Annotated in this window: 52 protein-coding genes (2 of these 52 cut by a window edge); 22 read left to right on the forward strand and 30 right to left on the reverse strand. The window is 44.1% G+C overall.

Going from position 1 to position 57,671, the window contains the following annotated elements; all coding sequences use genetic code 11:
* Positions 1–1,163 carry the final stretch of a cyanophycin synthetase gene (cphA, locus tag WG943_RS07915; protein WP_340408001.1) on the forward strand. Its footprint begins 1,468 nt before the window's first position, so the window shows 1,163 of its 2,631 coding nt (coding positions 1,469–2,631); its start codon lies beyond the left edge, outside the window; the stop codon is at positions 1,161–1,163.
* A 28-nt stretch (positions 1,164–1,191) separates the two neighbouring features.
* Here cphA and WG943_RS07920 read toward each other — a convergent pair whose 3' ends face one another.
* From WG943_RS07920 to WG943_RS07940, 5 genes are all read right to left on the reverse strand, one after another.
* A complete protein-coding gene (locus WG943_RS07920) occupies positions 1,192–2,136 on the reverse strand; it encodes a hypothetical protein (RefSeq protein WP_340408003.1) in 945 nt (314 codons plus the stop codon).
* Between the two features lie 202 nt (positions 2,137–2,338).
* The gene (locus WG943_RS07925) at positions 2,339–2,539 is read right to left on the reverse strand and encodes a hypothetical protein (protein WP_340408005.1); all 201 of its coding nucleotides are present in this window, start codon (positions 2,537–2,539) and stop codon (positions 2,339–2,341) included.
* Positions 2,540–2,542: 3 nt separating this feature from the next.
* Positions 2,543–3,631, reverse strand: a complete 1,089-nt coding sequence (locus WG943_RS07930) for a toxic anion resistance protein (protein WP_340408006.1) — start codon at positions 3,629–3,631, stop codon at positions 2,543–2,545.
* A 5-nt stretch (positions 3,632–3,636) separates the two neighbouring features.
* A complete protein-coding gene (locus tag WG943_RS07935; protein ID WP_340408007.1) occupies positions 3,637–4,077 on the reverse strand; it encodes a hypothetical protein in 441 nt (146 codons plus the stop codon).
* Between the two features lie 272 nt (positions 4,078–4,349).
* Positions 4,350–5,309 carry a CvpA family protein gene (locus WG943_RS07940; protein ID WP_340408009.1) on the reverse strand — a complete coding sequence of 320 codons (960 nt, stop codon included), beginning with the start codon at positions 5,307–5,309 and terminating at the stop codon, positions 4,350–4,352.
* 173 nt (positions 5,310–5,482) lie between these two features.
* Between WG943_RS07940 and WG943_RS07945 the strand changes: the two genes are divergently transcribed.
* Positions 5,483–6,616: an MBL fold metallo-hydrolase gene (locus WG943_RS07945; protein WP_340408011.1), complete on the forward strand. Its 1,134-nt coding sequence runs from the start codon at positions 5,483–5,485 to the stop codon at positions 6,614–6,616.
* Between the two features lie 232 nt (positions 6,617–6,848).
* On the opposite strand, the gene WG943_RS07950 is transcribed toward WG943_RS07945, so the two are convergent.
* The 4 genes from WG943_RS07950 to WG943_RS07965 all read right to left on the reverse strand — a co-directional run bounded on the left by WG943_RS07950 (position 6,849) and on the right by WG943_RS07965 (position 10,862).
* Positions 6,849–7,670, reverse strand: coding sequence for a hypothetical protein (locus WG943_RS07950; protein WP_340408013.1), 822 nt, complete (start codon positions 7,668–7,670; stop codon positions 6,849–6,851).
* A gap of 418 nt (positions 7,671–8,088) precedes the next feature.
* On the reverse strand, positions 8,089–9,534 hold the full coding sequence (locus WG943_RS07955) for a hypothetical protein (protein ID WP_340408014.1): 1,446 nt from the start codon (positions 9,532–9,534) through the stop codon (positions 8,089–8,091).
* Positions 9,528–10,070: an RNA polymerase sigma factor gene (locus WG943_RS07960; RefSeq protein ID WP_340408015.1), complete on the reverse strand. Its 543-nt coding sequence runs from the start codon at positions 10,068–10,070 to the stop codon at positions 9,528–9,530. Before WG943_RS07960 ends, WG943_RS07955 begins: the two co-directional genes overlap by 7 nt.
* A 78-nt stretch (positions 10,071–10,148) precedes the next feature.
* On the reverse strand, positions 10,149–10,862 hold the full coding sequence (locus WG943_RS07965) for an Ig-like domain-containing protein (protein ID WP_340408016.1): 714 nt from the start codon (positions 10,860–10,862) through the stop codon (positions 10,149–10,151).
* A 201-nt stretch (positions 10,863–11,063) separates the two neighbouring features.
* Here WG943_RS07965 and WG943_RS07970 point away from each other — a divergent pair, with 201 nt between their 5' ends.
* The gene (locus WG943_RS07970; protein WP_340408018.1) at positions 11,064–11,618 is read left to right on the forward strand and encodes a 3'-5' exonuclease; all 555 of its coding nucleotides are present in this window, start codon (positions 11,064–11,066) and stop codon (positions 11,616–11,618) included.
* Between the two features lie 31 nt (positions 11,619–11,649).
* Here WG943_RS07970 and WG943_RS07975 read toward each other — a convergent pair whose 3' ends face one another.
* Positions 11,650–12,021, reverse strand: a complete 372-nt coding sequence (locus tag WG943_RS07975; protein WP_340408020.1) for a SpoIIAA family protein — start codon at positions 12,019–12,021, stop codon at positions 11,650–11,652.
* 32 nt (positions 12,022–12,053) lie between these two features.
* Positions 12,054–13,238 carry a serine hydrolase domain-containing protein gene (locus tag WG943_RS07980; protein WP_340408022.1) on the reverse strand — a complete coding sequence of 395 codons (1,185 nt, stop codon included), beginning with the start codon at positions 13,236–13,238 and terminating at the stop codon, positions 12,054–12,056.
* Between the two features lie 484 nt (positions 13,239–13,722).
* Here WG943_RS07980 and WG943_RS07985 point away from each other — a divergent pair, with 484 nt between their 5' ends.
* Genes WG943_RS07985 through WG943_RS07995 form a run of 3 tightly spaced genes read left to right on the forward strand, consistent with a single transcriptional unit; the run spans position 13,723 to position 16,179 of the window.
* On the forward strand, positions 13,723–14,463 hold the full coding sequence (locus WG943_RS07985) for a phospholipase D family protein (protein ID WP_340408023.1): 741 nt from the start codon (positions 13,723–13,725) through the stop codon (positions 14,461–14,463).
* Positions 14,464–14,512: 49 nt separating this feature from the next.
* A complete protein-coding gene (locus WG943_RS07990; protein ID WP_340408024.1) occupies positions 14,513–15,289 on the forward strand; it encodes an HNH endonuclease in 777 nt (258 codons plus the stop codon).
* On the forward strand, positions 15,289–16,179 hold the full coding sequence (locus WG943_RS07995; RefSeq protein ID WP_340408026.1) for a phosphorothioated DNA-binding restriction endonuclease: 891 nt from the start codon (positions 15,289–15,291) through the stop codon (positions 16,177–16,179). The genes WG943_RS07990 and WG943_RS07995 overlap by 1 nt, the downstream gene beginning before the upstream one ends.
* 335 nt (positions 16,180–16,514) lie before the next feature.
* On the opposite strand, the gene ypfJ is transcribed toward WG943_RS07995, so the two are convergent.
* Positions 16,515–17,417 (reverse strand): KPN_02809 family neutral zinc metallopeptidase, encoded by a 903-nt coding sequence (gene ypfJ, locus WG943_RS08000; protein ID WP_340408028.1) that lies wholly within the window; start codon positions 17,415–17,417, stop codon positions 16,515–16,517.
* Between the two features lie 157 nt (positions 17,418–17,574).
* Here ypfJ and WG943_RS08005 point away from each other — a divergent pair, with 157 nt between their 5' ends.
* Positions 17,575–19,860 (forward strand): FUSC family protein, encoded by a 2,286-nt coding sequence (locus WG943_RS08005; RefSeq protein WP_340408029.1) that lies wholly within the window; start codon positions 17,575–17,577, stop codon positions 19,858–19,860.
* Between the two features lie 102 nt (positions 19,861–19,962).
* Positions 19,963–20,361, forward strand: coding sequence for an NUDIX hydrolase (locus WG943_RS08010; RefSeq protein ID WP_340408031.1), 399 nt, complete (start codon positions 19,963–19,965; stop codon positions 20,359–20,361).
* A gap of 85 nt (positions 20,362–20,446) precedes the next feature.
* Here WG943_RS08010 and WG943_RS08015 read toward each other — a convergent pair whose 3' ends face one another.
* A complete protein-coding gene (locus WG943_RS08015) occupies positions 20,447–20,944 on the reverse strand; it encodes a cupin domain-containing protein (RefSeq protein ID WP_340408033.1) in 498 nt (165 codons plus the stop codon).
* Positions 20,945–21,356: 412 nt separating this feature from the next.
* Between WG943_RS08015 and WG943_RS08020 the strand changes: the two genes are divergently transcribed.
* Positions 21,357–21,662 carry a hypothetical protein gene (locus WG943_RS08020; protein ID WP_340408034.1) on the forward strand — a complete coding sequence of 102 codons (306 nt, stop codon included), beginning with the start codon at positions 21,357–21,359 and terminating at the stop codon, positions 21,660–21,662.
* Between the two features lie 156 nt (positions 21,663–21,818).
* Here the strand turns inward: WG943_RS08020 and WG943_RS08025 are convergent, their stop codons facing one another.
* Positions 21,819–22,379 (reverse strand): fasciclin domain-containing protein, encoded by a 561-nt coding sequence (locus WG943_RS08025; protein ID WP_340408035.1) that lies wholly within the window; start codon positions 22,377–22,379, stop codon positions 21,819–21,821.
* 554 nt (positions 22,380–22,933) lie between these two features.
* The gene (locus WG943_RS08030; RefSeq protein WP_340408037.1) at positions 22,934–23,830 is read right to left on the reverse strand and encodes an aldo/keto reductase; all 897 of its coding nucleotides are present in this window, start codon (positions 23,828–23,830) and stop codon (positions 22,934–22,936) included.
* Positions 23,831–23,978: 148 nt separating this feature from the next.
* On the opposite strand from WG943_RS08030, the gene WG943_RS08035 reads away from it, so the two are divergent.
* Both WG943_RS08035 and WG943_RS08040 read left to right on the forward strand, forming a co-directional pair.
* Positions 23,979–24,404, forward strand: a complete 426-nt coding sequence (locus WG943_RS08035; RefSeq protein ID WP_340408038.1) for a hypothetical protein — start codon at positions 23,979–23,981, stop codon at positions 24,402–24,404.
* Between the two features lie 165 nt (positions 24,405–24,569).
* The gene (locus WG943_RS08040; RefSeq protein ID WP_340408039.1) at positions 24,570–24,881 is read left to right on the forward strand and encodes a hypothetical protein; all 312 of its coding nucleotides are present in this window, start codon (positions 24,570–24,572) and stop codon (positions 24,879–24,881) included.
* A 67-nt stretch (positions 24,882–24,948) separates the two neighbouring features.
* Here WG943_RS08040 and WG943_RS08045 read toward each other — a convergent pair whose 3' ends face one another.
* A complete protein-coding gene (locus WG943_RS08045) occupies positions 24,949–27,390 on the reverse strand; it encodes a TonB-dependent receptor domain-containing protein (protein WP_340408041.1) in 2,442 nt (813 codons plus the stop codon).
* Between the two features lie 354 nt (positions 27,391–27,744).
* Positions 27,745–31,452 (reverse strand): T9SS type A sorting domain-containing protein, encoded by a 3,708-nt coding sequence (locus WG943_RS08050; protein WP_340408042.1) that lies wholly within the window; start codon positions 31,450–31,452, stop codon positions 27,745–27,747.
* Positions 31,453–31,922: 470 nt separating this feature from the next.
* Here WG943_RS08050 and WG943_RS08055 point away from each other — a divergent pair, with 470 nt between their 5' ends.
* The gene (locus WG943_RS08055) at positions 31,923–33,209 is read left to right on the forward strand and encodes a citrate synthase (protein WP_340408044.1); all 1,287 of its coding nucleotides are present in this window, start codon (positions 31,923–31,925) and stop codon (positions 33,207–33,209) included.
* A 176-nt stretch (positions 33,210–33,385) separates the two neighbouring features.
* Here the strand turns inward: WG943_RS08055 and WG943_RS08060 are convergent, their stop codons facing one another.
* The 5 genes from WG943_RS08060 to lepA form a co-directional block, all read right to left on the reverse strand.
* Positions 33,386–35,311 (reverse strand): OmpA family protein, encoded by a 1,926-nt coding sequence (locus WG943_RS08060; RefSeq protein WP_340408046.1) that lies wholly within the window; start codon positions 35,309–35,311, stop codon positions 33,386–33,388.
* A gap of 267 nt (positions 35,312–35,578) precedes the next feature.
* Positions 35,579–36,316, reverse strand: coding sequence for a methyltransferase domain-containing protein (locus WG943_RS08065; RefSeq protein WP_340408048.1), 738 nt, complete (start codon positions 36,314–36,316; stop codon positions 35,579–35,581).
* Between the two features lie 13 nt (positions 36,317–36,329).
* The gene (locus tag WG943_RS08070) at positions 36,330–37,211 is read right to left on the reverse strand and encodes a bifunctional 5,10-methylenetetrahydrofolate dehydrogenase/5,10-methenyltetrahydrofolate cyclohydrolase (protein ID WP_340408050.1); all 882 of its coding nucleotides are present in this window, start codon (positions 37,209–37,211) and stop codon (positions 36,330–36,332) included.
* A 12-nt stretch (positions 37,212–37,223) separates the two neighbouring features.
* Positions 37,224–37,736 (reverse strand): class IV adenylate cyclase, encoded by a 513-nt coding sequence (locus WG943_RS08075; protein WP_340408052.1) that lies wholly within the window; start codon positions 37,734–37,736, stop codon positions 37,224–37,226.
* A gap of 87 nt (positions 37,737–37,823) precedes the next feature.
* Positions 37,824–39,608, reverse strand: coding sequence for a translation elongation factor 4 (lepA, locus tag WG943_RS08080; protein WP_340408054.1), 1,785 nt, complete (start codon positions 39,606–39,608; stop codon positions 37,824–37,826).
* A 194-nt stretch (positions 39,609–39,802) separates the two neighbouring features.
* On the opposite strand from lepA, the gene WG943_RS08085 reads away from it, so the two are divergent.
* Complete coding sequence (locus WG943_RS08085) at positions 39,803–39,970, forward strand: hypothetical protein (RefSeq protein ID WP_340408056.1); 168 nt, start codon at positions 39,803–39,805, stop codon at positions 39,968–39,970.
* 86 nt (positions 39,971–40,056) lie between these two features.
* Here the strand turns inward: WG943_RS08085 and WG943_RS08090 are convergent, their stop codons facing one another.
* Positions 40,057–40,239 carry a GldL-related protein gene (locus WG943_RS08090; protein ID WP_340408058.1) on the reverse strand — a complete coding sequence of 61 codons (183 nt, stop codon included), beginning with the start codon at positions 40,237–40,239 and terminating at the stop codon, positions 40,057–40,059.
* Positions 40,240–40,553: 314 nt separating this feature from the next.
* Between WG943_RS08090 and WG943_RS08095 the strand changes: the two genes are divergently transcribed.
* Together WG943_RS08095 and WG943_RS08100 are read left to right on the forward strand one after the other, a co-directional pair.
* Positions 40,554–43,940, forward strand: a complete 3,387-nt coding sequence (locus WG943_RS08095) for a methylmalonyl-CoA mutase family protein (protein WP_340408060.1) — start codon at positions 40,554–40,556, stop codon at positions 43,938–43,940.
* A gap of 139 nt (positions 43,941–44,079) precedes the next feature.
* A complete protein-coding gene (locus tag WG943_RS08100) occupies positions 44,080–44,235 on the forward strand; it encodes a hypothetical protein (RefSeq protein ID WP_340408062.1) in 156 nt (51 codons plus the stop codon).
* A gap of 84 nt (positions 44,236–44,319) precedes the next feature.
* Here the strand turns inward: WG943_RS08100 and rnk are convergent, their stop codons facing one another.
* Both rnk and WG943_RS08110 read right to left on the reverse strand, forming a co-directional pair.
* On the reverse strand, positions 44,320–44,730 hold the full coding sequence (rnk, locus tag WG943_RS08105; protein WP_340408064.1) for a nucleoside diphosphate kinase regulator: 411 nt from the start codon (positions 44,728–44,730) through the stop codon (positions 44,320–44,322).
* Between the two features lie 6 nt (positions 44,731–44,736).
* Positions 44,737–46,293: an FMN-binding glutamate synthase family protein gene (locus WG943_RS08110; protein ID WP_340408065.1), complete on the reverse strand. Its 1,557-nt coding sequence runs from the start codon at positions 46,291–46,293 to the stop codon at positions 44,737–44,739.
* Positions 46,294–47,158: 865 nt separating this feature from the next.
* Here WG943_RS08110 and WG943_RS08115 point away from each other — a divergent pair.
* Entirely contained in the window at positions 47,159–47,758 is a 600-nt protein-coding gene (locus tag WG943_RS08115) for an FKBP-type peptidyl-prolyl cis-trans isomerase (RefSeq protein WP_340408066.1), read from the forward strand.
* A gap of 80 nt (positions 47,759–47,838) precedes the next feature.
* Here WG943_RS08115 and WG943_RS08120 read toward each other — a convergent pair whose 3' ends face one another.
* The gene (locus tag WG943_RS08120) at positions 47,839–48,318 is read right to left on the reverse strand and encodes a hypothetical protein (RefSeq protein ID WP_340408067.1); all 480 of its coding nucleotides are present in this window, start codon (positions 48,316–48,318) and stop codon (positions 47,839–47,841) included.
* Positions 48,319–48,642: 324 nt separating this feature from the next.
* Between WG943_RS08120 and WG943_RS08125 the strand changes: the two genes are divergently transcribed.
* On the forward strand, positions 48,643–50,067 hold the full coding sequence (locus tag WG943_RS08125) for a Glu/Leu/Phe/Val family dehydrogenase (protein WP_340408068.1): 1,425 nt from the start codon (positions 48,643–48,645) through the stop codon (positions 50,065–50,067).
* 28 nt (positions 50,068–50,095) lie between these two features.
* Here WG943_RS08125 and WG943_RS08130 read toward each other — a convergent pair whose 3' ends face one another.
* From WG943_RS08130 to WG943_RS08140, 3 genes are all read right to left on the reverse strand, one after another.
* The gene (locus WG943_RS08130; RefSeq protein ID WP_340408069.1) at positions 50,096–50,539 is read right to left on the reverse strand and encodes a hypothetical protein; all 444 of its coding nucleotides are present in this window, start codon (positions 50,537–50,539) and stop codon (positions 50,096–50,098) included.
* Positions 50,540–50,864: 325 nt separating this feature from the next.
* Positions 50,865–52,673 (reverse strand): M61 family metallopeptidase, encoded by a 1,809-nt coding sequence (locus WG943_RS08135; protein WP_340408070.1) that lies wholly within the window; start codon positions 52,671–52,673, stop codon positions 50,865–50,867.
* Between the two features lie 92 nt (positions 52,674–52,765).
* On the reverse strand, positions 52,766–53,194 hold the full coding sequence (locus WG943_RS08140; protein ID WP_340408071.1) for a hypothetical protein: 429 nt from the start codon (positions 53,192–53,194) through the stop codon (positions 52,766–52,768).
* Between the two features lie 237 nt (positions 53,195–53,431).
* On the opposite strand from WG943_RS08140, the gene WG943_RS08145 reads away from it, so the two are divergent.
* The 3 genes from WG943_RS08145 (at position 53,432) to WG943_RS08155 (ending at position 55,535) form a co-directional block, all read left to right on the forward strand.
* Positions 53,432–54,016, forward strand: a complete 585-nt coding sequence (locus WG943_RS08145) for a C40 family peptidase (protein ID WP_340408073.1) — start codon at positions 53,432–53,434, stop codon at positions 54,014–54,016.
* A gap of 79 nt (positions 54,017–54,095) precedes the next feature.
* Positions 54,096–54,470: a hypothetical protein gene (locus WG943_RS08150; protein WP_340408075.1), complete on the forward strand. Its 375-nt coding sequence runs from the start codon at positions 54,096–54,098 to the stop codon at positions 54,468–54,470.
* 612 nt (positions 54,471–55,082) lie between these two features.
* Entirely contained in the window at positions 55,083–55,535 is a 453-nt protein-coding gene (locus WG943_RS08155) for a DUF2147 domain-containing protein (protein WP_340408077.1), read from the forward strand.
* Positions 55,536–55,658: 123 nt separating this feature from the next.
* Here WG943_RS08155 and WG943_RS08160 read toward each other — a convergent pair whose 3' ends face one another.
* Positions 55,659–56,126, reverse strand: coding sequence for a hypothetical protein (locus tag WG943_RS08160; protein ID WP_340408079.1), 468 nt, complete (start codon positions 56,124–56,126; stop codon positions 55,659–55,661).
* Between the two features lie 157 nt (positions 56,127–56,283).
* On the opposite strand from WG943_RS08160, the gene WG943_RS08165 reads away from it, so the two are divergent.
* Positions 56,284–56,886 (forward strand): hypothetical protein, encoded by a 603-nt coding sequence (locus WG943_RS08165; RefSeq protein ID WP_340408080.1) that lies wholly within the window; start codon positions 56,284–56,286, stop codon positions 56,884–56,886.
* Between the two features lie 119 nt (positions 56,887–57,005).
* Positions 57,006–57,671, forward strand: partial view of a gliding motility-associated C-terminal domain-containing protein gene (locus WG943_RS08170; protein ID WP_340408081.1) — the beginning only. It continues 1,854 nt past the right edge of the window; only the first 666 of its 2,520 coding nucleotides appear in the window; its start codon is at positions 57,006–57,008; its stop codon lies off the right edge, out of view.

Below are 57,671 nucleotides of genomic sequence, written 5' to 3' on the forward strand. Positions count from 1 at the left end.
CCAATGGTAAAACGACTACTACGCGGCTAATAGCACATATACTAAATTTTAAAGGGCATAAAGTCGGCTACACCACCACCGACGGTATCTATATACAAGGCAATAAGATAATAAAAGGCGATACTACAGGCGCTTACAGCAGCGAGTTTGTACTGAAAGACCCAACCGTAAACTATGCGGTTTTGGAGTGTGCAAGGGGTGGCATGCTTCGATCCGGCCTTGCCTTTACCCAATGCGACATCGGCATTGTAATGAACGTATCAGAAGACCACTTGGGGCTAGGCGATATACATACCGTTGAAGATATGGCTAAAGTAAAAGCCGTTATACCAAAAACAGTCTGCTCGAATGGCTATGCGGTTCTGAACGCTGACGACGACTTAGTTTATAATATGGCTGCCGGCCTACACTGCAAGGTTGCTCTGTTTAGTTTAGATGAAGACAATCCACGCATTACAGAGCACATTACAAAAGGAGGACTGGCAGCTGTTTATGAAAGCGGCTTTATCTCCATCTTCAAAAACACCTATAAAATTAGGGTAGACCGTGTGGCAGATATACCGCTTACCTTTGGCGGCAAAGCCAAATTTAATATTTATAACGTGCTGGCGGCCACCCTTGCCGGGTATATCTCGCACATGGAGATAAATGAGATCAAAACTGCAATGCGCACGTTTATACCATCCCCCGAAACTACTCCAGGCCGCATGAACATGTTTAAACTGCCTAAAGCTGATGTTTTGATTGACTATGCACACAATATTGCCAGTATGCAGGCCATCAGCGACTTTATCAATAACACAGAGGCTCATACTAAAATTGGAATTATTGCAGGTATCGGCGACCGCCGCGACGAGGATATGATTGAAATAGGCCGACTGGCCGCTCAGGTATTTGACGAGATTATTATACGCCGTGACAAAGACCTCCGCGATCGCAACGGAGAGGACATAAACAACCTGCTAAAAGAAGGTATTTTTAGCGTAAAGCCAGAGCTGGAGCCTAAGGAGATACATCAGGAAACCCGTGCACTGGCCTATGCCCTGGAATATGCGCCGGAAGGAGCTTTTATAGCTTTATTCTCTGAAGATATACCAGAAGCAATTAAGCTGGTTGAAGATTTCAGGGTAATACAGCACCGGAAGAGCAACCAGGAACAGTAATGGAAATCAAGAACTCAAAATTAGAAATTTATGCTCTTCCCTGGCGGTATGTTTTTACGGGGTAAAGGCGGTAGTCTTGTAGATTTAAGGCATAGGCACAACCGTTCCAATTTAGTACGGGGGCATACATAGACTGACCACGCCCATAACCGCCGGGCACGGACATAACAGTATTACCCATATAAGTAAGCGTATCTGCCTTTATGCCTAGCCGTGATGCCACATGTGCCACAAAAGCCTCTTTATCTGCCTCTCCAGAAGTAAAGCCTATTTCGCCTGGTTTTTTGCTGCCATGTTCCAGCTCTCTTACATAGTATATTTTTGAAAAAGTATCTATAGAAATAGTAGGCAGTGATAAAGCCAGTGGATCAGCCGGTAGGGTTTGCGTTTGTACCGGAGTCATAGAACCCTGACTGGCAACCCGCTTCACCATTTCAGAAACCTTCTGCGCTGTGTAAATGCCTTTTACCGTCTCAGACTCTATTCTGCGTATCACATCCTCCACTTTATCTTCGAAAGGGCGTGTAGCAGTTTGCTGAGGCACCCGTTGCCTGTGCGGCCGTTGTGGCTGTGGCTGTGGTTTAACTTGTGGAGCAGCTTTAATAACTGGCTCCGGAACAGGTGTAGCTACTGCTGCCGGTGCCGCATGCCGCAGGTGTACTTCAATAATTACTGAGAAGGTATTTATAAAATGATCTGTGTGCTGCACATGAAATAACTCCAGCTCATGTACCCTTTTTTTTGAAAGCAGGTAACCATGTATCTTCTTCGTTTTCTCCAGAACAGTCTTAAGTTTCTCCGCGTGGGGCGTGTTTTTATACTTTTGATAGAGATCGTTCAGCACATGAAGCCTTTTGTTCGAGTGCTGTACATACATTGCCTCCTTTGCGCCTGGTGCTGCCGGGGCTCCTGCCACCGTTCTGTAACCAGCTGGTCTGCCCATACCAAAAAGAGAACGTAAGAAGTTGATCATGTAATGCTTAGCTGTAGTTATGTGCTGCTATATTAACGTAGAGCAGCCTGAAACATTAATTTTTTTTTAAGTGACGATAACCTTGATATAGACCCTTATTGTAGCATAATTACCTGCTGCCTCTATTTATACTTTGGTAATGTTATTTATACTTTATGCCAAAAGTATAAGCTCAAGATGCACGCAAGCTTGTCTCAAGAATTCAGGTTCGCTTTTTTGTAAGCATACGTTTCAGGTGAGTGGTTTCTATGGCGATGGCGGTTTTTTCGGCCTGCCTTAGCTCCTCGTAAAAGCTGTCAAGTTCCTGAATGTACAGGTCCAGCAACTCATCCTGCTCCTGTGTAAGCACAATACCCTCTGCAGCAGGTGTACTGGGTCTTTGTCCGCTTCTGTAAATGGCCATACTTTACTCTACTTCTATTTGCTTTGATTTGCCAAAGGTGCCGATAATCTTGTTGTTCAGCTCTTCTTGTACAGTTGCCAGCTCTTTTACGGCTTCTTCGCGCTTCTTGCTTCCTTCTTCTGATATCTTGATTACTGCATCCAGCGTTTCTACCATATCGCGGTTTACTTTCTTTAGGGTATCCACATCTACAATGCCACGCTCGTTTTCCTGTGCTGTAATTACAACATTCTTCTTTAGCAGCTCAGAGTTTTTCCGGAGCATTTCGTTTGTAGTATCCGTTATTTTTTTCTGGATCTCAAGGGCTTTACGCTGCTTCTCCAGCCCCAGGGCAATGGCTACCTGTTGGCGCCACACCGGGATAACGGTGGTAATGGAGTTTTGTATCTTCTGGGCCAGCACATCGTTTGCCGTCTGTATCATGCGTATCTGCGGCATCGATTGGGTAGCTATAGTATGCGACAGCATAAAATCATGCACTTTCTTCTCCAGCCTGTCCTTAAAGGCGATCATGTCGCTCAGTCGCTGTATAGCAAGTTCGTCCTGGTTGCTGCGCTCAACTTCATCCTGCAAAGCTGGAATGGTATCATTCTCCAGCTCCTCAATCTTCATTTTACCGGCTGCTATTACGGCTCTTATTTCATGAATGTATTCCACTGCCTGGTTGAACATTACTTCCAGGCTGGTTGTGTCTTTCATAACGCTCTGGCGGGTTTTCTCCAGCTTCACCACCACATCATCCACATTCTCCGACACTGAATTATACTGGCTGGCTAAGCGCTTGGCTCTGTCTTTTACCTTACCGGCAAATGGCAGGCGCGAAAAAAAGCCCCGCTTCTCCTCCACCTCGTCAATTTTGATCATGTTGATCTGGGCCAGCAGTTCATTAATGGCCGCACCGGCATCGCCGGAGTCTTTGGCTTTTACCTTTGTAAGGAGTTCGTTGGAGTAATGGCCGAGCTTTCGCTGGGTTTCAACACCAAAATTGCTCAGGGAATCAGGATTTTTAGGGTCGATGGTTTTAGAGATGGCCAGGGCTCTTTGCTGAATCAGCTCCTGGTTTTCGGCTACGGTGATTTCTTTTTCTGCCATGTTACTTAGGTTCCGAATTGGTTTTTAGAATAGGTATTCAGGGTATGCAGGTATTTTTTAATGTTTTCGTGACGCTCGGTGGTCTCGTACCATTCAATTTCCTCCAGTGGCAAATACTCTCCCAGCAGGTCCTGTACTTCGCGTAGCAGGGCATCTCCTTTTTTGGTACGGAACTCCGGATTTTTATACTGTGCACTCAGGTACTGCACCTTTACCAGGCCTGTTTGCGTTACTGCCAGTTCCTTTACCTCCACTACCAGCTCCGAGGACTGGCTGTGCTCTGTTACTACGGTTTTATAAAGGCCTTTATTACCTTCTTCGAGGGCGGCTATACCTTTGGCTTTTAGCTCTTCTACTGTTTTTTGTAAACGGTGGTTCGGCCTGATATAGTATCCAAAAACATACCCCAGCACTGCCCCAATCACAAACGTCCAGAAAATGATCATGATGGTACTATTTATGAGAATTGTTGATTATACTTTCTATACGGGAAAACTTGAATTATTGTCTGAATCAGTACTTTCAGGGCAAATAGATAAACAGGATTTTCTCCCGTGCCGGATTGCGCATCCTGGTAGTGAAGAGGGTAATGCCGTCAGTTAACTGAATCTCGAATCAGTGTGTCAATACGACCTGCAGGAGAAATGACAGCCTTTGATTATATTTATTACATAAGAGTCTAGAGTTAGGTAAACAAATAACTACCTCCCATTGCCTCTCAATTCCTAAAGTTCTGAGTGATCATAAGTTTACCGGGGCCTCCTCTCATAACACCAATACCTACCCTGCCATAGCGATTGTTCAGGATGTTGGCTCTGTGGCCGGGGGAGTTCATTAGGCCTTCGTGAGCAATAGAAAGACTTGGTGCCAAGGCAAGATTCTCGCCTGTAACCCTAAATCTGATACCGGCAGCTCTCACTCTGTCGCCTGCATCTACGCCTTCTGGGGAGTAGTGGGAGAAATACCCTCTCCTGAACATGTCGGCGCTGTGCCGGCGGGCTACTGCACGCAGGGCTGTATCTGGCTGAAGAGGCCTTAAGCCGTTTGAAACACGCTCCTGATTTACCAGCTCCAGCATGCGCTCTTCCAGGTCTGCCTGCGGTACAGATTCTGCTATAGTATAAGGTAATGGTACCGATTCGCCGGACTCCGGGTTGACAGTAAGGTTATTCAAGCTGCGTTGAACGGCCTCCTCAAAAACAGGTGTAAGAGAAGCCTCTGCCCGATAAGCATAAGCAGCAAAACGATTGGCGACAGAACTTCGCTGTACCCTTACTTCCAGCTCTTTTGGCAGCGGGAAGGCCAGCAGCAACACCGCCACAATCGCCACTGTTATCACACCGCTTAGAGATCCAGGCACCAGGCCAAGCAGCTGGTTAAGTTTACTGCTGTGCACATCGGGGTGCAGCCGGTCAAGCAGCAGCGACTCCAGGTACGATAACAGGATTCCGGCTAGCAACACTGCTATAAAGAACGCAAGCGGCATCAGCCATACTTCTTCCCAGTCCAGGAAGAGGCCCAGCAAATCAGCAATATCAGGGTAAAAACGCAGTCCGATAACCAGGCAGCCAATCCAGCGCACCAAATCTAGCACACCATAAATAAAGCCGCGCCGCGCTCCGTTTATCGCGCCACCCACTATCATCAACAGCAGTATTATGTCTACAAAATTGAGCATACTTGAAGCATAGGTTCCAGGCACTTTATCACGTTTACGAAATTTTGCTCTCGAGTTTAGTGATGTTAAGTAGCGCTTAAAATAAAACAATTGTAGTAAACATTTTATAACCTCTGCCTGTCTTCTTAAGTTGGCACCTCATTAAGCGAGCAAATGCTGTACATTAGATCATCATGAAGAAATTTATCAAGCTTACCCTGTATGTGCTCGGCGTTATAATAATAGCTATCATAGCAGGATGCTCTTTAACAAAATTTGCCCCACAGTTTGGCGATGAGGCCACAGGTCAACGCCTGGAAACTATACTTCAGTCTCCTAATTTCAGGAACCGTGAATTTCAGAACCCTGTAGAAACTAACATGGATCTGGGTTTTAAAGAAGGTATAAAAGCAATCACATCAAGGCTTTTTGGGGTAGAGGATGATCTTACACCGGCATATACGATCGCTGCCCTAAAGCTGGACTCAAGCAAACTAGCTGCAGCTCAGGACACGGCTACCGTTATCACCTGGCTGGGACATTCTGCCTTTTTAGTTGAGATAGACGGCAAACGTTTACTCCTGGACCCCATGCTGGGAGAAAGGGCCTCTCCTTTTGGCTTTATGGGTCCGAAGCGATTCTCCGAATTGCCAATTACCCTCGAAGCGCTTCCTAAAATAGATGCTGTACTTATCTCGCATGACCATTACGACCACCTGGACCATACTTCTATTAAACAACTGGAGGAAAAAACAACTCATTTTTTCGTACCACTTGGGGTTGGTGCTCACCTGGAGCGTTGGGGGGTGCCAGCAAGTAAAATCACGGAGCTGGATTGGTGGCAGGAGGCTACCTTTAACGGGCTCACCTTTGCCTCTACTCCATCACGTCACTTTTCCGGGCGCAGCCTCTCCGACAGAATGCAAACCCTCTGGACTTCATGGGTTATACGGGGGAGCAGGGACAGAATTTTCTTCAGCGGCGACAGTGGTTACTTTGATGGTTTTAAGGAGATCGGTGAAAAGTATGGCCCTTTTGATATTACACTCATGGAAAACGGCCAGTACAACGAGCTTTGGTCTAACATACACATGATGCCCGAGCAGGCCGTGCAAGCGCACATCGATCTGAAAGGCAAACTGCTGATGCCCATACATTGGGGTACCTTTGCCCTTGCACTACACAGCTGGAACGAGCCAATCGAGCGCATTACGGCAAAAGCAAAAGAACTGCAGGTGCCCATTACCACGCCTCGCATCGGAGAGCCTGTTATACTGCACCGGAAGGCACCGCAGCAGGAATGGTGGCTAGAGTATGTAGAGAAATGATTGGGTTAAGTAACAAGACCTCTATTTACTTAGTGAATGCCTTTAATGCACTAAAGTATACCCAGTCCTGAACATACCCAAAGGTGATTCTTCGCTTGTATAAAAAAGCCCAGATTTAAAGGAAAAGCATATGACAGGGTGTAGGTAGGATTTTACATTTTGAAGTAAGTAGCAGAAAAAGAACAGCCGCCATACTTTAGGTACAGCGGCTGCTTTTTATATTTCAATAGTATTAATAATTATACGTCTCGGTGTAGGCAGGCTGTTCCGGATAAGGCTCCAGCTTTAGAGTACGATCTTTAGGCATGCCCGATGCATGGTAAGTATAAGTATACAGTTCCTTGTTCAGGCCAGGATCTCTGAAGCCGGGGTTATTAGTATGTAATTTTACGCCTGGTAAGTAGAGCGAAGATAATGCATAAGGTAAAGGATTAGGTTTATTATCATAATTACCCCACTTTATGGTACTAGGGCCACGCATTACATCCGGCTGGTCACTTAACCACCATTTTATTACCTGCTCAGTAAGGTTACCGCTTGCATCATACTTAAAATCTGAAATGCTGGTCTTCTCCCAGTTTGGCCCCAGGTAGGTAATTGTAGTTTGCTTTACCAGCTTATCACCATTATATGCAAAAGTATAGTCAAATTTTTTCTGATGATCTGTAAAGTATACAATAGCCTTTTCTACTTTATCATTGTTGTACGTATAAAGTAAGTATTCGCCATTTTTAAAATTGAGTCTTGCCGGCCTGTTCCCTTCATAAACCACCGTATAACCTAGATCGGCTTGAAAGGTATAACTTACCTCTACCAACCTGTTTTGTGCATCGTATTTGAAGATATCTGTACCAAACTGTTTTAGTACATTGCTGGTAGTTACAGGTGGCGGCGTTGGGGCTTGTGGCGTACTTGGCGCAGGAGCTCCAGTTGATGGACCTGCTGGCGTATTTGGAAGAATATCCTCCTTGTCGCAGGCCGTGAACAAAAGTGCAGACATGCTTAAGCCTGCAATCAATAAGATTTGATTTGGTTTCATGGTAATAGGTTTCATAGTTTTATTTGATGGTAAGACAAGACCTTGTGCTGAACCGTTGCCTGCTGCTCTAAATATTTATTAATTTTTATCCTTCCTCTTAAAGTGCATTCTGTATGAGTATTGGCAGCACAACTGAAGCTGTTGTAGTAATAACCTGAACTACACCCAAGGATGCGAGCAGTACGATTCAAGTGCTAACATTTATTCAATCATGATTTTAAGGAGTAAAGCATAAACAGGTTCTGCGTGGTTAACTTGAGGCGAAGCTGCTGCATTGAGTTGGGACTTGCACCTACAGAAACGCGCACATTTATACTTTTAGGTATACAAAACTATATCTTACACTGAGCGCAAAATAGGGATGGCTATTTAAAGTATGAGGCTGTCTTTTACTTAAAAAAAAACAGGCTCATACTGCAGCATCATTTTATAATCACCGGTTAAACCTACGCTTTAGCTGTACGTTAACCCCCAGCGAGTAAGGTTTCAGGCCTAGTGGTTCGCGTTCCTTAAACGTGGAGCCCAGGAAGTAGCTCATCGTTGGCATCAGCGAAAGTTCGTAGTTGCCTAACACCGATACGTTATAGCCCACGCCCAGCTGCAGGTTGTAATTAGACTGCTCCAGTATGTTTTCTTTAGAAGGAAAAACCACTGTTTCTATCCATTCGCCGTTTACAAATTGCCTGGTGGTGCCTTTTACCAGCAGGTTGGCCCCACCTGCTACTGTCAGGTTTAGCCGGCGTGACTGCGTTTGAAGAAAGTAATAAGTAGCACCCAGTCGAATACCACCGTAGGCATAAGAACTCACAAGCTTACGCTCTTCCGACAGAAGCCTCGACTCCACCACCACTTGCCCGTTACCGGACTGACGTACCGTTAAAGTATCGATAACTCCTTTTGTTAGGGTGTAGGTCACGTTTTCTTTTAGTTGCAACCAGCTAAGACCGCCTTCCAAGAAAAGCCCTGGTACCAGAACTCTGCTATAGGTAGCACCAAATTCATAGCCCATGCGCTCTGGGTCCAGTTGGTTAGCACTGCGAATGCCAGTGATCATTATATCGTCGGTAGTGTTGGGTACAAACTTTCGGAAAGCATAACGTGGAGCAACATATATACCTGCTGTCCATTCGTTTTTGCTGTGCACAACCGGCTGCTGCGGCGCCTTTCTTTTTTCTTTAACAGGTTTATGCGCTGCGGTATCGGCAAGTATACTTTTTGGCTGCTCTTTTTCATCTGAAACAAGCGATTCATCACCTGCTCTTGCCTCTGCTACGGTTGACTCTTCTGCACTTATTGTCTCCCTTTCTTTACCTGTTACGCCGTGTACTATTTGTACAGGCACCCTGTTCAGTAGCTCAGGCTTGGCTCGTTTTGCGCTATCTGTCAGCATGATCAGAGTAACTGGTGTTGCGGGCAATAAAGCTGTTTCTGGTGCCGCAGGTATTACCTTTCCAGATATTACTACTAATGGCTCATCAGCTATTGAAACAGGCTGTTTTTGCAGCACAGGACCAGAAGAAGCAATTATACTTTCCTGAACCTGTTTTGTCTTACTTTTTTCTGCAATTACAGGTACTGGTGCAGGTACAGATCTTGTTTTTTGATCCTTCGGTGTATACTTATCCTCGGTAGCATCAGGAGCTACGCTGCCAATTTCTATACTTCCAGCTGTGTCATCCTTCTGTTCGGTCGGGGTTAGTTGAGTTATAGCAAGGCCGGCAGTTAGCAGCACCAGCAGCGACAGGAGCCACCAGAAAGGGCGCCGGTTATTCTTCGGCTGAACCTCTGCCTGTACACGTTGCCAGCCTGCCAAAGGCGGCTCCTCTTCGAGCTCCAGCATCTTGCGCCTTATCTCTTCAAGTTCTTTATCGGTTAGCATGCTTCAGAGATTTGTTGTTTAAGAAGAATCTTTTTGAGAGCGCTTTTCGCCTTTGCCAACTGCGATTTGGAAGTACCTTCCGAAATGTTCAGTACCTCCCCTATTTCGCGGTGGTTAAAGCCCTCTATCACATACAAGTTAAACACCAGCTTGTAGCCATCCGGCAACTGGTCTATAACTGCCAGCAGCTCCTGCCCTGATATCTGGCTGATGATATCCTCGGAAGAAGCTGTACTTTCTTCGATCGTACTATAATCGAGCTGCTCCTGGTATTTTCGGTTTTTGTGGTAGTGGTTGATGGCTGTGTTCACAAAAATACGCCGGACCCACCCCTCAAAAGAGCCGCCGTTATAAGCATCTATGTTTTTAAAAACCTTCACAAAGGCCTCATGAAATATATCTTCCGCCTCGAAACGGGAACTGGTATAGCGCACGCACACCGCCATCATGCGGCGGGAGTACAGCTGATACAGCTTCTCCTGCGCTGATGCCTTTCCGGCCCTGCACCCAGCAATTATTTCCTGCTCCGAAACCACTTTATTTCTGGTAAAACGTAGACTATAAGCTTAAATTTCTGCTATTGATCCTGTTAAATAAGTAAGCCATGTCGGCTGTTATTGCACTATTATCTTCACTTGTACCTCCTGGTAATCATTGGCATACTCTCCGTTCCAGCCGTTGGGGTAAACCCGGTATGTATAAGTGTCTTCTCCCAAAAAATTCTTTTTCGGGTGATACACCTGTATGATATTCTTCAGTCCTTCAATATAGTCGATGTGTTTCATGGTGCCGTGCTCAGGCCCCATGTATTTAACAGCGAAGCCATTAGGGCCATAGCAAATTTCGTCATTCAAAAACATCCTGAAAGCCTTAGGCTTGTTTCGGGTAGTAATAACGGTATCGGCCACAATGTTTAACTGACACTGAGTGGGGTCTGGGCGAGATTCTACTACCAATCTGATAGTAGCGGTTTTGCAGGTGCCTCCGCTGCATACTTCGTAGGTAAGGCTATCTGTGCCAACATAGCCAGGCTTAGGCTTATAACCCATAATGTTAGGGTTATCGTTGGCATAGTTTGGGTACAGTTGCCCATGCACCGGCTGGCTGTAAGTTATTTTATCGTATACTGCAACTGTATCGTTTACAGCACTAAAAACCCTGCTATCGCGGTCGTTGTACACATACAGCAGGTCGTCGTGCAGCTTAAAATCTGTAAAATGAGAGGGCAGTACGTCACTCTCTACATGCTCGCAGCCCCATAATGTAAGCATGGCTCCGGCCGTGGCCAGGCAAAGTATACTTTTAAGTTTTGTAGGCATTTTTTTCATACTTGTCGGGTTTCTGGTGGTAAGACAAGGCACCCTTTTAAAGCGTTGCCCGACAAAGAAAATAAATATAGAAATTTTTATGATCCCTTGTTTTGCGCCGCTGCCAGATAAATAAATACAGTGTTTTCTTGATACCAAAGCAGCCACTAGTATACTGTGCATGCCTCCGCAGTTTATCTGCTTAAATGCTTACCTTTGGCCATGGATTTTATCACGATTGATTTTGAAACGGCTACCCCGCAGCGAGACAGCCCTTGTGAGATTGGCCTGACGGTAGTGCGAAACAGAAAGATTATCCAAACACGCTCCTGGCTTATTAAGCCCTTATACTACCCGCACTTCAATCCTTTTAATGTAGGTGTGCATGGCATAAAACCTCATGATGTAAAAGACCAGCCGGATTTCAGGGAGCTGTGGCCGGTGCTGCAACCTTACCTGGAAGGGCAGTTTCTGATAGCGCACAATGCCAGTTTTGATATGAGCGTGTTGCGTAAAACACTCGCCACCTACAACCTGCCGCTACCCGAGGCCCGTTATTCCTGCAGCCTCAAGTTTTCAAAAAATATCTGGAAAGGGATGCACAAGTACGACCTGAAAACACTTTGCAACATGCACCGCATTGACTTCCTGCACCACCGGGCCGCCTCCGATGCTGATGCCTGCGCCAGGTTGTCTTTGAAAGCGATGGAGCTGACCGGCACCTTTTCAGAAGTTGAATTTGCCGATAAAATGGGTTGCAAGATCAGCCGGATCTGACAGTTTTATACTTTGATACCTGGTTTATACTTTAGCTGGAAACCCATGTACGGGCCTCTTCCAGCTCTTCGAAAGCAAAAGACCTCTGATCGATAGCAGGTATCAGGGTAAACACACCTGTTGCCAGGTGCTGCAGCCAGTTTTTGTCTGTGACGAGTGCCATTTTGTTTACCTTTTGCAGCACCTCCCCGAAGTTGGAAAGTATAAAGCGCAGCCGCTCTTGTATAGCTGCTGGCTCCACATCGGCAGTCGCCGCCATTTCTACATAAAGATTAAAAGGTCCATCCGACGCAAGCTCTGATTTTATCACTTCCTGCGATGCTTTCATATCTTCTACGTCCACCTCGCCCTCAACCCTGAAAGCCAGTACATGCATGTGCCCGATGTCGATTCTCTGTATCATGGCAATTTATCTAAACGTTCCCATTTTTATACTTACCTGGAGGCTTTATGGTCGTAAGGAATGTAATTTTCCCAGTACCAGGGCGTGTAGGTATCGCCAATGGTGGTCTCGAGGAGGTACTTGAATATGCTTTCGGCATTGTCGGAGTTACTCATAAGTATAACCCCAATGCCTTTTTCGGGGAAGATGATCGTGTAATGCTGGAAGCCATCGCCGTGGCCTTCTTTAAATGCTCCTGTGCCGTGCGGCGACTGCAGCAGTCCCCAGCCCAGGCCGTAGCTTAGGGCAATAGCATCGTTGGCGGTGGTGTCGCGGTGGCTCAGGGGGCCGAACTGCTTTACAGACCTGATCCTGATCTGCGGCGAGAACATCTGGCTGGTAGTGGCCGGCTTCAGGAGTTTGTGCTGCAGCACTGCCTGGGTAAACAAAGTATAATCGTCGAGGGAGGTTTCGAGGGTGCTGGCCGAGCGGGCTTCGTTGTCTTTGTCTTTCGGGTAAAGCTCGCCGGTGGTTTTGTGGCCCAGGGCATAATCCTTTTCAAAACGCGGCTGCCAGGTATACGACGACTGCTTCATGCCAGCTGGCGCAAACACTTTTTCCTGCATCAGCTGCTCCAGCGTTTTGCCCGTTAGTTTCTCGAGTACTACCTGCAGGTATACCAGCCCTTCGCCGGAGTAGCTATACTTTGTGCCCGGTTTATACTTTACACGCAGTTTCTGGTCAGGCTCTACCCAGCGCCAGTTCGGAAAGCCGGAAGTATGGGCCAGGGCCATTCGGGCTGTTATCTGGCTGTACAGGCTATCATTTTCGAGGTCGCTGTAGTTGTCGTGCCATTTGGTTTGGGGCACATATTCGTAAATAGGTTTTGGCAGGTAACGCTGCAAAGGCTTATCCAGGTTAAGCACTCCTTCTTCTACCAACTTCATGATCAGCACCGCAAACACTGCCTTACTCAGCGAAGCGCCATACAGATTGGTGCTGGCTTTAAGCGGCTCCTTCGTTTGATAGTTCTTATAGCCAAAGGTCTTTTTATAAACAGGCTGGTTCTTGTTGAAGATGGTAACCGCCAAGCCGTGAACCTGTGCTTGCTGCATCAACTGATTTATCTTTTGGTCCAGGGCTGCAGCGGTTGTTTTGCAGCTGTCGAGCTTGGTGATAGTTTGGCCCTGGGTTATGAGGGGGAGGATAGTGATAAAGAGGATGTAGAGGTTTTTCATAGAAGTATGGGCTAAGTCAGAAAGTATATATGAACTTACGATTTATACTTATATAACCCAAAGTATTATAGGGGGTTACGGCAAATTATGCAGCGTTTATACCAAATTAAACAGAATTAATATTTTTACATAAACGTCGTAGCTCTCTCCTCCGGCTCCGGATGGATGATCTGGTCGATATTGTAAAATATGCTGTGCAAGGTATGAGCTTTAAATGATAGGGAAGTTAGGGGTATTTTGGAGGGGTGCAAGGTGGGATAAATAGTTCGCATCAAGGTGATTATAAATTAGACTTGGATGTCTACATCTTTAAACCTAAAATGTATATGATAACCATTATCATTTTAGTACACAATTAGCAGGCTTCTGCACTCTTATTAATGAGTGCTCTATTTAAAGAAAATAGATGGTTTTACTATATTGTTGATCTTGAATATCAAGTCATTTTAAATTTTTTGATCAAAATACATATAGTAAAGTAGTTATGCCAAAATTTCTTAATACTAGAAGAGCTGTATCTGAATTAGAAGACTTAATAAGGAATGCTAATGAGAAACTAATTCTAGTATCACCATATTTAAAGCTTTCTAAGGACTTTAAAGAGCTTCTTCAATATCGAAATAGTAAAGACAAAATCACAACAATAATATTCGGAAAGCAAGAGCTTAATCCTGATGAAATGAAATTCTTGCAGGGCCTTAGATTTGTTATATTAAAGTTCTATGATGATTTACATGCAAAATGCTACCTAAATGACGAAATAATGATTATTACCTCATTGAATTTATATGAGTTTTCAATGGCAAACAACAAGGAGATGGGCGTGCTGATTAAAAAAGATGATCAGGCAGATGCGACTCTTTACGAAGAAGCATTAAGAGAGGTAGAGTACATAAATCAGAATAGTAAAAAATTTGAGGTAGGTGGTAGTAAAAGCTCATTCTCAAAATCTGTTTTTTCTAAGACACCTGAGAATATTGAAAATAATAAGCTCAACACTTCTAACAGGACGACAGGCTATTGCATTAGAACAAGAGTTGAAATTCCATTTAATCCAGAACGACCACTAAGTTATGAAGCTTATCAGATATGGAATCAATTTGGTGATATAGACTATCCAGAAAGATTCTGTCATTATTCAGGTGAGTCCTCAAAGGGGGAAACGAGTGTTAGAAGGCCTATACTTTATAAGAATTGGCATAAATCAATGGGTTTATCTTTGTAATCTAACAAGTATTGATAAACACTTCATTGCTCATTTTCCAGTACAACTTATGAAACAAGGCCAAAGCTTATGGACTAAAGACGAATTGATTTTAGCAATCAATCTTTACTGTAAACTACCGTTTGGAAAACTACATCGAGGTAACCCTGATGTAATCCATTTAGCTAACCTCATTGGAAGAACACCAAGCTCTGTTGCATACAAACTCGTAAACTTTGCCAGCCTTGACCCCAGCCTACAAGCACGAGGAATAAAAGGAGCACAAAATGCAAGTAAACTTGATAAGGAAGTATGGAATGAGTTCAATCAAAACTGGAGAGAACTTCCTTATGAAAGCGAAAGGCTTAGAGCACGATTCGAATCTTCTACAGTCGAAGTATTAAATTATATCGAAGAGGCTGATCTTCCTAAAGAAGGAAAGGTAAGAGAGCAAACTGTCAAGGTAAGAGTGAATCAGAACTTTTTTAGGCATACAGTTCTTGCCGCTTATAACTCTACCTGCTGCATTACCGGTTTACAAACCTCATCCTTGCTAATTGCTGGTCACATTGTACCTTGGAGTATTGATGAAGGCAATCGTCTAAACCCACATAACGGATTAGCAATAAATGCTTTGTATGATAAAGCTTTTGAGGCTGGTCTTATAACAATTACTCCCGATTACAAAATCAAAGTCTCTTCAACTTTAAGGGATCAGAAGAAACAAGAAGGAGCCATGCAAGAATATTTCATGAAATTTGACAATAAAGAAATAATTTTACCTTCAAGATTTTTACCTGCTAGAGAATTTTTAGAATATCATAACAAGGAAAGATTCATTTCTTAATGACAAATCTCGACCTCCTCACCCAATTCCAGAACATAAACACCTGGAAAAGCAAAGGCACTCGTGCACCGCACAAGCCTTTGCTTATGCTGCTGGCTTTAGGAGAAATTCAGAGAGGAAACACTGGTTTTATACCCTATACAGAGATAGAACCTAAGTTAAAGGACTTATTGATTGATTTTGGCCCTAGAAGAGATAGGGTACATGCTCATTTCCCTTTCACTAGGCTTGCTAATGATAAACTGTGGCAATTTAATAAGCCAGAATTAATTGATACGAAAGTTAATGCAAAGCCTAAATTTCTTCTATCTAACGATATTCAAGGTAAATTCCCTGATGAAGTAACACAGCAGCTAAAGCAAAACCCTGAGCTGTTAAGAAATGTGGCAGAAACCATACTTGAGCATAACTTCCCGGATACGCTGCACCAGGACATACTGGATGCTGTTGGCCTGGATCTAACGCTGACGCCATCAAAACGCATTATTAAACCAACCCGCAAACGCGACCCGCTCTTCCGGGAAAGTATACTTAAAGCTTACGAGTACCAATGTGCTGTGTGTGGTTTTAGTGTACGTCTGCGGCACCAGCTGTTGGCACTTGAAGCAGCGCATATTATGTGGCATCAGGCTGGAGGACCGGATATAGAAGTTAACGGTTTAGCTCTTTGTGCTACGCACCATAAGCTTTTTGATATGGGGGCCTTTACAGTTACAGAAGAAATGAGGATGCTGGTGTCTGATGAAGTAAACGGAGTTGGCGCTCAAGAGTGGTTAAAGCAGCATCATGGCAAATCTATTAACCCACCACAAAAGAAAGCTTTCTACCCCAACCCCGAGTATACGACCTGGCATGTAAACGAGGTGTTTAAAGGCGGCTACAGAAGTTAACCACAACCCCTATGGCTCATAACTTGCAGATCATGCTCCGAGCATAGCGTAGAACACCCATCGTAGGGATAGGTCGCGACCTGTCCACAGAAAAGCTCAGGCTATAAAACATAAAGTATAAATGCAGGTAAGCTTACCTATCGCACATCCTGTTCATCCTGAGGGTAGGGGCCCTCGTTAAAAATCCTGGAAATCCAGATTCTGACAGTTAACCGGTGCACGATTCAGACAGGTCGCGACCTGCCCCTACGAACATGACTGAATTGAGCGTTATATAAAAAGCCTTTTCCTATCCGAAGAGGCTTTGTGTTTTGCTACTGGTATATACTATTACTCTACAACTCCACCGCGTTAAACGTATCCCCCTGGTTCACATCGCCTGTCTCGAAGCCTTTTCTAAACCAGCGAACCCTTTGGGCAGAGGTGCCGTGTGTGAAAGAGTCTGGTACCACTCTTCCGGTGGCGCGCTTTTGAAGCCGGTCGTCGCCGATGGCGCTTGCTGCATTCAGGGCTTCTTCCAGGTCGCCGGGTTCCATAAACCCTGTTGCTTTTTGCGTATGGTGCGCCCACACACCGGCATAGAAATCTGCTTGTAGCTCTACTCTTACCATTAGCTTGTTAAATTCCGTTTCGGATAGTTTGCCTCGCATGGCGTTTACCTGGTCCATAGTACCGGTAAGCTTCTGAACATGGTGCCCCACTTCGTGCCCAACCACATAGGCTTGCGCAAAGTCACCGTCAGCACCCAGTTTGCGCTCCATCTCTCCGAAAAAGCTAAGATCGATGTACAGTTTTTCATCGCCTGGACAGTAAAACGGCCCTGTGGCTGAAGAAGCTGTACCACAAGCTGAATTTACTTGTCCTGAAAAGAAAACCAAGGTTGGCTCTCTGTATCCTTGTATCATCTCGTTCCATACATCTTCGGTATCTGCCAGTACAACTTTCGTCTGTTCGGCCAGTTCCTGTTCCTGCGGGCTTGGTTGATAATCAGTTGTCTGTGCGTACTGTGGTTCCCCGCCTACAAACCGTTGCAGGAGCTCGATGGGGTTGGTTCCGGTTAAAAACATCAGTACCACCAATACCGCTACAATAATCAGCCCTACTTTCGAGAAAAGGAGCCGGAATAAGGGTACAAGCAGCATGGGACTAATGCCTCTGCCACCGCCTCCAAAACCGCCTGCTGATTGTCCTCTACGATCTTCTATATTGCTGCTTTTTCTTCTGCCTTGCCATTTCATGATATTCTATTTTGAATAATGTGAGTCTGATTCTTTTTCGTCTTGCAACGGAAGAGTTTATACTTCTTTCCGAAAAGTTTAACGGCAGGCAGCTTCACTTGGATGCCTGCACCTATCTAGGCATGCTCCTTTCCATACCCAAACAAATTAATTTACCTTGATCAGGATAGTTCTTGCTCCGGATGCTGCTTCGTGCCGCTACTTCCCGTACATTAGCGGTATGCTTCAAGAGCTGAGACAATTTATCAAGAGTACCGATTTTGTAAAGGCACTGGTGATTACATTTGGTGCCGCTGTGCCTGTTTCACTGGGGTTATGGCTCGGGCAGGTGCCTTACTTCCTGAGTGCAGCCATGGGAGTTATACTGGCATCTGGTAGCGACGTGCCGGGCAGCCGACGGCATAAAACCATAGGCATACTTGTTTCGGCCGCCATTGCCATGCTGGCCAGTATGGCTATTGGCCTGGCTTCGGGCAGTCTGTACCTGCTGCTGCCTGTACTAGCAGTGCTGGTGTTTGGGATCTCCTTTGTTTCCGTGTATGGCTTCCGGGCTTCGCTGGTATCTTTTGCCGGACTAATGGCGATTGTGCTAAGCTTCGTACACCCGCACACCGGAGCCGACATCTTTATACATGGCTTACTGATTGGGGCTGGTGGCCTGTGGGCGCTGCTGCTGTCGGTTATTTTCCATTCGCTGCTGCAAAGGCGGCAAGCAGAGAACCTCATCATCGACTGTCTGCGGCAGACGGCCCGTTACATACAGCTGCGCGGCAAGCTGGCTACGGAAAGCCAGGACCAGGAGGCTCTGCAGAAAGAACTCTACAATCTGCAGGTAAAGCTAAACGAGATACACGAGGCCTTGCGCGAGGTACTCTTAAGTGAAAGGCAAAGAACCGGCACTTCCAACTACCACCGTAAGCAGCTCCTGATCTTTATCGAGCTGATCGACATACTGGAATTGTCGCTTGCCAACCCGGCTAACTATGAACGGGCAAGAGAGCTCTTTGGTCACTCCGTCAGGGTATTATTGCCATTCATTAAGCTTGTTTTTGAATTATCGGATAAGCTGGAGAACATAGCCGACAGCATGCAACTGGGGCGTGGCCTGCCAGCAGGAAAAGACCTGGAGCCCCTGCTGGAAAAGTGCAACCAAAGCATCAGGCAGTATGTGGAAGAACTGAAACTGCCCCAGGCCAGGGAGGGTGCGCTGCTGCTCCATAACCTGCAGGATTACGAGGAAAAGCTGCTGCAAAAAATCACCTCTATAGAGCGGGTATACCAGGACCTGGAGGGGCAGCAAAGTATAGGCCTGCAAAGCAGGGAGCGCAGGCAGTTTATCACCCAGCAGGATTATGATGTGCGGATCTTACGGGAGAATTTCTCGCCACAATCACCTATATTCAAACATGCGGCCCGGCTTACGATTGCCATGCTGCTGGGCTACCTCCTGGGCATCATTTTCCCGATTCAGAACGCCTACTGGATACTGCTCACGATTGTGGTGATTATGCGGCCCGGCTATACCCTTACCAAAGAAAGGTCGAAGCACAGGCTTTACGGTACCCTATCTGGTGCAGTTATAGCGGGCCTGGTGGTGCTCCTGGTGCAGAACACTTACCTGTATGGCGTGCTGGCCCTGGTATCGCTGGTACTCTCCTTTGCCTTTATCCAGAAAAACTACCGCACCTCCTCTATTTTCGTTACCACCGGTATCATTTTCATCTATGCCCTCATCACACCGGATGCTTTCGATGCGATCCAGTTCAGGGTGATCGATACCCTGACAGGGGCTGCGATTGCCATGGGGGCTATCTCCTTTTTATGGCCGTCGTGGGAGGCATTAAGTATAAAAAGCAATATTGTGAAGGCTCTAAACGCCAACCGCAACTACCTGGCCGAGATTTCAAAGTATAACCAGCACAAAACACAGAATACTACGGCCTACAAGCTAGCCCGAAAAGAAGCGTTCCTGCAGATGGGCAACCTGAATGCTGCCTTCCAGCGGATGAGCCAAGAGCCAAAGTCCGCACAGCAACACCTGATGGAAGTTTACGAGATCGTTGGCCTGAACCATACTTTCCTGGCTGCTGCAGCTGCACTCGGTACCTTTATCCGGGACAATAATGCAGAGGCCGACTCTGCCCACTTTAACCTGATCATCAAATCGATAGACGCTAACCTGGCACAGGCCCTGCAAGCACTACAACAGGAGACACAGACAGAAGAAGTGGCAAAGGAAGAACTGGCAGAGGCTTACGGGCAGCTGGAGGGACGGTATAACGCCCTTGTTGCGGTACGCACCCGCCAGCTGGCAGGTGCAACCTATAAGCCCATCGAGCCCGGCTTTCTTAAAAACCTGAAGGAGGCACGGCTTATTTCCGATCAGTTAAAATGGCTGCACACCATTGCCGCTAACCTGAAGCAGGCGGTGGAAGAACTGTAATAGTTTAGCCAGCCTGGCGGCCACGGAAAAGCTGCATAATAAAAACGTTTACCACAACCTCATCTACTTTCACTAATTTTACTCAGCTATGCTTACCAATACATGAAGATCATCGACAAATTAGCCTGGATCGAAATAAAGGATGGCAAAATCCTAAGCACCCGCAGCAAAGGCAGGACCAAGTACTACATACCAGGAGGAAAGCGTGAAGCAGGCGAAACTGATTTCCAGGCGCTGTTCCGCGAGATACAGGAAGAGCTAAGTATAAACTTGATAGAAGGCAGTGTGAAGTTTACCGGCATTTTCCAGGCCCAGGCCGATAGCCATGCAGCAGGCGTGCAGGTAAAAATGACCTGCTACTCCGGAGCCTATACCGGCACCATACTTCCCGCCAGCGAAATAGAGGAAGTAGTCTGGCTGAGCTACAAAGACAAGCACTTAACCTCCCCTGTCGATCACCTTATTTTTGACTGGCTGCACGAGCAACATCTGCTGCAGTAAAGCTTATTAGGGCAAAGATAAAACCCCTGCCTACGACACAGCAGCCAACCTGAAATTTATACTTTAGCCTGGAGAGCAACTAGTATTAGCTCTGCTTTTCCAGCGTCGGGAAGGTTAGGCCGAAGCGTTTACATAGATCGGGCACACTGCCAAAATCCATGTCGAGGTTGTACTTCTTGTTTATCTCTGCAAAGCGGTTCATGTCTCCCCAGGCTGCTGCCACCTCCCGGAAGAAGTTCTCGAAACCAGCCGGCGAAATTATTTCTATAATCTGGCATGGTGCATCGCCTGCATTCCAGAAAGTATGCCACTGGCCGCGCGGCTTAAACACCCAGGTGCCCGGCTCTGCTATCACCACCTCATCGCCGAGCAGTGCCCCCAGTTTACCCTCAATCACATAAGAATACTCGTCCTCGTTGTGGTGGTAATGCAATGGAGCAGCCAGTGCGCGTGGAGCCAGCGGATGATGCACCACCGAAAAGCGCTCACCTGTAGCTGGCCCTTCTATTTTCCATTGCACCCCAAATCCACCAAAATCAAATTTATCGCCTTCTTCGGCTTTAATTGCTATACTTTTCTTCATGGGTATGACGTAAGGTTTTTAGCTGAATTTATACTTTACATGCTCATGTATTCTGGCACGTGTAACAATAAAAAGTGTTTGATCACTCTTAACAGTCTTAAAAGTATGGCGTTATTTCTACCATCGTGATAGACCTAAACTACTTCGGGATTACTAATAAAAGTATACGTGCAAGCTTGTGCTTGTTTCTAGGATACAGGAGGTTATTTTAGCCACAAGAGTTCTTAAACGAAGGGTTGTAAAAATTACGGCTGATGCGCTGGAGCAGTGATAGGTATGGATATAAAAGTATGCATGAAGTATAAAGTAAGGCTGATTTATACTTCACAGAGGCTCCTAAAATTAAAATGCAGTTACAGGTATCTGTGGTTTATACTTTATAACTTGCAGTTTATACTTTAGAGGCACAATTATGAGCAGACTCCCCCACTACACCACCATCGCCAGCAATGTGTTTAATGCTTACCTGGACAGTGAGATAAACCTGGATGAGTTTTTACAGAAGCTTCGGGAAATAGAAATGCAGGTAAACCACGATGAGGAGGAGGAAACTTACAAAGTGTTGTGGTTCCGCTTTTTTGAGGGCGATCCGCTGCAGACTACCATCCAAGACATAGAAAAAGACTTAACCGATCCCTCCCACCCGAACAGTCGCATTCTGCTGCAGGGCATACTAATGGGCCTGCAGGCCGGTGAGTTGGAGGTAAACTGCTCTTAGTACCTGTAAACCTGCGATCAAAATTAAGGACTGATTTAGCTGCAGAAAAAGTAGGTAAAGGCAAATACAAGTGAGGCAAGAAAGGCTGTTGACCGAAAAGAAAAAGCCAGCCAGTTTATACAAACTGGCTGGCTTTTGTATCTAGTTTAAAGTTTACTACATGCCGCCGGCAGGAAGTATAACCTTGTCTACAATATGTACTACTCCATTAGAGGCCTCTACGTTTGGCATGGTCACGGTTGCATCGTTAATCATTACCTGGTCTCCCTGCATTTTCACGTTCAGGTCTTTACCGTTTAAGGTTTTTACCATCATACCGTCCGATAGGTCAGCTGCCATCACGTTTCCTTCTGTTACGTGGTAGGTCAGGATGTCCACCAGCTTTTGCTTGTTCTCCGGCTTCAGCAGGTCATCCAGTGTTCCTGCCGGCAGTGCTGCAAAAGCTTCGTCGGTGGGTGCAAAAACAGTATAAGGCCCCTCACCTTGTAAAGTATTAGCCAAGTCTGCTGCCTGCACCGCCTTTACCAGCGTAGACAGCGAAGGCGTGTTCGAGGCCAGTGCTACGATGTTCGGCTTCTCCATTTCCATGGCGTTTTCATCCGTAGCCATGGTTTCGGTTTCCGCTGTTGTTACTTCTGTACTTTCGGTGGTTTGGTCGTTGCCTCCGCAACCTGCCATCAGGAGTGCCGCAAAGAAAAAAATGCTTACTTGTTTCATGTTTTATTGGGTTAGGTTTAAATTGATTATCAGAACACTAACTACTTAAGCTATGGAATGTTCAAATGAGGCAGCTAAGTTTTTGGAGAAGCAGGCTTGGCAGACTAAATTCTTACGGATGGAAAAGAGACAAGTATGATACAAGAATCTAAAATTCCCGTATCTTTAGCTAAACCATAATTTTGAAAACCATGGCAAAGTCACAAGACGCTAAAAAGGACGTAAAGAAGAAGCCGGCTAAAACCGATAAGGAAAAAAAAGCCGCTAAGCTCGAAAAGAAAAAGAATAGCTACGATTAAGCAATAGAAACGGCGCTGCACAAAAACGTTGCACCGTATAGCCTTACATGCGTTAATAAAAGCAGCAAGCCATACCGGTTGCTGCTTTTTGTTTTAAATCGCCTACCTGTTCTATTTGATGTTGGTTAACCCTTAATAACAAACCACCTTCACAAATAAATGCCTGCCTTGCTCAGTTTTTTAGGACTGAGATAGTGTTACAAAATGGGCTAACAAGCTTATTACTAATAGTAAATTTTGCTTTGCCATTAGCTACTAGCGATGCTGCTCATACTTATTGGCGGCCAACGCTGCTTGTAGCTGCATTATCTCATCATTGTGTAGCGGGGCGGCTTTGGAGAGCTGTAGCGCATCTTCTAGCTGGCTGCCAGTGCGTATACCAAGCACGGCAGAGGTAACTGCAGGGTGCTGAAGTATAAATTGTACTGCAGTTTCGGAAACTGTGCGTGTTGTACCAGCTACTTGCCTTACTGCATTAGCTGCCTGCTGCACCTCTTCCAATGTATAGTTTAAGTATGGTTTAGGAGCTTTACCTGCCAGTAAACCCTGTGCCAGGCTGCCGCGTGCCAGCACTCCAAGATTGTGTTCCTGCAGCTGCTGCAACACCTCCTCTTCCGGCCGTCGGTCTAGTAGGCTGTATTGCAACATTACGCTCGTGATGTTGGAGCGACTTATATACTCCCTGATAACGTTGGGCCTGATAGAAGAGATGCCGTAATACCGGACCTTTCCCTGTTGTTTCAGTTGCTCAAACGCTTCTATGGTTTCATCTATTGGATCTTCGATGGTGCCTCCGTGCAACTGGTACAGGTCTATGTAATCTGTCTGCAGCCGCCGCAGGCTCTCCTCTACCGCACTTACAATATATGCTTTAGTGGGATTCCAGTCCCAGCCGCTGCCATCGGGGCGCCACTGGTTGCCTACTTTTGTAGCAATAACAACCTGATCGCGTATGCCGCTGAAGGCTTTGCCTACTATAGCCTCGTTTTCACCTTTATCATATAAATCAGCTGTGTCGAAGAAATTGATGCCCTTATCCAACGCCTGGTGCAGCAACCTTATACTTTTATCTTTTTCGCCTTGTAACGACATACAGCCAAAGCTTATCTGGCTAATCTCTAATTCAGAATTACCTAATCTTTTATACTTCATGCTTGATCATGCTAAACCAGATTTAGTATACTACGGAATGCTGCTCCTGTTTTCATAAAGCCTGTTTATGTGTTTTGCAGGGGTAGCGCCTTTAAAAGAAATATTTTATACTTTTACCAGTACCAAGATACTTCGCAATTAATTTGCCATGCCATTAAATCCAGAAAAACTGCCGCTCTACCAAAAAGGCCAGGAAATATTTGACATCACCTCCAAAATAATTGATCTGGTACAGGAAGATGACCCGGTACTTTCCCATATAAAAGGCATGATGCTAGAGGATGCAGCCCTACTCACAGTTAAGGTATCAGGTGCAGAGGCCGGAGACCTTTACGATATACGCATGGAGAATGCGACACTTATCCGCAAAGCAGCCCGAGAACTGGGTAACCACTGCACCACTCTGGAGATGTTCGGTTTTACAGATACACAATACCTTATACTTATCCGGGAGGCACTAGACGCTTATAAACTGTTGTTCAGAGAATGGGTGCAGGGCTTCGATCCTTGGAATTACGAACTGGATGATTGGGGCCTTTTTAACCCGCCAGGCATACAACCAGATGCCGAATAATAAACCCTTCAACTTTTAAAGACAACAGCTCATACGTTAGCAGCTTATCAACAGTCAAGAGCAAGTTTTAATACCGCTAATTTTTCGAATTTAACTTATCAGCAGTAATCGTTGCTGCTTGTCTGGCTTATTAAACTGTTTCTATACTTGAGAGTATAAATCAATATGGATAAGATGAACCTGGAAAACTGGGACGGGGAGCGTTATAAAGAGCTGAACACCTATTTTCGTATTAAAATAGAGCAGTTGCTGCGCACTAACACGGAACTGCAGGAGCAGATACAGCAAAGCAGTAAGATGCACCTCCACGACCTTGTATCCTATTTCAGCGAAGATGACCAGGACCGGTGGCAAGAGTTTCTGGAGCTTGACCAGCTGAAAATGCAGAAAGACATGTGGGACCACCTGCATGGCAAAGGCACCCGCTATAAACCCGGAGAAGGCTTTGTTAACCCCGATGACGACACCACCTGGTAAGTATAAAATAAAAGAGACGCAGCAACCTGCGTCTCTTTCTCATTAAGCTTGTTTAATTTGTTGTGGCTTAGTTGGCTCTGCTCTTCTCCTCCTCTGCACCACCTGTACGGCGGCGGGCCGGTGCTACCTGTGAGCCACCAAAGCGGTAGTTAAAACTGATGGTAGCTACTCTGGTGTCGCGGTTCTGGTCAAATACTTCAGTATAATCGGCTAATTCGTTCTCGCCATGCACTCTGTTTGTAAAGAAGATATCAGACACGTTCAGCTTAATGGTTCCCTTTTTATCCCATATTTGCTTTTGAACGCCTGCCGACATAAACCATAGCGGATCAACTGTCATCGGACCATAAACCTCACTTGATCTAAACACACCAACCACCTCTGCAGACCAGCCATTTTTTATGGTAATGTTGTTGTTTGAGTTAAGAGTAAAGGCTGGCTTGCTGTTCTCGAAATTGGTATTGGCCAGGTTGCCACGGTACAGGCCGTAGTAAAAGGTAGCGTTGTTTGTGCTGTTTAACCAGGTACCAACTGTTATAGGTGCTGTAAATGTCATGCCGTAGTAGTCAAATTTTGCAAGGTTTCGGAAAGTCTGTATTACTACATTGTCGTTTTGGTTTTCGCGTGAAAGTACATTCACGATTACATCGGTAGTTTGGCTGTAGCTAAGTTTAGTTATAAAGCGCTTATCAAAAGTATGCGTCAGCTCAAAAGAATAAGACAGTTCCGGTTTTAAGTTTGGGTTACCAGTTGATATGGTAAAGCCATCTATCAGGTTTTTGAACGGATTTAGCTGATTGTAAGATGGTCTGTTGATACGGCGGCTTAACGACACGCCTACCTCATTTTTCTTGTTCAGGTTGTAGCCCATGTAAGCGCTCGGGAAAAACTGTGTGTAGTTGCGGTCAAATTCGCGGTCTTGTTCGTTCACTACATCGGCTAGCTGCTCGCCTTTGGCAATGGTGTTTTCCAGGCGCAGGCCCAGCTGTAGGCTTACCTTCTCTCCTTTTCTGTTGGCGTTCAGGTAAGCTGCGTTAATGTTTTCGTCATACAAAAAGCGATTGCTTCTGTTTGTATTCAGATCGTTTCTTCCATCTGTGCGGTCATAGAATTTTTGGTCGTTGTCGGCATTTACCAAGCTGCTTTTTAAGCCAGCCTCCAATGTTGCGTTTAAACCAGAGATCGGTTGCACATAATCTGCCTTTGCCGATTTAATAGTAAGATTGCCATCTAGCGTACTGTGTAACAGCTCGGTGCTTCCCACCTGCTCCTTATTCAGATTAAACCTTCTGATGGCAAAGTCCTGCAGATCACCGTTTTGGTAAGTTATATAATCTACGTCGGCTGTAATTTCGCGGCCCAGGCTGTCTAAAGTATGTTTTAGGTTAAGGTTTATACTTTGGTTGTCGCGGCTGTGGCTTACATCAGCAGCAGTAGTCGCAGAGCTTTCGAGGTTTTTCTGGACATCGTACAGTAAAGTCGTATTGGTATTATCGCGTGTGATATCAGAAAAGAATCCTGTTGCTACGGCACCTACTACTGTATTTTTAGATATGAAATAATCCATGCCAAAACGGCCACTCAGGTTTTCACCTCTGAACTTGAACAGGTTATCCTGTGTATAAGATCCGGTTTCTTCGCCATTGGCTTTTAAAGTTCTTAAAAAGCTTAACTCTGAAAAATTCATTCTGTCAGCGTAGTTAACTCCACCGAACACGTTTACTTTATTGGCGCGGTGGTTTAACTGCAAGCTTGCATCTCCTTTACTGTATCTGCCTTGCCCGAAAGATGCGGCTACAGAACCATTTGTGCCCAGGCTTTTGTCTCTTTTCAGTTTTATGTTGATGATACCGGCATTACCGGCTGCGTCGTATTTGGACGATGGGTTGGTGATCAGCTCTATCTTATCGAGTGCGCTGGCAGAAAGACCTTTTAAATAGTTTGCCAGTTCAGTACCAGTCATGGGCACTTGCTTTCCGTCTATCATGACCATTACTCCCTGGCGGCCACGCATGCTGATGTTATCGTTTTGGTCTACCACAATGCCGGGAGCTTTCTCCAGTACATCCAGCGCTGTGTTGCCAGCTGCCACAATGCTGTTTTCCACGTTCATAACCGTCTTATCGAACTGCTGCTCAATTAAAGGACGCTGTCCTTCTATTACCACCTCTTTCAGGTTGGTAGCAGCCTGCTTTAAAAGGATTGGCTCTAAGGTAATGTTACCGGCAATCTCAGTAACCGTAAAAGCAGGGCTGCTGGCTTTGCCCTGCCCTACCATGCTGGCAACCACTACATATTTTCCGGGAGTTACGCCATCAAACATAAAAGTACCGGCATCTTCTGAGAGAGCGCCTTTTACAAGCGAGGAGTCTGCAGCTTTCAGGAGCAGCACGTTGGCATAGCCCACAGCTTTGTTTTCACCGTCGAGTACTTTACCGGAAATATTACTGTGCTGTGCCTGCAGCGTTGTAAAAGTTAAAAGCGAGATTAGTAGAAATAGATTTTTCATAGTTTTATAATGTTGCTTTGTATTCAGTGATTAGTGCAGTGTAGCATTTGCTTCACGAACAGCTTTACCAACATACATGCCATATTGTAAAATGCTGATTATCATACAATTAAATGCACAAACCTTAAATATTATACTTTTACAATGTCTGATTGCGAACAGCAGCACGTACGATTTCGAACAGTAGCGCTTTATTGATTTTAAATAACAGGCAGGAACAAAAGCTGTGTATTTGCTATAGGGGATTGTGAATGTTAATGATGCAGATAAGAAGTGTAATTAGCTACTAAACTAACATAACAAAAAAAGGTGCAGACTACTAGCCTGCACCTCATTGCTAAAAAGTGTAAAATATTACCGCTGTAGCAGTAGCTTAACAGTTTGTACTTTATCTCCTGTACTTAGTTTCACAAAGTATAAACCGTTGCGTAAGGCTTTGCCATCAACTTCTATGTTTATTTCTTCAGCAGCCTTTGTGATACCGCTTTTTAAGGTAGCCACCACAGTACCCTTTCCGTTGTAAAGCAGCGCTTCGTAATTGCCATCTGCCATACTAGTGAAGGTAACCGTTGTTCTGTCCACGAATGGGTTGGGATATGCCGTTGCTTTTTCAGAATCAGGTTCTTTAGTAGCCAGTTCATCAGCAGCGCCATTTATAATAATCTGCCCAATGCCAATAGTTGGTAATGGCTGCATTAAATCAAGCTTGGCATCACCTCCTGACTTACTATCGAACACTAATTTACCATAGGCGTTCATGTCCCAGACCTGCAGGCGAAGTCCATCAGTAGGGTCATTTTGAACAGGGCCGCCGCCATCCAGCATGGTTGCCACAAACTTGTAGTTGCCAACACCTGCTAAACTGGCTGTACCTTGCATAGCGGCTCTGTTTCCGTCAATCACCAACCAGTCTAGGGTTCTGCTAGCCATGTACTCTTTTTCTCCTACCATTATCCGTAAACTTCCTACCGGCTCTGTAGCGTACTTGTTCGGGTACTGCACCCTAAAATTGTAAGTAAATTTTGCGTTGCCATACTCCGCTGGCGCCTGAAACTCACCGGAGCCTGTCACAAAGCCTGCCTGCGGGTCATAAATCACCATTTGCTGCGTAAAGTCGTCTGATGTTGGGTCCAGGCAGCTTTCTTCAAAGTCGAGTCCGATAGTATAAATGCCTGCCTTTTTGTACGTATGTTCGCCGGTAATACGCTGTGTACCAAAGGCTGTGTAAGATATGGTTGGTTCGGTGCCATCTCCCCAGGTCCAGCGTACACCTGTATCTTCATTCAGTATATAGCTGCCAAAGTCGGCGGTGGTGCGTACTTGCCAACCTATACTTTTGGCCATTGGTGGCAAGTATAGTTTCACATTAACAGGTATGTTACATGGTTCTTCCGGAGTTGTGTTATCGCCATATTTCACCAAAAGCAAATCGGTTGTTTGGCTACCTGCCACACCAGCAGTACCAGCTGCATAAAGGTTACCAGCTTTATCTACAGACAGCTTCAGTCCCCTATCTTCCCTGCCTTCTCCGCTATCATATATATCCTGCTGAGCCCGGATGCCGTCCGCATCAAACACATACACCAGCAGGTCTGAGTTAGCGGTACCGGTAACTGCTACCTTGCCATTATCCAGGGCAGTTACTCCCAACACTCTTTCTATCAGCTCATACCAAACCTGCTCTCCAGCACTGTTTATCCGTGAGGCAAACGTTGTGTTCACGCCGGCTCGGGGGTTATAGTATGAACCTACAACCGCCATACTTCCATCTTCGCCCAATGATGCATCAAACAAGGATATCTCACTACCGTCTCCGGCACGGGTGTTCCAGAGTATGTTTCCTTCAGCATCGGCTTTTACTACAAAAGCTGTTGGGTGGCTAATGCAGCAGGATTGTGTGGTGCCGGCAACATAAAGGGTACCATCGCTGTGTAAGAATAACTCCTGCGGATAATAATGACTGGCGTTGTTGCCTTCTTCTGGATAGCGTTTGCTCCAAAGCATACTTCCGTCAGTGCCGCTGTGTCCGCTAAGAAATAAGTAGTTTGTTCCAGGTTCCCGAAGAGCATTTCCAGTAATGTAGATATCACCGTTTTCAGCTAACTCCAAAGCTATAGCTGTTGCAGACAGGCCTTCTTCATTCAGGTGGTTAGATACCCAACTTTCACTGCCCGCAGCATTTAGTTTTACCAGTGTAACAGAAGAGCTGGTTTCATTTGCTGTAAAAGTGCTACTTAACACATACACTTCCTGTGCGTTGTTTATTTCCAAGTCTCTGCCTAACCTGTTTTGAGCAGCGCTTGTAGTATATTTCCATACTTCGTCTCCGGCACTACTCAGCTTGGTAACTACTACTGTTCTTTGCGTAACACCAGAGCCCTGGTTTGATAAAATATAAATGTTATCAGCATCATCTACCTTTGCAGCCTTGTAAGTACCTGTAAGCTCTTTTTCCCATAGTTTCTGCCCATTTGCATTGTACACCAGTAGCTTATTATTAGTGAAAACCAAAGGCTGATTTTTACTATCAAAAAGCACCTCTTTAGGCTCTCCCATACCTGCGGCAGATGCAACCCATGCACGTGGCAGCTCCGCACCGACTGGTGGTGGCGATATGTTACCGGTGTCATACTTGATCAACAGCAGTTTCGCAGGGGTACTACCAGATAGAAGAACACGACCAGCTACATACAGATCTCCTGATTCATCAAAGGCAAGATCGCTACCTGTAGCTGTACCCTGATCCCCTAATGTATACCTGTCGTAACCGATCCGTTCGCCGGATGTATTATAGAGATAGGTTTCGGCATCTCCGTCTTCAATTGGTCTGGTGTCTCTTACAAAACCTGTAAAGGCTATTCTATCGTTGTTGTCAAGTGCAAGTGCGTTTGTAAGCTGCAGTTCGCCTCCGTTGCTTGGTATCAGGTCGTGCCAAAGTTTTTCGCCGGCAGCATTATACTTAACCAGGTATATTTCAGAGGAGTTTCTGCTTAATAGCGAGGAGTAAAGTATAACAAGGTTATCCTGGCTGTCGAGGGCTGCATCTGTAAAATATGTAGCATAGCTGGTTGTTTCGTCGAACTTACTCCAGATGTGATTGCCTTCGTTATCTAACCGCACAAGCAGTGGCCGCAAGTTTACTGTAGCTATGGCAGCTCTTGTACCGGCAATGTATATTTCCCCTGTCTTATCAAATAGGATTTTATCAGCAGTATAATTATTGGCATTTGTAACTTCGCCTCCGTAAGGCAGGTTCACCCATAACTGCTGCCCGTTTTGCTGGCTATACTTAGCGATATAAAGTGTACGTCCCCTCTCCGGATCAACCATGTTACCGGCAACATATACATCACCGGCGGCATCAAGTGCGATAGACTGTACCTGCGGATCCGAATTTTCCGTTGGTCCCTCAAAGGAATCAACCCAGGCAATGTCTCCACCAGCATTTATTTTAGCAGTTAAAACTTTACTGCCCCCAACTACCTGAGATGTGCCGGTAACATAAACTTCTCCAGCATCAGAAACTACCATACGCTCTGGCAGGTCTCGTATACCTTCGCCGCCGTTCAGGTGCTGCACCCATGCAAAAGCCCCGTCGGAAGTATACTTTAATACCAGTAAATCTGGATTGTCTATTTCAAAGGCTACTGATCCGAAAATATAAATATTACCCTGCGGGTCAAGTTCCAACTGATAGGGATCGTCGCTTATACTTCCTTCTGGCCCAGCGTACTCTTGTTGCCAAACCACATCTCCAGTCAAATTTAATTTTGTGACGACAATGCGAGAGACACCACCGGCATCTCTGCTGAACCCAACAACCACCTGCATTTGGTCAGGGCCGATAGCTGAAGCTACAGTAGCAATATAATTGATTGATGAAGTACTTATCTGTTTTTCCCACTCACGCTTAAGTTCTGGAGCAGACTGTGCAAACAGAGCCGGAATAAACAAGAAAGCGCACAAAATTGCTAAAAAGCTTTTCCTGGTATTGCCGGAGTTAAAAAAGGAAGATAATCTGGACGTATAATTGCCCATTACACATGGTATTAGTTGTTTCATAGATAAACGATAATTAAGGTAAAAAATAGCGGCGGGTGAAGGGATGGGTAAGTGTAGGTTGGCGAAACTAAACTGCATTTAGAAGCTCTTGAAAAAGCTTATATTGTAAAACACAGATATCTTATGTTATAATACTAAACTTGGTGTGTTAGGTTTTGAAAACTTATAGATTTATTGTTGTAACAACACGCTAACGCCAGACATGCAGTAAGGCGTTTAGCTATAACAAAGCTGTGCTGCATTAGTAGCTGCCATTTATACTTCAAAATATTAAGGTAACCTCGTACTCTTTTTTGTTGAGAGGTAAAACTTTTCGGCCATTTACCGTTTATTAAGGAGATTGTGCGAAGCGTAGAATTAAAGCATAGCTAAATAGAAATATTGTATCTACAATGAATTTCTTTTTATAACAATTTTATATAATTTCGCTTCTGAAGAGACACAACAACGGACATAAACTAAAAATAAACATGTCAGAAATTGCTGAAATAATTTTAGACGGACAATCCTACAAGCTTCCGGTTGTAGAAGGTACTGAAAACGAGAAAGCTATTGATATTAACGCCCTACGTGCGCAGTCAGGCTACATAACCTTAGATTCTGGTTATAAGAATACAGGTGCCACTACAAGCGCCATCACTTTCCTGGACGGTGAGAAAGGCATTCTAAGCTACAGAGGTTATCCAATTGAACAGCTGGCTGAAAAATCAAACTTTATAGAAGTTGCTTACCTCCTGATTTACGGTACACTGCCTACTACACAGGAGCTGGAAGATTTCAGCAATAAGATTAAAATGCATACGCTGGTAAACGAGGATATGCGTAAGATCCTGGACGGTTTCCCGTCTGCTGCGCACCCAATGGGTATACTTTCTGCCCTTATCAGCTCACTTACTGCATTTTACCCTGAGTCGCTTAACCCCAACCAGTCTAAAGAGGAAGTTGATCTTTCTATCATTCGTTTGATGGCTAAGCTGCCAACAATCGCTGCCTGGTCATATAAAAACTCAGTTGGCCATCCGGTTAACTACCCTAAAAACAAGTTAGACTATTGCTCTAACTTCCTGCACATGATGTTTGCCTTCCCAACTGAAGATTACGAGATTAATCCGGTTGTGGTGGATGCGCTGAACAAGCTGCTTATCCTGCACGCTGACCACGAGCAAAACTGCTCTACCTCTACTGTGCGTTTAGTTGGTTCTGCCAATGCAAGCCTATACTCTTCTGTATCTGCAGGTATCAGTGCCCTGTGGGGCCCGCTGCACGGTGGCGCTAACCAGGCTGTTATCGAAATGCTGGAGGCTATCAAAGCTGACGGTGGCGATTCCAAGAAGTTTATTGCGAAAGCCAAAGACAAGGATGATCCTTTCCGTTTGATGGGCTTTGGGCACAGAGTTTATAAAAACTTTGACCCTCGTGCAAAGATCATCAAGAAAACAGCTGATGATGTTTTATCTGCCCTTGGTATCAACGACCCAATCCTGAACATTGCCAAAGAGCTGGAAGAAGCTGCACTTAACGATCCATACTTCGTAGAGCGCAAGCTTTACCCTAACGTAGACTTCTACTCAGGCATTATCTACCGTGCACTTGGTATCCCAACCGATATGTTTACGGTGATGTTTGCTCTTGGCCGTCTGCCAGGCTGGATCGCTCAGTGGAAAGAGATGCGTGAGAACAAAGAGCCTATCGGCCGTCCGCGTCAGATTTATGTTGGTGAGACAGAGCGTAACTATGTTCCGATAGAGCAACGCTAAGCTTAAGATAAATTAATAAAAACGGCTGATCTGTGGAGATCGGCCGTTTTTGTTTGATAGCAGTACTAGAACTAACTGCCTTACTCTACTAGTATGGTGATGAATCAAAAGTCTCTTAACAGAAAGGGCTGGCAATAAGAATGATTGCCAGCCCTTTCTGTTACTTAGTGTTCATACTACAACACCCGCATCTCAATTCGGCGGTTTAGCTGTCGGTTCTCTTCAGAGGTGTTCGGCTTAACTGGCTTGGTTTCCCCATAGCCTTTATAACGAATGCGGTCTTTGCTGATGCCGTTGCTGGTTAAGTAATCGGCCACAGACTTTGCTCTTTTCTCGGATAGCAGCTGGTTATCCTTATCAGCTCCTACATCATCGGTATGGCCTTCAATCTCAATTTTAAGAGTACCGTTTTGTTGTATAAACCTGATCAGCTTGTTCAGCTCTGTTTTAGATTGTTTCTCCAGCGCATACTTACCTGTATCAAAAAACAGGTTGTTCAGTACCATGGTAGCTCCTGCTTTTATTGGCTCCAGGTACACATCCAGAGCAACAGGTGTCAGATTCTTTGGGGAAGTATAATCAAAGCTAACGCTGTTCATCAAATATTTAGGAGCCGCAACATAAAGCGCATACTGCCTGCCTTCTGTTAGTACAACAGTATACTCCCCCGATACCTTATCAGAATTAACCTGCTGCAGCAGCGAGTCCGACTGCACATCATATAGCTGCACCTGAGCGTTCAATGGCTTTTTGGTAACTGCATCAAAAACGCGGCCCTGGGCATACGTACTGTTTTCACGGCTACGCCACTCGGCTGGCAAATTAAATCGGAATAACTGCACAGCCGGTGCACCGGCATCAGTTGTTACCCGCCTTGAGTAGTATCCTGTTTTGTTATCTGGAGTGATGAACAACGAACCTTCGTCGGCGTGCGTGTTAAGAGGATAGCCCAGGTTCTGCGGTTCGCTCCACTGTTTCTGTTGGTTCAGGTTGGTTTTAAACACATCTAGGCCACCCATTCCCTGGTGCCCGTCGCTTACAAAGTATAAGGTAGAGCCGCTCATATGCACAGAAGGTGCCATGTCGCGCCCGGTTGTATTAATTGATTTGCCCAGGTTGCCAGGTTTAACCCAGGTTGCATCCTCGTTTTGATACGTAACCCAGATATCCTCTTTGCCTACACCACCTCCACGTGTTGATGTAAAGTATAAGGTACGTCCATCGGCAGAGAGACTAGGCTGTGAATCCCAGGCTTTGGAGTTAACAGCCATTCCCATGTTTTTAGGTTTGCTCCACTCGTTACCTGTTCTAAACGAGATATAAAGATCACAATCACCTAAGCCATCAGCACGGTTACAAGACGTAAACACCAGCGTTTTTCCATCTCCAGAAATGGTAGCTGCACCTTCGTTTGCATTAGTGTTAATATTATTTGAAATGGATATTGGTACCTGCCATTCTCCGTTAACTCGCTCTGTAATAAAAATATTTTCGTCGTGATCTGGCCTTGCGCTTAATCGAGCTGTGTAAATGAAGAACCGTTGATCTGCAGTGGTGTATGGGAAATACTGTAAGCCAAACTTGTTTATGCTACCCGACATTTGCACCGGATCGAAAGGAACTGGTTCTTTCATCGCTTCTATGGCGTAATCAGCAGTTTTAATCTGCTCCCTGGCCCATGACACTAGCTTAGGGTTTCTTGGGTTTGACTTTAAGAAGGCCTGGAAGTTCTTTTTGGAATCCTCGTAATTACCCTGAGCAAAGTATAAATCCGCCAGATCGAAATAAAAGTTACCATAGGCTGGGTTAAATGGCACAAGCGACAGCCCTTTTTGCAGGTTATTAAAAGTGGCATCCTTATTACCCATCATTTTATGCAGGTTAGCTGCTTTTATATAGGCTTCCGCAAATTTGGGGTCTTTTTCTGTAGCCTCAGCCAGCGATTGCAGGGCACGGTTAAAGTCGCGGGCCCGGGCATATTCATCAGCCTTTACATATAGTTTTTCTGCCTTTGCGTTAGTGGTGCTTAATTTCTGATGTTGAGCAGTTGTGGCGTTAACCGTAATAATTACAAAAAAAGCAGCCAGGAATACTTTATACATATAGTTCTGTTTCGTGTAGAAGTAGATTTCCTCCCCACGCCTTTCTATGTTAATTGTCCGAATGATACTACTTAAAGAACAGTGTTTTCGTTTGCCTTTAACTAACTTTAGCACACAATTCCTTTGGTTGCCAGACTTTATCAGCGAGTATGGCCCATGTTAAAGATAAGTACTTTAACATCATCTGCAAAAGTATAAAGCTGTATGTAAGGGTTTTACTTCAGTCAATTTAAAAATTAACAGTAAATAACCCATTATAAATCCAGGTTATTTACTCGCTACAAGTATGGATTCGTTTTCTTTAAAGCCAAAGTAATTCTGAGGAGACTCTGTAAATGTTAACAGCTCCACTGCGAAGCCAACAGCCTGTAATCTTTTTTTAAGCCCCTGCACCGAATAAACCCGTACATGGTCTTCCTGGCCAAAATGCTTTTTGCGTTCTACTGCGGAGGTAATTGTATAATCCTCAAAAGTATCACCGGCCTTATAAGGTGTTTGGATAAAGCATTTACCTCCTGCTGCCAGAACGCGAAATAATTCCCGCATCGCCTTGCTATCCTCTAGTATGTGTTCGAGTATATGATAGCAAATAATAAGGTCGTAACTATTGTCTGGTTCGCTTAGGCAGGTAATGTCTAGTTGCTTATCAGCCTTAAACTCTCCAATGTAATCTGATGTTGTGTAGCTTTCTGTAAAATGCGCCCTTAGCTTCTCGTCTAAGCTTTTGGAAGGAGAGAAATGTAGTACCCGCAGGTAATTAGGTAATAGCTTAGGGGCCAAAGTATGATAAAGCCTTCTGCTTCGGGGAAGGCTTCCGCAAAAAGGGCATAGCCTTTCCCCGTTAGTTAGCAGCACAAATTTGCGGTTCTTCTTTCCACATATGTTACAGGCAAATGTATTGCCGCTGTAAAAAAGCGCAACAGCATACCTAAATTGTACTTCATACTTTTGTAGCAGACCTTTTGGAAGTAACCCCTTAGCTATCCGCTTAAGCCCTTCGTACATAGTGGCTAGTAGGTTAAGCGTATACTTCTTTCTTAGCAGCTTTCAAAGTGTTCATCATCAGCATGGCAATAGTAAGTGGTCCTACTCCACCCGGCACAGGGGTAATATAACTGCATTTCGGTGCTACATTATCAAAATCCACATCGCCTCTCAACCTGAAACCTGATTTACGACTGGCATCAGGAACACGCGTAGTTCCCACATCGATAACCACTGCACCTTCTTTTACCATTTCGGCAGTGATAAGGCCTGGCTGTCCCACCGCTACAATAATAATATCGCCCTGGCGTGTATGGTAGCCAAGATCTACAGTATTTCGGTGACAAAGAGTAACTGTGGCATTACCAGGATAGCCGCCTTTGGCCATAAGTATGCTCATAGGAGTTCCTACTATGTTGCTGCGCCCAATTACTACACAATGCTTTCCGTTGGTTTCGATGTTATAACGCTTTAATAACTGCAGAATACCAGCAGGTGTGGCTGGTAGGTAGGCTGGCAAGCCTGCAACCATACGCCCAACGTTTGTAGGGTGAAAACCATCCACATCCTTTTTAGGATCAATGGCCTCAATTACCTTCTCTGAGTTAATATGCTTCGGCAAAGGCAGCTGTACTATAAAACCATCAACCTCTGCGTTGTTATTAAGCTCATTAATTTTGTTTAACAGCTCCTCTTCAGTTACAGTATCTTCGTAACGGATAAGCGTGGAGCCAAAGCCAATACGCTCGCAGGCCAGCACTTTATTGTTTACATAAGTAACAGATCCGCCGTCGTTACCTACCAGTACGGCAGCCAGGTGAGGCACTTTACCTCCTTTGGCTTTTATGGCTTCTACTTCATGGGCAATTTCTTGTTGGATGGCTTCGGATGTGTGTTTACCGTCGAGCAGGGTCATAGTTTATGTTAATTAGGAATGATGAATTAAATCTGTATAGGAATTATTTACTAAATCCTCTTCTTCTATCTGTAGCAGGTCTTTATAGTAAGCACATTGCTGCCGTAATACTTCAATGCCCACTGAACCGTCCAGGTCTATAGCTTCTATCTCTATAAAACTACCAAGTCCTGATACTTGGTCGAGATGAAACTTTACATTATCGATAAAGAATATTTTACGCACCTTTTTGATACTGTAAAGTATGCGCCTGCCTTTACATACCTCAGCCACAGTTGCAGCACCTGGGTTTTTAAGATACAGCATCACCTCTGTCTGCTTTGCCTCATCTAGTTGGCTCCGCTTATAATGTATAAGCACGTTTTCAATGTTTCCCTGCCTATGCTTCAGTTTACCATAGTCTGATTCATAGTAAGTATCTGTTTGCATGTCCTGCCCCTGATACACTGCGTTCAGGTTTAAGAGAATTTGCTCTGATTCGGCAGGATCATCACAGTAGGCTTTTATGGTGATGTCGGCGTACAAAGTATAAATACCTGGTATGTTATTAGATTGAAGGGTTAAAGCCACAAGCCCCGACGCGCAGAGGCACGTCGGGGCTTGTGTTATACTTTAGTCGAGTTTAAGCACGGCTAAGAAGGCTTCTTGTGGAATTTCCACGTTACCTACCTGGCGCATGCGTTTCTTACCTTTTTTCTGTTTCTCGAGGAGCTTACGCTTACGCGAAATATCACCGCCGTAGCATTTAGCCAATACGTTTTTACGCAGGGCTTTTACAGTTTCGCGGGCAATAATCTTCTGACCAATAGCCGCCTGAATCGCAATTTCAAACATTTGGCGCGGTAGCAGCTCTCGAAGCTTTTCGCATAGGCGCTTGCCCCAGTCATAAGCTTTGTCGCGGTGCACGATGGCAGACAAGGCATCCACAGGCTCTCCGTTCAGCATCACGTCCAGCTTCACCATGTTGGATTGTTTGAAACCGATCAGCTCATAATCAAGAGAAGCATATCCGCGTGAAATTGTTTTTAGTTTATCGAAGAAGTCGAACACGATCTCAGCAAGCGGCATTTCAAAAGTCAGCTCTACACGGTCACTGGTCAGGTAGGTTTGGTTCTTCAGGATACCACGCTTATCCATACAAAGCGTAATGATAGGGCCAACAAACTCAGATTTAGAAATGATTTGTGCCTTAATGAACGGCTCCTCTACATGGTCTATATAGTTTGGCTCCGGCATTTCGGAAGGCGCACTTACCTTTAACAGCTGGCCTTTAGTAGTGTGTACATGGAACTGCACCGACGGCACCGTCGTGATAACGGTCATATCGAATTCACGCTCCAGGCGCTCCTGCACAATTTCCATGTGCAGCATGCCCAAGAATCCGCAACGGAAACCAAAACCAAGTGCAGCTGAAGTCTCAGGTTCCCAAACAAGCGATGCATCGTTCAGTTGCAGCTTCTCCATTGAGGCACGCAGTTCTTCATACTCACTTGTCTCTACCGGGTAAATACCGGCGAAAACCATTGGCTTCACGTCCTCAAAACCTTGAATGCCTGGGGCAGGACGATCAACGTGTGTGATAGTATCACCTACCTTCACCTCTTTCGCATTTTTGATACCAGAGATCAGGTATCCCACGTTACCCGCTTCCATCACCTGTCGCGGTTCCTGGTTTAGTTTTAAAACGCCAATTTCGTCAGCCTCGTAGGTTTTGCCCGTATTAATGAACTTCACCTTCTCGCCTTTCTTCAGCGTTCCATTGTAAATCCGGAAGTATACTTCGATGCCTCTATAAGAGTTAAATACGGAGTCGAAAATAAGTGCCTGAAGTGGTGCAGCAGGATCGCCTTTCGGAGCAGGAATACGCTCGCAAATGGCATTTAAGATATCCTCGATACCAATACCAGCCTTACCCGAAGCGTGAATAATGTCCTCCTTATCACAACCGATTAGGTCGATGATCTGGTCCGACACCTCTTCCGGCATCGCATGCGGCAGGTCGATCTTGTTCAGTACCGGAATAATCTCTAAGTCAGAGCCAATGGCTAAGTATAAGTTCGAGATTGTCTGTGCCTCTATACCTTGTGAAGAGTCCACGATAAGCAGCGCTCCCTCGCAAGCGGCAATAGAACGAGAAACCTCATAAGAAAAGTCTACGTGGCCTGGCGTATCAATCAGGTTGAGCACGTAGTCTTCTCCTTTATAATTATAGTTCATCTGGATGGCGTGGCTTTTAATCGTGATGCCGCGCTCACGTTCCAGATCCATATTATCCAACAGCTGGTTTTGCATCTCACGCTCCGCCACCGTTTGGGTAAATTCAAGCAGGCGGTCAGCCAGAGTACTTTTACCGTGGTCGATGTGGGCAATGATGCAGAAATTGCGAATGTTCTTCATAAATATCTATACGAAAAACAAAGTTAAGAAATCTTCTACTCATGTCAGAAGATTTTAGCTATCCTTGTAATAAAATAGCATTTATATGGCAGTTTAACTTTATGCCTTGCACCATAACTTCTACCAGATGCTCCCTTGAACTAATATACTTTACATGCTGGTTTATCATACGTTAGCATAACACACGATAAAAAATGACAGAAGAAGAGTTTAAAGATATGTTTGGGGAAACCCTTGATCCAGTTCTGGAGGCAATGGCAGAAAATGCTGAAGTTAACCCTGATAAGTTTTTTAGTATGGCCTGTATACTTGAAAACCTTCGTTTTTTCAGCCCTATACTTTATGGAGCTATAAAAAAGTGAACTCATATTTATGAGCGTGTACTATACATTTTAAAAGCAGGGGGCAGTAATAAATTACTGCCCCCTGCTTTTACTAGCCTACTTAATTAAGCAGTTTTGCCTTTTCTGTATTTGTAGATTGAAAAAAGAGGCACATAAAGTATAGCAGCCATAGACCACCCAAGCACGATCATCATATCCGCGCCTGCCCAGTGCATTAACTTAAATAGGGAGCCCAGGATAATTACCATTGCAGTAAATGCACCTAAGATGTAAACACTTAATCTCATATAATATTTATTAAAGGTTGGAAATTTAAGATGACGCATTTCAGCTCATAAGGCAATAGATGTCAAAGTATTATGTAGCAGTATGAAATAAAAATCTTGCAATAATATTTAACTGGAGTAGATAATACACTATATGTTATTAAGAATTTAGTGAACAGCTGAGAAAAAAGTATTCCATCGCCTTTTAGTTTTATTGCAGCTCTACCAGTTTCTCTTTGTAAACGCCCGACTATTCAACATCCTCCATACGCTGTCAATCCTCACTAAAAATGCCTATATTCGCATCATATTTTGATAAATCTTGTTACTAAAGTATGTCGATTACTACAGTAGAACCATATAAGCCTGTCAACCATATCCGTATCGTGACAGCAGCCTCTCTGTTCGATGGCCACGACGCTTCGATTAACATCATGCGTCGTATTATTCAGGCATCGGGTGCTGAGGTGATACACTTAGGCCACAACCGCTCTGTACAGGAGATCGTGGATTGCGCCATACAGGAAGATGCGCAGGCCATAGCAATTACTTCCTATCAGGGTGGCCACTTGGAGTATTTTAAATACATGTTCGACCTGCTGAGCGAGCGCGGCTGCGGCCATATCCGTATTTTCGGCGGCGGCGGTGGTGTTATACTTCCAACTGAGATTGAGGAACTGCACGAGTACGGCATTGCCCGCATTTATTCTCCTGACGACGGCCGCTCCATGGGTCTGCAGGGTATGATCAACGATATGCTGGAGAAATGCGACTTCCCAACAGGCCAAAACCTAAACGGAGAAGTAAAGCACCTAAAAGATAAAGACCCTAAATCAATTGCCCGCCTTATTTCTGCTGCCGAGAACTTTCCGGAAGAAGCACGGGCTATACTTGATGAAGTAAAAGAACAGGCAAATGAAGTCAAAACTCCTGTATTAGGTATAACCGGTACAGGTGGTGCAGGTAAATCATCTTTAGTAGATGAACTGGTGCGCCGCTTCCTGCTGGATTTTCCTGAGAAGAAAATCGCCATCATTTCAGTAGACCCATCTAAGCGTAAGACTGGTGGAGCTTTGCTTGGCGATAGAATCCGCATGAACTCTATCTCGAACGAGAGAGTTTATATGCGTTCCCTGGCAACACGCCAAAGTAACCTAGCCCTGAGCAAGTATGTGCAGGATGCTGTAGATATTGTGAAGGCGGCCGATTTTGACATGATCATCCTGGAGACTTCCGGTATTGGTCAGTCGGATACAGAGATCATCGAGCACTCGGATATGAGCTTATATGTGATGACGCCGGAGTATGGCGCTGCCACGCAGCTTGAGAAGATCGACATGCTGGATTTTGCTGATGTGATCGCTTTGAACAAGTTTGACAAACGTGGTGCCCTGGATGCCCTGCGTGACGTTAAAAAACAATATAAGCGTAACCATCAGCTATGGGATGTGAACGATGATGAGATTCCAGTATTCGGTACCATCGCTTCACAGTTCAACGATCCGGGCATGAACCAGTTGTACCGTGCTGTAATGGCCAAGCTATCGGAGAAGACCGGTGTAGAGTTTAACTCGAATCTGCAGACGTCGAAAGAGATGTCTGAGAAAGTATACATCATCCCTCCTGCCCGTACACGTTATCTTTCTGAGATCTCTGAAACCATCCGCAAATACGACAAATGGACAAAAGACCAGGCGGAAGTAGCGCAGAAACTATACGGCATAAAGAAATCTATCGAAGCGGTACAAAGTATAGAAGTTGAAGACAAAGATCGCCTGGTAAAGCAGTTGGAAGCAGCTTATGCTGAAGTAGAGCTTAACCTGGATGGCTTGAACAAGAAGATACTAGAGAATTGGAAAGAGAAAGTTCAGGCTTACAAAAATGAGTTTTACGTCTTCAAAGTACGTGACAAAGAGCTTAAGATAAAAACACATACAGAGTCGCTTTCTCACTTACAGATTCCTAAAGTTTCTACGCCCCGCTACGAAGCATGGGGCGATTTACTGAAGTGGAACCTGCAAGAGAACGTGCCAGGTGAATTCCCTTACACGGCGGGTGTATTCCCGTTCAAGCGCGAAGGCGAAGACCCTACCCGTATGTTTGCCGGCGAAGGCGGGCCAGAGCGTACAAACCGTCGCTTCCACTATGTGAGCCTAGGTATGCCAGCCAAGCGTCTTTCTACAGCCTTTGACTCGGTAACTCTTTACGGCGAAGATCCTGATTTCAGACCTGATATTTATGGTAAGATCGGTAACTCTGGCGTAAGCATCTGTTGCCTGGACGATGCCAAGAAACTATACTCGGGCTTTAACCTGGCCGATCCGATGACGTCGGTTTCGATGACCATCAACGGCCCGGCGGCTATACTTACTGGCTTCTTTATGAACGCCGCCATCGACCAGCAGTGCGAGCTTTATATAAAAGAGCATGGCCTGGAAGATGAAGTAAACGTTAAGATTGAAGCTATTTATAAAGAGAAAGGCGTTGAGCGTCCAAGATATCAAGGTGAGTTACCAAAAGGTAACGACGGCTTAGGCTTGATGCTATTGGGCGTAACCGGCGACCAGGTATTACCTGCCGAAGTATACGAGCCGATCAAGACCCGTACGCTGGCAGCAGTTCGCGGTACCGTACAGGCGGACATTCTGAAAGAAGACCAGGCACAGAATACCTGTATCTTCTCAACGGAGTTCTCGCTACGTTTAATGGGTGACGTGCAGGCGTATTTCATCGATAAGAACGTTCGTAACTTCTACTCGGTGTCTATTTCCGGATACCACATTGCAGAAGCCGGCGCTAACCCGATCTCTCAGCTGGCCTTCACGCTGGCCAACGGCTTTACGTTTGTAGAGTACTACGTTAGCCGTGGCATGGACATTAACAAGTTTGCACCTAACCTTAGCTTCTTCTTCTCTAACGGTATTGATCCGGAGTATGCGGTAATTGGCCGTGTGGCGCGCAGAATCTGGGCAAAGGCCATGAAGCACAAGTATAACGCAGACGCCCGTTCGCAGATGCTGAAGTACCACATCCAGACATCAGGCCGTTCGCTGCATGCGCAGGAAATCGACTTTAACGACATCCGTACTACGTTGCAGGCACTTTATGCGATCTACGATAACTGTAACTCGCTACACACCAACGCTTACGATGAAGCTATTACTACACCTACAGAGGCGTCTGTTCGTCGTGCGATGGCCATTCAGCTCATCATCAACCGTGAATTAGGATTAGCTAAGAACGAGAACCCGCTGCAAGGTTCGTTCATCATCGAAGAACTAACCGACCTGGTAGAAGAAGCTGTACTAGTGGAGTTTGATCGTATTACAGAGCGTGGCGGTGTATTGGGTGCCATGGAAACCATGTACCAGCGTGGTAAAATTCAGGAGGAAAGTTTATACTATGAGACGCTGAAGCATACCGGTGAGTACCCGATAATTGGTGTGAACACTTTCCTTTCTTCGCAGGGCTCTCCTACGGTTATTCCACAAGAAGTTATCCGTGCCACTGAAGAAGAGAAGCAGTACCAGATCTCCATGCTGCAATCGCTGCAAAAAGGTAACGAGGACATGACTGGCGAAATGCTGAAGCGCATACAGCAGGTGGCGATCAACAACGGTAATATCTTTGAAGAGATGATGGAGACTGTTAAGTTCTGCTCGCTTGGCCAGATAACTAATGCCTTGTTTGAGGTTGGCGGACAGTATCGCAGAAACATGTAATAATTTAAGATAAGCACAGTCTTAAAGCAGAAAGGCCGGATTTAAGTCCGGCCTTTTTTATGTAATCAGCTATATATCAACTTCTACACAACAAATAATGGGAGCAGAAACGTATAAAGAGAACTTAAGCAAAAGTGTAATGAAAAAGAAACATAAAAGTACCCTCCCTTTTTTCCTGATCGGCACCACCATACTATTGATGGGTGCTGTAACATACTTATACATGAGCACTCACCTAGAAGAGGAAGACGTAGATTTTGATTTATATGATGAAGACACTGATATTTATTATTAATTGCCCATTCTATACTTAGATATAAAAGAACGAGCCCTCTGCAACAAAACAGAGGGCTCGTTCTTTTATACTTCTCAACTTCTATTACAGGTGAAAATCGCCGGTAGCCTCTGGTTGATAAATTACTTTTTCAATTTTATAGTTGATTGTACCGGCTGGTACAGGCCATTTTACCACATCGCCTTCACGGCAACCAATAATTGCTGTACCAACAGGTGCAAAAATAGATATCTTCCGTGCATTCACATCTGCATCTTTCGGGTAAACAAGCGTTATTTCCATGTCTGTTCCACTCTGAAGGTCCTTTAGCTGCACACGCGAGTTCATCGTAATCACGTCTGCAGGAATCTCTTCAGCAGGTACAAGCTTAGCTCTTTTAAGCTCCTCTCCTAGCTTGCCAATATTCACAGCGGCAGTACCATTCTGGCGCTGCACCTGTATCAGATCAATCAGGCGTTTATAATCCTGCTCCGTTAAATAGATCGTGTTGTTCATAACCTTTCAGTTTAACACATAATTTCTGCTGATCTCGGTGGCGGCAGCAGCTTTCGGAAAGTAGATATCCTTAAAGCTAAGCGTATTACCCTGCTCCACTCTCCTGAATATCTTATCAGGTGTAACATCATCAAGCGAACTAAAGCCACAAGCCTCCATCACCTCTACCGTAGATTTAATCGTATTCCCGTGGAAGTTAGCCACACGCACACGTTTGTCAGCTACATCCAGCCCCTTATAAAGGTTCTTATCTTGAGTAGCAATACCTACGGGGCAGCGTCCTGAATCGCACTGAAGTGCCTGAATACAGCCTAAGGCAAACATCATACCTCGGGCACTGTAGCAAATGTCAGCGCCTAGCGAAATGGCTTTAAGGATGTCTACACCAGTGATAATCTTACCAGCAGCAACCAACTTTACCTCATCACGCAAGCCATACTTTTTCAGCATGTTCTGCACAAATGCCAGCGCATCGTAAAGCGGCATGCCCAAACTATCAGTAAACTCCAATGGGGCTGCACCTGTACCACCCTCTGCACCATCTATGGTAATAAAATCCGGGAAAATCTGGTTGTGCATCATTTCGCGGCACAGCTGTTCAAATTCCTGTTTGTTGCCAATACATAACTTAATGCCTACTGGCTTGCCTTCTGATAGTACACGTAGTTTCTGGATGAACAGCAAGAGTGTAAACTGATCGCTGAAAGCTGAGTGTGCCGGCGGAGAAGCAACAGTGGTAAAAGGCTCTACTTTACGGATAGCTGCGATCTCAGGCGTGTTCTTAGCAGCTGGAAGTATACCGCCATGGCCCGGTTTAGCACCCTGCGACAGTTTTATTTCCACCATTTTGATGTGCGGATGCGCTACCTGCTCCTGGAATAATTTCTCAGAGAAATTACCATTTTTATCGCGGCACCCAAAGTAACCGGTGCCTATCTGCCAGATCAGGTCACCGCCTCCCTCTATATGAAATGGGCTTACACCACCCTCGCCGGTATTGTGGGCAAAGCCTCCTAACTTAGCTCCTGCACTTAGTGCAGTTACGGCTGTTTTGCTAAGCGAGCCATAACTCATGGCTGATATATTATAAATGCTGGCACTATAAGGTTGTTTACAGCTGCTGCTGCCCACTGTAACGCGCAGGTTCTCTTCATTAACATGCACCGGGAACATCGTATGGGCAATCCACTCAAAACCAAGTTCCTGGCTATTAGCCTGCATACCGAATGGTACCGTTTGGCGCACATTTTTAGCACGCTGGTAAACAATAGAGCGCTGCCGGCGGCTAAAAGGCTTACCATCCAAGTCCGACTCAAAAAAGTACTGGCGCAATTCAGGGCGTATACTTTCAAAGAAATATCGCAGGTAACCCAGTAATGGGTAGTTGCGGAGGATAGAGTGCTTACCCTGCCTAATGTTATTTAGGTAGACAAGGTGCAACGGCACAATGACTAATAATAGCCACAGAGTTTGCCTCTCAAATATCGAAAATAAAAAAGTGAGCAGGTAAAGCGTAGCAAATACGTAAACAAACGTTTGCCTCACGCTGATTTTTGTTGCCATGAAATATTAATTGATAAAAAAGAGTTTCTTTAAACTTTCTGTCTTTCTTGATCCGGAATTACCAGTTTGTAAGTACTAGGAACTGATAAACTCCGGCTTAACCGTTAAAGGCCTTAGGAGTTGTAAAGAAGTGCAGGCAATAACCATTCAGCTTATCACATAAGGCTACGTGATGAGAAGCTGCTACCAAGCCTGCTCCGGCTGGTGCTGACTTAGACAAACATAAATAGCTAAATGGCTGCATAGTCAATGTTTGTGCAAAGGTAGAACAAAAGTTGAACACAATACCACAAACAGTTTGATAATTTAATGATGATAACCTGTAAAGTATGAAAAGGTTTATTAAGCGTTTATATCAATCAGAGCAGTATAAATTTTATACTTTAGGTCCTTACTACAGTCGGCTTTAAGTTGTTTCAGAAAATCATTTAAAAGAGAAAAACCTAAAGAACATAACCCCGTTTAAGTGCAATATACCACCTCCTTAAAACTTAACATATGAAACATATATCCGCCTTATCATCGCTGTTGCTGCTAGGTACCACAGTAAGCCTACTTATTAAAAGAAAGCATTTTATACATTCAAGCTTACCCGACGGAGCTGACTCTGGATACGCACTATACTTATAACTGTATTACATTCGCGATATAGCTTCTTAATTTTATTATACATTTAATTTCGAGCATATTTTTTATACTAGCCAACAGCCTTAACTAAGATGGCTGTTGGCTAGTGTGCTTTAATAAAGGTATAAACCGCATTCATCAAAATGTTTAAATGCAAAATGACTACTTTTGAAGTATAAAACATTGTTATTAATATAAATAAACAACTGGTGCGTTCATACGTGCTTAAAACTTAACTATGGATTTAAAAGAAAAGATCAGCTACATTATTGGCCGCGACATGGCTGCAAATCTTAAAAAACAAGGCATAGAGGTGGAAGCCGATGCTTTTATGAAAGGATTTAAAGAAGTGCAGCAAGGTACTCCTTCTTCTCTATCACAGAGCGATGTGCAGCAGGCTATGACGGCGTTGCAGCAGGAAATGGCTGAAAAGCAGAATGCAGCTGGTGGCGAAAACAAAAAGGCAGGCGAGGATTTCTTGGCTGAAAATAAAAATAAAGAAGGTGTAAAAACGCTTTCTAGCGGCCTGCAGTACATGGTACTAAAAGAAGGAACGGGCAAATCTCCGTCTGCTTCTGATACCGTAACTACACACTACCACGGCACGCTGATTGACGGTACTACATTTGACTCTTCTTATGAGCGTGGTCAGCCTGCCACCTTCCCGGTAAATGGCGTTATTGCAGGTTGGACAGAGGCATTACAATTAATGAAAGAAGGCGCGAAGTGGAGATTATTCATCCCTTCAGGCTTGGCTTACGGCGCTCAGGGCGCTGGCGATGTAATCGGACCAAACTCTACCCTGATTTTCGACGTTGAATTGCTTTCTGTGAAGTAAGCAAAAGTATACTTTGCAAAAAAAGAAAGAGCAGCATACTTAACGGATGCTGCTCTTTCTTTTTTCACTGTGTCCTTTGTTCAGGCTCCTGCTTTCACGCTTTTATCTAATTCAAGCCAACGCTGCGCGGCCTCACGGTACAGGAAGTGGTTTATAATTAAAAAACTGTCTCCCTGAATCAATTCATCACCGTTAAGCTCATGCACCAACTCATGCGATGAGCCAACAGGGAGTATAGTTGCCACAAAAACATCATTCTTCACAACACGAAGCGCCTCTGGAAAGAAATGAGTAAAGACCCATCGTTGGTCTTGCCTTCTTATTTTATCCCGATGCTGAAGATCAAGTAACCACTTTACAGGTTTGTAGCGCTGCACAAAGTCTAAGATTAAGGTATATCCTTCTCTTACTTCATGAGAAGCAACTGTTCCCTTCCAAGTTATTTCCAGTGTTTGTGTATGTTCATTAAAATGTATCCATAGCTTATTTTCAACCAATGACTCATCTGTATCAAGCAGAAAAGGCACAGATACGTTTGAATTTAAAATATCATGCATCATAGGGAAATAATCAGGTGTAACGTGTAATCAGTAATGCTTTAGCAGCAGTGGCGTTTATGAAGATGACAAACAGCAACCTAAGACATCTGCAGCAGCATCACTAAGCTTGCAAATATTATGATTATTTTGTTAATGCACAATATTTAATCTATATATATCTTATTTAAATCACAATTAAAAACCTATACTATTGGAAAACAATACTATAGTTACTTAAAATAAGATATTCCGAAGTATAAATATCTAAAAACATAAATATCTAAACAAAACATGTTGCCAGCCGTTCTTAAACCAATAATTGCTCATTTAAAACGATAGCGAAGTATGTCAGATAATCACAATGAAGGTAAAAAATTCCTGGATAGTGTGCACCAGTACTTTGACCATGCAGCTAAGTACTCTAAACTTGACCCAGGAATACTTGCTCAGATTAAGGCTTGTAACAGTGTATACAAAGTTTCCTTTCCGGTTGAGATAGACGGGAAAATAGAGGTTATTGAAGGTATACGGGTTCAACACAGCCATCATAAGCTTCCTTCGAAGGGTGGTATACGTTTTAGCATGCAGGTTGATGAGGACGAGGTAAAGGCGCTGGCATCGCTGATGACGTTTAAATGCGCTGTTGTGGATGTGCCTTTTGGAGGCGCCAAAGGTGGAGTAAAGATAAACCCGCGCACCAGTTCTGTTAAAACATTAGAAAAAGTAACCCGCCGTTACGCAGCCGAACTTATTAAGAAGAACCTTATAGGCCCTGGCATTGATGTACCGGCTCCTGACTACGGCACAGGAAGCCGTGAAATGGCCTGGATTGCAGATACTTACCAAGCATTTAAGTATGGAGAAATAAGTGCACTGGGCTGTGTAACAGGTAAGCCAGTAGGCCAGGGCGGCATAAGAGGACGCGCAGAGGCAACAGGTTTAGGAATATACTTCGGAATACGCGAAGCCCTAAAAGATAGTGAGTTGATGGAAGGTAGAGGCTTACATGGCAGTACCATGGAAGGCAAACGCATCATAGTGCAGGGTTTAGGAAATGTAGGCTACCACGCTTCCTTTTTTTGCCAGCAAGACGGAGCCATTATTACCGGTATCGCAGAGCGTGAGGGCGGTATTTACAACCAAAACGGTATTGATGTTCAGGAAGCCTTTAAGCACAGAAGCGAAACCGGCTCTATACTTAATTTTAAGGACTGCGAGAACGTTGCAAACTCTTTGGAACTGCTGGAACGGGAATGTGACATACTGCTGCCTGCAGCCTTAGAAAACCAGATACATGAGGGCAACGCAGCCAATATAAAAGCAAAGATTATTGCGGAAGGAGCCAATGGCCCTGTAACCCGCGAGGCTGAGGAAGTCTTGCTTCAGAAGAATATAGTTATACTTCCGGACCTGTATTTAAATGCAGGAGGTGTGACAGTATCATACTTTGAATGGCTCAAAAATCTGTCAAACGTTAGGTTTGGGCGAATGGGGAAACGCGCTGAAGAGGCAAGCTACAAGAAACTTGTGGATGCTATTGAAACATCGTCAGGCAAAACCATGACTGCTACAGAAAGGGCACTGCTCACACAGGGCTCGGATGAGATAAATTTGGTAAGATCAGGTTTGGAAGATACCATGATAAATGCTTACCACGAGATTAGAAGCGTAATGAAAAAGCAAAGTATACCGGATATGCGAACAGCTGCTTTTTTAACAGCTATTGAAAAGATAGGGGTAAGCTACGAGTCGCTAGGTATTTTCCCTTGATAAGTTAAATAAGAAGATTAATAAAAGGTCAGGAAGACATACTTGTAAGTGCTTTCTGGCCTTTTTTAGTGTCCCTTAGCCAATATAGGGCCTCATTAAAGTCTGTGAAATAATTAAAATGGATAAAATCCTGGTTAATCAAATAAGTTGGCTGCTGATAATTTGTTACAAGTGCTTTAAAATGTTCTTCAGAAAACACAACTGCCGCATTTATTTTTGATTTGATCGTACTAAATACATTAGGATAGAATTCCACGTTCAGCCATGCTTCCTGCTCCCTGTTAAGCGGACCAATAGCTGTAAGTTCTGTACAATAAGAGGTAATCAGCGCATTTAGTTGCACATACTGCAGTGCAGCCAAGTATGTATCCTTAAAATGCTTAAAAGTAGGACTCCGCTTCCAGTTAATTAGCAGGATGTCAGCATCGACATCGTGTGCCAAGCAAACATATGGAGTATCCTTTATAATCATTATCTTTCAGTCTATTACGGTTAATGAATCGAAATATACTTAGTATAGTTAAAGAAAACAAAAATTACGAACAGTACACTAATTTGTATTATAAATGTGAAGTATTAACTAATAAATGCACATTTTATTCATTTTCATTTTAGATTAAGTACAAGTAAAATCTTATTTAAACATTAATATGAATTAGAATATATACTATAATGTTAGCAGCTGATATGGATTAGATATTCGGAAGTTAAATCAGGAATGGCTTTGAACTTATACTCCCCTTCGTAATAAAAAAAGCCCGGTAGTATCCGGGCTTTTTTTATTAGATAAATAGTATTTAAGATTTTGGTAACTCTAGCCAGGTATTATAAATCTGCTGCTGCTCATTTGTCGGGTTAGATACTCGCTCAAACTGATATCGCACACTGTTATCTTTTAATAAAGGAACGTCAAGCGACATAAGTTTGCCATCTCTGGTAATCAGCAGGTTCAGCGTGTCTCCTACTTTACGTCCATTCACATACTGATTTAAGTCATCTCCTACACGAAAACCATCTACAGCAATTACTTCATCATTTACGTTAAGGCCTGCCTCGTAAGCACTAGAGCCGCGGCTTACAGAACGCACCATCACTTTACCGTCTGCCACAGCTGTAGTGGCGCCCCAACTAGAGCTTTCAGCACCTTCATTAACATTTACCAGCTTAAGACCGGCAGCTTGAAAATACTTATTATATTCTGGGGATTTAGTGCCATTAATATAATCTCTGAAGAAGGCATCCATATTAGTACCAGCAATTTTCTCAACGGCTTCCTTAAACTCTTTCTCTGTATAGCCCCTGTCTAACTGCTTATAGTAGCGGTTATACATTAAGCGCATTACATCATCCAAGCTCTTCTCTCCGTTGGTGCTCTTCATAATTTCCATATTTAGCAAATGGCCTATTACACCGCCCTTTGTATAATATGAAACTTCAGCGTTGCTTGAGTTCTCGTTGCGGCGATAGTACTTGATCCAGGCATCTTTACTTGACTCTGCCAGCGTCTGAATTTTGTTGCCAGGTGTGTTTTCTACTGAATTAATTGTTCCGGCCACGATATCCAGGTAACGCTGCGGAGAGGTGAAACCGGCACGGCGCACAATAAGATCATCGTAGTAGCTTGTAATTCCTTCTGATACCCACAGTAGGCTTGTGTAGTTTTCTTGGTTGTAATCAAAAGGCCCGAGTGGCTGTGGGCGTAGGCGCTTCACGTTCCAAAGATGAAAGTACTCGTGTGCCACCAAACTTAAAAATCCTCTGTAGCCGTTTTCTGTGCCATAGTTCCAGCGGGATGTCTGCAGAGTAGTTGAGTTCAGGTGCTCAAGACCGCCGCCTCCACGTTGCAGGTTGTGTACGATAAATACGTAACGATCCAGCGGCAAATCTCCCATCAGCTCTACACATTCTTCTACCACTTTCTTCATGTCCTGCATCAGCTGGTCTGGGTTATAGTTACCCTCACCATACATAGCTACTTCGTGCGGCACACCAGCAGCCGTAAAAGTATAAACCTCGTGGTTACCTATTTCTAATGGAGAGTCGGCCAGTATATCATAGTTGGGGAAAGTATAAGTAAACTTACCTGTGCTTTTTAAACCAGTTGAAATTTTGCTCCAGCCATTGTAAGGATTAACTACCAGTGTACCTGCCTGGTTTTGATACCCTTCAGGATACATAAAAATGCTGGTGCCATTTACATATCCATGAGAAGAATCCAGGTAACTGGTACGTACTGTCAGCTCATAGGCATAAACATCGTATGTTGCCCGAACAAGGTCTGCCCTATCGGAGTAAACGCGCCAGGTGTTCTTGTCAATTTTTTCGGAGGGTAACACCTTGCCGTTCTTATCTGTGGCAGTAAAATTTTCTACGTTTTTTGAGAATTCCCGAACTAAGTAAGAACCAGGAGCCCACACAGGCATTGTAAAATCAATATACTTTTTCTTGGCGCCTGTTAGTTCTGCCTCTACTTTAAAGTAATGAGTATGCGGCTCAGGCATTGATAGTGTATAACGCAAATTGGCTGCCATAACAGCCTCTGCACTACTAAAAACAAAAAGGGTAAGTAATAAGATAAGTAATTTGAATTGCTTAATTCTTAGCATGTTTTAGGATTTGTTTGATTGATTAAAGCTATGGCATTTTACAACAAATACCGTGCTTTTCAAAATCCTACTCCTGAATAAGCATTACTGTGCTACCCATTTACCGCAATTAATTTCTCTTGTTTAAGCCAACTAAGCGCTGTCTCAGTGTCACTGAAGGTGTTCATTATTATAAAGGAATTGTAACTTCTTAGGCCATACTTTCCAGCTTGTAAAAGCAAAGCACTGTAACACTTCTCTGAAAGAACAACTGCAATGTAATTTTTTGTGCCCAATGTGACCATGATCTGCGGAAACATATAACTCTGTAACCAAGTCTCTTCTTCTTCACTCAAAGAGCCTATGTTTCTTACATCAAACAGCCATCGCTTTACGTTGTAGTTTTCTGCAAACAACAAAGCACTAACCAACCCTTCTTTAAACTCTTCAAAATCAAGTCGCTTAGCACAAGTTAGAACCAGCTGTTTCTGATCATAACCTACATTAAACGAATCAGAACTATAGACAAACATATTTTTCATAGTAACGAGGTGCAAAATTATCATTTTAAAATTATAAAATGACGTAATAGCCTGTTTTAGTTTATCCTTTTACAGATTTTATGTAAAAGCTTAAATTTTAAATGTGAAAGAAGATAATGAGCAGGTAAACTTTTAAACAGATTCAAATGTTAGGCAGAAGTACCTGCTTATCAGCAGAATACACTGCTCTTAATATTTGGCACGGTATTTTTACTATAATGGCAAATAAAACCTACTATGATGAAAAAGAACTTAATATTTATACTCTTGCCCTTGGCTGTACTGGCTATACTTTTATGGACTGGAGCTTTTTATACTTTGATTCCAGAAAGTAAAGCAGTTCCAGCCAAAAATAAATTCGTAAATGCTACTGAAGCTAACAAAGCAGATATAACGGACGAGGCAACTGCCGGTTTAACTGCAGCACAACCAACAGAACCAGAACAGGAGTTAACTAACTATGCCCTTTCGCTACTTGGCAGCCCCTATGTTTATGCAGGCATGAGCCCTGAAGGTTTTGATTGTTCCGGCTTTATAACTTATGTGTATAACCAATTTGATATCGCGCTGCCACATTCATCAGCTATGCAGGCCAATGAGGGCTATTATATATCAAAAGATGCGGCAAAGGCCGGAGATTTGGTAATATTTACAGGCACTAACCCTGATGTGCGCGAACCTGGGCATGTTGGTATTGTTTTATCTTCTCCCGGCGATACGATCTCCTTTGTGCATTCGTCTTCTAATGGGGGCGTAAAAATTAGTAAAGTGCAGGGTACTGGTTATGATATCCGTTTTTTGGAGATACGACGTGTGCTCTAGCCTGTAAGTGCAATAAAGTATAACAGTTTTTGTATTTCTCGTACATAAGCCTAAGCATCTAACTTAGGCTTATTCTGTTATGGCACATCCCTATATCATAAATACTATCAACGCAATACTTCTTATCCTGCTGGGAATCTTCGCATACTTTACAGCCGCAGCGCGACCTTTAACCATACTGGTAATTCCATTTGTAGGTATACTTTTGCTGGCTTGCACTTACCACTTAAAGAAACACAACCGCTTTGTATTTAATACGGTTACGGCAATAACGCTGCTTGCAGGATTGCTTATACTTACAAATATAAACCCTGATTCATTTAACTGGAACAACAAGCATGTATTGCTGCTGGTGATGAGTTTGAGCTGTTTTATAGCCGTAGCTTCCTATGTACTTACCTTTGTGCGGGAAAGGCGCCTGAAGAATAACACGATCTATAAAGATGATTTATAGCGGGTATAAAATAGAAACACCTGGTGCAGCCCGTCAAGATGCACCAGGTGTTTCAGAATCCCTCAACTTCAGAGTAAGCGGTGTACTGTGTTTCAGTATCACCATCCTAAAAAGAATCAGAGGTAACATCGCTATCTGCGTAAGCAGTAGCTATACTGCTTACTAAGCCAGCTCACCTTTAGAGTGAACATTATTACCTAGGCTTACTAAGACGACCGATGGATTAGACATAGCACCTCCTTTCTCTTTAGTCAAACATAGATCCTGCAATTTACCGGCACTTTCACCGGATCCTGTACAAGACTGTAGCACTCGCTACTTTACATTAAAGTTAAAATAACGCTTAAAAGTTCACAAGGTTTTAAGCATTTTTTTTGCACTTTTTTAACCGTAGTAGTCAAACTTCTTTATTACAGATATTTACGTTTAAAGCTTCGCAAGTATAGCTACCGTTTTTTTAAAAAAAGCATACAACTAACAATTCCGTCTCCAATCACGAGTATCAATATGAAACTTAGTGTTTAGACATTGTAATTATTTTAGCAGTAAGCTGTGTTATTTGGCATATTTTACATATATTTCGTTGGATAATACACCTAAACTTAATCAGCAATGAAAAAGCTTCTCTTTACTCTTGTAGTGCTCACGTTGTTTTCAGTATCTGCATGGGCTCAGAAAATGTCACCGATCGGTGTTTGGACAAATGAAGACGGTAAAGCCAGGTTTGAGATTTACAAATGCAGCAGCGATAAGCTGTGCGGTAAAATTATCTCGCTTCGCGAGCCAAACCGAAACGGTAAACCAAAAATGGATGATAACAATCCAAACAAGTCGATGCGTAACCGCCCGTTGCTTGGACTTGAGTTCTTGAAAGGTTTTGAGTACGATGGAAACAACAAGTGGGATGAAGGCACTATTTATGACCCTGAAAGCGGAAAGACCTACTCCTGCTACATGAAAATGATCAACAAAGACAAAATGGAGGTAAAAGGCTATATTGGTATATCACTGATAGGTAGAGCCCAGACCTGGACCAGAGTAGACGGTACAGCCTCTACAAAATAAACGAAGGCACCGCCTTAAAATCGAAAAAGGTTAGCATCGCTGCTAACCTTTTTCTTTTTCAACCCTTTACCATTTTCTTAACTCATAAGCCTGCTAAAAGGTTATAGCAACATCTTAATTTCTTTAGCTTATCTGTAATATTTTATAATCTTTATCACGGAAGTTAAATGTATCGCCGGCAGTTTTACCAGCCATCGCTTTAAATATAGGCGACATACCTGAAATAGCATAAAACGACTCCCCATTCACTTTCAACTCGCCCAGGCTTACTCCTATAAAATAATTTTGCAGCTCGGTATGTACCACTGCTCCTAACGATACATCGTGATTAGCTTTAGTAGCATTAATGCGGCGCAGCAAAGCCATCGTTGAGATAAGCTCATCCAGCTGGCGGGCATACATGTCACGTTGAATCTGGCAATTCTCTCTAAAAGACTCAAATTTATCTTCCATTGCGCCATCGTGTTCGTTCGCGCTGTTTTGAGCATCATCCATAGCTTCTTTGGCAGCCTGAATCTGCGTGTTAAGAATCTGAATGCTCTCCTGGAGCAGGCGCTTCTTTGTTTCTAGTTCTTGTGTCAGCATTTCCATAGGTAGTATATTCTTAATTGAGAAAAGTTTATCTCACCAGCAGGTGTGATTTTCCCAAGCCCGAAAATTTATTAAATAAAATGTAAGGAAACTCTAAAAAGAAAATAACACTCATAAAACTATTCATTGGCAAGTATGTTTATGAGTAAATTATCAAATGCCGTTTAACGATTTTTTTTTACGTTTGTTTGGTTTCGGAAAAGCAGTACATGCCTGCAGCAAAATAAAGCGTTCCGAAAAGTATCTGGCAGCCTATAAAAATTGGGTTAAGGCAAAGGTATACCTAAATTGGACTGGCCCGTTCTTTAGAGCATACCACTTTCAGAAGTGTAGTATAAGAAGCCATACCTTACGGGTGCAGCTTATAGAAGAAACAAACATAAAAGGAGGAATTTTTTTTTATGATCCGAGTATAGGTCCGAAAAATTTCCAGTTTTTGTTTGATTACCTTAAGGAGTGCGTACAGCAGGTAGGGTATAAATTACACAGCACTAACAAGCAGCAGATACGGCATAAGCTTTATAAAGAGCAAATAGAACGTTATATTCTTACTCCTCCGGCAACTGATATACCTGATACTAATCTCTGCAACCAGCTTTACGGCAACATCCAACTAGACCTTGTGCTGGTGAACAAATTACCTGGTTACATCCGTATTGTAGCAAATACGTATACTGATCCATACTTTAGTAAACCTTTACCGTTTACTGAGCTATTAGAAAAAACGCTACAGCCTAACGAGAACAACAGCCAGACCTAAGGCTGGGGCGGGTATATTACCAGTTTATCCAATTATAGATTAATACTAGTTAGTCTTTTTTAAATGTCATTTCTTTTGAATACATTTAATACTAGGATTGTACCCTTACCGCTCTGCCCATGAGAATACGTTTACTTCTGCTGGTATTTGCTTTTTTAGTTTCTGCCAATGCTTTTTCTACACATATTGTAGGAGGCGAGTTTGAACTGAAGCACATTGTAAACTATAACTACAGGCTAACGCTCAATTTATACTTTGATGATATAAATGGCAGCGCCGGCGCCTTCGACAATTCTGTTACTGTAAGCTTTTTTGAGAAAGGCACGAACCGGTTAATGTTCACACAGGTAATGCCTTTCAGATCCAGGACTCCGGTAAATTACACCAACATTGAGTGTACCGTAGGTGAGCTCAGAACAAGCAAGATTGTATACTTCGAAAACATTTTTCTGGATCCTAACCGCTTTAACAATGCCAACGGCTATTATATAACCTGGGAGCGGTGCTGCCGAAATAACACCATAAACAATATAATGAGCCCAGCGGATGCCGCTCAAACCTTCTACATGGAGTTTCCGCCTGTTGTCAAACAGGGTACACAATTTATAAACTCCTCTCCTATCCTGTTTCCTCCGCTTAGCGACTACGCCTGTGTTAACGAACTTTTTTACTTTGATTTTAACGGCACCGATCCAGATGGAGACTCGCTGGTATACGATATGGTAACACCTTTAAATGGGTTTACTACCCCAACAATGCCTGTTTACACCATCACTCCTAAGCCT

Source organism: Pontibacter sp. H249, from assembly GCF_037892465.1.
In the GTDB taxonomy this organism is placed as follows: Bacteria; Bacteroidota; Bacteroidia; order Cytophagales; family Hymenobacteraceae; genus Pontibacter.

Coding starts and splice junctions, on each gene's coding strand:
- WG943_RS07920 (WP_340408003.1), bottom strand. CDS start 2,136: ATGATCAACTTCTTACGTTCTCTTTTTGGTATGGGCAGACCAGCTGGT.
- WG943_RS07925 (WP_340408005.1), bottom strand. CDS start 2,539: ATGGCCATTTACAGAAGCGGACAAAGACCCAGTACACCTGCTGCAGAG.
- WG943_RS07930 (WP_340408006.1), bottom strand. CDS start 3,631: ATGGCAGAAAAAGAAATCACCGTAGCCGAAAACCAGGAGCTGATTCAG.
- WG943_RS07935 (WP_340408007.1), bottom strand. CDS start 4,077: ATGATCATTTTCTGGACGTTTGTGATTGGGGCAGTGCTGGGGTATGTT.
- WG943_RS07940 (WP_340408009.1), bottom strand. CDS start 5,309: ATGCTCAATTTTGTAGACATAATACTGCTGTTGATGATAGTGGGTGGC.
- WG943_RS07945 (WP_340408011.1), top strand. CDS start 5,483: ATGAAGAAATTTATCAAGCTTACCCTGTATGTGCTCGGCGTTATAATA.
- WG943_RS07950 (WP_340408013.1), bottom strand. CDS start 7,670: ATGAAACCTATTACCATGAAACCAAATCAAATCTTATTGATTGCAGGC.
- WG943_RS07955 (WP_340408014.1), bottom strand. CDS start 9,534: ATGCTAACCGATAAAGAACTTGAAGAGATAAGGCGCAAGATGCTGGAG.
- WG943_RS07965 (WP_340408016.1), bottom strand. CDS start 10,862: ATGAAAAAAATGCCTACAAAACTTAAAAGTATACTTTGCCTGGCCACG.
- WG943_RS07970 (WP_340408018.1), top strand. CDS start 11,064: ATGGATTTTATCACGATTGATTTTGAAACGGCTACCCCGCAGCGAGAC.
- WG943_RS07975 (WP_340408020.1), bottom strand. CDS start 12,021: ATGATACAGAGAATCGACATCGGGCACATGCATGTACTGGCTTTCAGG.
- WG943_RS07980 (WP_340408022.1), bottom strand. CDS start 13,238: ATGAAAAACCTCTACATCCTCTTTATCACTATCCTCCCCCTCATAACC.
- WG943_RS07985 (WP_340408023.1), top strand. CDS start 13,723: ATGCCAAAATTTCTTAATACTAGAAGAGCTGTATCTGAATTAGAAGAC.
- WG943_RS07990 (WP_340408024.1), top strand. CDS start 14,513: ATGAAACAAGGCCAAAGCTTATGGACTAAAGACGAATTGATTTTAGCA.
- WG943_RS07995 (WP_340408026.1), top strand. CDS start 15,289: ATGACAAATCTCGACCTCCTCACCCAATTCCAGAACATAAACACCTGG.
- ypfJ (WP_340408028.1), bottom strand. CDS start 17,417: ATGAAATGGCAAGGCAGAAGAAAAAGCAGCAATATAGAAGATCGTAGA.
- WG943_RS08010 (WP_340408031.1), top strand. CDS start 19,963: ATGAAGATCATCGACAAATTAGCCTGGATCGAAATAAAGGATGGCAAA.
- WG943_RS08015 (WP_340408033.1), bottom strand. CDS start 20,944: ATGAAGAAAAGTATAGCAATTAAAGCCGAAGAAGGCGATAAATTTGAT.
- WG943_RS08020 (WP_340408034.1), top strand. CDS start 21,357: ATGAGCAGACTCCCCCACTACACCACCATCGCCAGCAATGTGTTTAAT.
- WG943_RS08025 (WP_340408035.1), bottom strand. CDS start 22,379: ATGAAACAAGTAAGCATTTTTTTCTTTGCGGCACTCCTGATGGCAGGT.
- WG943_RS08030 (WP_340408037.1), bottom strand. CDS start 23,830: ATGAAGTATAAAAGATTAGGTAATTCTGAATTAGAGATTAGCCAGATA.
- WG943_RS08035 (WP_340408038.1), top strand. CDS start 23,979: ATGCCATTAAATCCAGAAAAACTGCCGCTCTACCAAAAAGGCCAGGAA.
- WG943_RS08040 (WP_340408039.1), top strand. CDS start 24,570: ATGGATAAGATGAACCTGGAAAACTGGGACGGGGAGCGTTATAAAGAG.
- WG943_RS08045 (WP_340408041.1), bottom strand. CDS start 27,390: ATGAAAAATCTATTTCTACTAATCTCGCTTTTAACTTTTACAACGCTG.
- WG943_RS08050 (WP_340408042.1), bottom strand. CDS start 31,452: ATGAAACAACTAATACCATGTGTAATGGGCAATTATACGTCCAGATTA.
- WG943_RS08055 (WP_340408044.1), top strand. CDS start 31,923: ATGTCAGAAATTGCTGAAATAATTTTAGACGGACAATCCTACAAGCTT.
- WG943_RS08060 (WP_340408046.1), bottom strand. CDS start 35,311: ATGTATAAAGTATTCCTGGCTGCTTTTTTTGTAATTATTACGGTTAAC.
- WG943_RS08065 (WP_340408048.1), bottom strand. CDS start 36,316: ATGTACGAAGGGCTTAAGCGGATAGCTAAGGGGTTACTTCCAAAAGGT.
- WG943_RS08070 (WP_340408050.1), bottom strand. CDS start 37,211: ATGACCCTGCTCGACGGTAAACACACATCCGAAGCCATCCAACAAGAA.
- lepA (WP_340408054.1), bottom strand. CDS start 39,608: ATGAAGAACATTCGCAATTTCTGCATCATTGCCCACATCGACCACGGT.
- WG943_RS08085 (WP_340408056.1), top strand. CDS start 39,803: ATGACAGAAGAAGAGTTTAAAGATATGTTTGGGGAAACCCTTGATCCA.
- WG943_RS08090 (WP_340408058.1), bottom strand. CDS start 40,239: ATGAGATTAAGTGTTTACATCTTAGGTGCATTTACTGCAATGGTAATT.
- WG943_RS08095 (WP_340408060.1), top strand. CDS start 40,554: ATGTCGATTACTACAGTAGAACCATATAAGCCTGTCAACCATATCCGT.
- WG943_RS08100 (WP_340408062.1), top strand. CDS start 44,080: ATGAAAAAGAAACATAAAAGTACCCTCCCTTTTTTCCTGATCGGCACC.
- rnk (WP_340408064.1), bottom strand. CDS start 44,730: ATGAACAACACGATCTATTTAACGGAGCAGGATTATAAACGCCTGATT.
- WG943_RS08110 (WP_340408065.1), bottom strand. CDS start 46,293: ATGGCAACAAAAATCAGCGTGAGGCAAACGTTTGTTTACGTATTTGCT.
- WG943_RS08115 (WP_340408066.1), top strand. CDS start 47,159: ATGGATTTAAAAGAAAAGATCAGCTACATTATTGGCCGCGACATGGCT.
- WG943_RS08120 (WP_340408067.1), bottom strand. CDS start 48,318: ATGATGCATGATATTTTAAATTCAAACGTATCTGTGCCTTTTCTGCTT.
- WG943_RS08125 (WP_340408068.1), top strand. CDS start 48,643: ATGTCAGATAATCACAATGAAGGTAAAAAATTCCTGGATAGTGTGCAC.
- WG943_RS08130 (WP_340408069.1), bottom strand. CDS start 50,539: ATGATTATAAAGGATACTCCATATGTTTGCTTGGCACACGATGTCGAT.
- WG943_RS08135 (WP_340408070.1), bottom strand. CDS start 52,673: ATGCTAAGAATTAAGCAATTCAAATTACTTATCTTATTACTTACCCTT.
- WG943_RS08140 (WP_340408071.1), bottom strand. CDS start 53,194: ATGAAAAATATGTTTGTCTATAGTTCTGATTCGTTTAATGTAGGTTAT.
- WG943_RS08145 (WP_340408073.1), top strand. CDS start 53,432: ATGATGAAAAAGAACTTAATATTTATACTCTTGCCCTTGGCTGTACTG.
- WG943_RS08150 (WP_340408075.1), top strand. CDS start 54,096: ATGGCACATCCCTATATCATAAATACTATCAACGCAATACTTCTTATC.
- WG943_RS08155 (WP_340408077.1), top strand. CDS start 55,083: ATGAAAAAGCTTCTCTTTACTCTTGTAGTGCTCACGTTGTTTTCAGTA.
- WG943_RS08160 (WP_340408079.1), bottom strand. CDS start 56,126: ATGGAAATGCTGACACAAGAACTAGAAACAAAGAAGCGCCTGCTCCAG.
- WG943_RS08165 (WP_340408080.1), top strand. CDS start 56,284: ATGCCGTTTAACGATTTTTTTTTACGTTTGTTTGGTTTCGGAAAAGCA.